Origin of the sequence: Streptomyces sp. NPDC060000 (genome assembly GCF_042737375.1) — a bacterium.
GTDB lineage: Bacteria > Actinomycetota > Actinomycetes > Streptomycetales > Streptomycetaceae > Streptomyces.
In genome coordinates this window covers 1-56209 of the sequence record NZ_JBHWUU010000030.1, presented here as the reverse complement: position 1 = coordinate 56209, position 56209 = coordinate 1, and the positions used below count along the sequence as shown (strand labels likewise).

The window sequence follows — 56209 nt, the reverse complement described above, 5'->3', positions numbered from 1 at the left end:
CCGCGATCCTCTCCCTCTCCGAGGCCGTACGGGAGCTGCGCGCCGCCCGCGAGGAACTCGCCCGCCGGGCGGTGGAGGAGGAGCGGCTGCGCTTCTCCCGCGACCTGCACGATCTGCTCGGCCACACCCTGTCGGTGATCGTGGTGAAGTCGGAGGCGGCCCGGCGGCTGGCGCCGCGTGACATGGACGCGGCCCTCTCCCAGGTCACCGACATCGAGGCGGTGGGCCGCCAGGCACTGACCGAGATCCGCGAGGCGGTCACCGGCTACCGCGAGGGCAGCCTGGCCGGCGAGCTGGACCGGGCCCGCTCGGCCCTGACGGCGGCGGGCGTCGAAGCGTCGCTGAGCCGCTCCGGACCGCCACCGGACCCGAAGACCTCGGCCCTGCTGGGCTGGGTGGTCCGCGAGGCGGTGACCAACGTCGTCCGGCACAGCGGCGCGAGCCACTGCGGCATCACGGTGTCGGGCACGTCGGAACGGGTCCGTCTGACAGTGACGGACGACGGCGGCAGCGGTGGCGACAGCCGCGACAGGACTCGCGCCGACAGCAGCGACACGGGCGCCGGTGCCTGCTGGCCGCCGAGCGGCGGCACCGGGCTGACCGGCCTGCGCGAGCGCCTCGCGACGGCAGGCGGCACCCTGACGGCGGGCCCGGGGCCGCGCGGCGGCTTCACGGTCACGGCGGAACTGCCGGTCGAACTCCCGCTGTCGCCCTCTGACACGCAAACGGAGCCGGACACGGACCTGGCCCCGGACACAGACACGGGCACGGGGACGGAGACCGGCGCCCACGCCCACACCAGCACCAGCACCAGCACCAGCAGAGTCGCCACGGGCGCCGACGCCGAACCGGAAGCCATACGGTCCCCCGCGGTGACACCGCCCACGTCAGCCCAGCCCACGTCAGCACAGCCCACGTCGGCACAGCGAACGTCGGCACAGCGAACGTCAGCACAACCCACGGACACCGTGCCGTCGGGGACCGTGGGCCCTAACCTGGGGCCGTGACCGAGATGCCGGGCCGGCCCGTGAACGAGATGCCCCGTGACCACCGCCCCACCAAGTCCATCAGGGTGCTGCTCGCGGAGGACCAGGGCATGATGCGCGGGGCGCTGGCTCTGCTGCTCGGGCTGGAGGCCGACATCGAGGTCGTCGCGCAGGTGGGCACCGGGGACGCGATCGTCGACGCGGCCCTCCTGCACCGCCCGGACGTGGCGCTCCTCGACATCGAACTCCCCGGCATGAGCGGTCTGGACGCCGCCGCCGAACTGCGCGAGCAGGCGCCCGGCTGCCGGGTGCTGATCCTGACCACGTTCGGCCGGCCCGGCTATCTGCGCCGCGCCATGGAGGCCGGGGCCTCGGGGTTCCTGGTCAAGGACGGTCCGGTGGAGGAACTGGCGGCGGCGATCCGCCGGGTGCTGGCCTGCGAGACGGTCGTGGACCCGGCCCTGGCGGCGGCCGCGCTGAGCGCCGGCCCGAACCCGCTCACCGCCCGCGAGTGCGACGTCCTGAACGCCTCCGTCGACGGCGCGACGGTCTCCGACATCGCCGCCAGGCTGCACCTTTCGGAGTCCACGATCCGCAACTACCTGTCCTCCGCGATCGGCAAGACGGGCACCCGCAACCGGATGGAGGCGATGCGCGAGGCGCGGCAGCAGGGCTGGCTGTAGCGGTCCGGACCGCCGCTGGCATAGTGCCCGCATGTCCTTACCGATACCGATTCCCAGGCGTGCGGCCGTGCTGGCGGCGAGCCTCGCGGCGGGGTTCGCCACCTCGGTGGTGCCCGCCGCGGCCGAAGGCTCCGGTCAGGTCGTGATGCGGTTCGAGACCGCGAAGACCTACGTCATGTACAGCGCCGACGAGGGGGCCAAGGCCTCGAACAGCGGCTTCGTCGTCCCGGTCTTCGTCGAGCCCGGCAAGGGCGGCGAACCGGCACGCAATGTCAGGGTCGTCGTGGACGCGTCCGGGCTGGAGGGCGTCGCCCGGGTCGGTGACACGGACATGTGCGAAGCCGAGGGCTCGGTCTACACGTGCGAGTACGGCAACCTGCAGAACGGCGACGGCGAGAGCTACTCACCCCTCTCCATCCTCGGGGTGGACGGCGTCGAGCCCGGCGACAGCGGGACGGTGAGGTACACCGCGACCGCCGACAACGCGCCCACCATCACCGGCACCACCCGTATGACCGTAGGCGGTCCGAACCTTTCCGCGCCCGGGCAGGCGAAGGGCATGAGCGGGCTGGCGCCGGGGAAGTCCGCGAAGGTGACCGCGCGGCTGGCCAACAACACCCGCTTCCCCGCGAAGCGGGGCGTCGCCCTCCAGGTCAACGTGTCGGAGGGGCTGACGCTGACCGCGCTGCACAGCAACTGTTTCTACGCGGGGTCCGCGCCCACCTCCGCGTGGTGCACGTTCCCCACGAAGGCCGCGGCGGGCGCCGCCTACACCACCGACGCACCGCTGGTCTACACGGTCACCGCGCCCATGACACTGACCGGCGAGGTGACCTACACCTGGTCGTCGGCCCCGTCCCGCCCCGCCGGCCACACCGTGCGGGGCACCGGATCCCCGCTCACCCTGGTCCGCACCCCGGCCCAAGACTTCGGCGACAGCCACGGCAGGGTCGGTGTGACCACCACCGTGCAGCTCGACTACCGTCCGGTCACCGCGACCGTACGGGGCCGGGTCGGGGACACGGTGAACGTACGGCTCGGGCTGGAGGACCTCGGCCCGGGCCGGGTGCTCGGCGACGAGGAGACGGGCCGCTTCGAGGTGGTCCCGCCGGAGGGCACCACGGTCACCTCCGTCCCGTACCGCTTCGAGGAGGACGGCGGACAGTGGGCCTGCGACCGGCCGGAGAAGCCCGGCGGGGCGTTCGTCTGCGAGATCGGCTACGACCAGTTCCTCGAGGTGCGGCACGAGGGGGGCACTACAGCCATCGACTTCCACATCCGTATCGACCGGCAGGTGCCGGGCGCGAAGGGCACGATCCGCACGTACAACCCGTACGACCGCACCCCGGCCAACGATGTCGCCGTCATCCCGCTCGATGCCTCGCCCGCCCCGGCCCGCCGGCTCTACCAGCACCCCTGGGCATGGGCCGCGGGCGCCCTGCTCGTCGTACTCCTGGCAGCGGTGTACCTCCGCCGCCGCCGGCACGCGACACCGTCCTGAACACAACAGCATCCTGATCGGGACACAGTCCTGAACGCGACACCGGTCCTGAGGAAAGCGACACCGCGCCTCTTCCCGGATACCCGCGCCGCATCCCCGTACCCGCGCCGCGTCCCGGATACCCACGCCGCGTCCTGATGCCCGCGCCGGATTCCAGATCGGTTCCAGATCGGTCTAGATGCCCGCGTCCGTCCGCCGTAGTACCCGCAGGGAGCCGGTGGCCGAGACCTCTGCGAAGGCGCCGGAGGCCAGGGCGCGCAGGTAGACGCGGTAGGGGGCCTGGCCGGTGAACTCGTCGACCGGGTCGGGGAACACGTCGTGGATGACGAGGAGCCCGCCCTCGGCGACATGCGGCGCCCAGCCCTCGTAGTCGGAGGTGGCGTGCTCGTCGGTGTGGCCGCCGTCGACGAACACGAGGCCGAGGGGCGAGTTCCAGAACGCGGCGATCCGCGGTGAGCGCCCGACCAGCGCGACCACGTGCTCCTCCAGGCCGGCTCGGTGCAGGGTCCGGCGGAAGGTGGGCAGGGTGTCCATCAGGCCGACCTCGGGGTCGACGGTCTCCGGGTCGTGGTACTCCCAGCCCGGCTGCTGCTCCTCGCTGCCCCGGTGGTGGTCGAGGGTGAGGGCGCTGACCCCGGCCTGACGGGCCGCGTCGGCGAGCAGGATGGTGGAGCGCCCGCAGTAGGTGCCGACCTCCAGCAGCGGGAGCCCGAGCGCACCGGCCTCGACGGCGGCCGCGTACAGCGCGAGTCCCTCGTCGACCGGCATGAACCCCTTCGCCGCCTCGAACGCGGCCAGGATCTCGGGCTTGGGTGCCGCGGCCATGGGGGTCCTCCGGAGATACGTGCGGTTGAGCACGCGGTGCGGGAGAGCACTCGGTGCGTGTGGCCGCCCATGCTGCCGCACCCCCCGCCGCCGGAGCGACAGGGGGTGCGGAAAGGTGCGGACGGGAAGGAACGCGGGGGCGCGGGGCCCCGGGTGCGTGGCGGGCCCGGGCGCCGACGGTGTCAGGCGTTGACCGTCTCGCCCGGCAGCGACAGGTCCAGGTCCACCGGACGCTCGTCGCCCGTGTGGGTCGCGGAGCTGGCCAGCGGGCCGTGGCCGGTGGCCTTGGCCGCGACGACGTAGGCGCCACGGGCCGGGACGGCGAGGGCGTAGCTGCCGTCCTCCTCCGACAGGGTGGCGCCGGCCTGACGGCCGCGGCGGTCGATGAGAGTGACCTTGGCACGGGCGACCGGGCCGCCGTCGGCGTCCAGGACCCTGCCGCGGAAGCCGCGCAGGACGTCCTCGGCGCGCTTCAGGTTGGCGTCCTCCTCGCTGCTGGCGCGCAGCTGCGGCACGGCCGACGGGCGCTGCTGCCTGGGCAGGAAGAGGGCGAGGACCAGGCCGATCGCGACGGCGCCCGTGGCGATCAGGAAGGAGACGCGGAAGCCGTGCATGGTCGGTACGGCGACGCCGCCGACGTTGTTCGCGGTGTTGGCCAGCACCATGCCGATGACGGCGCTCGACACCGACGTACCGATGGACCGCATCAGGGTGTTGAGGCCGTTGGCCGCGCCGGTCTCCGAGGCAGGGACGGCGCCGACGATCAGCGCGGGCAGCGAGGAGTAGGCGAGGCCGATGCCGGCGCCCAGGACGACGGCGATGACCAGGCTCTGCCAGGCGGCGCTCATCAGGCCGAGGCCGGCGCCGTAGCCGATCGCGATGATTAGCATGCCCAGGATCAGGGTGAACTTGGGGCCGTACTTGGCGGACAGCTTGGCGTAGACGGGCGCGGTGAACATCATCGTCAGGCCGAGCGGCGCGACGAGCAGACCGGCGGTGACCATCGACTGGCCGAGGCCGTAGCCGGTGGCCTTGGGCAGCTGGAGCAGCTGCGGCAGGACCAGGGAGACGACGTAGAACGAGACGCCGACCATGATCGAGGCGAGGTTGGTGAACAGGACCGCGGGCCGGGCCGTGGTGCGCAGGTCGACGAGCGGGGCCTTGAGCCGCAGCTCCATGACGCCCCACAGGACGAGGACGACGGCCGCGGCGGCGAAGAGGCCGAGGGTGGTGCCGGAGGTCCAGCCCCAGTCGCTGCCCTTGGTGATCGGCAGGAGGAAGAGCACCAGCCCGGTGGAGAGGCCGATCGCGCCCAGGACGTCGAAGGTGCCCTCGGCGCGCGCCGGGGACTCGGGGACGACGAGGAGGGTGAGGACGATGGCGAGGGCGCCGAGGCCGGCGGCTCCGTAGAAGAGGGCGTGCCAGTCGGCGTGCTGGGCGATCAGGGCCGCGAGCGGCAGGGCGAGGCCGCCGCCGACGCCGATCGAGGAGCTCATCAGGGCCATCGCCGAGCCGAGCTTCTCGCGCGGCAGCATGTCCCGCATCAGGCCGATACCCAACGGGATCGCGCCCATCGCGAAGCCCTGGAGGGCGCGACCGGCGATCATCGTGATCAGGTCGCTGGTGAGCGCGCTGACCAGTGCGCCGACGACCATCACCGCGAGGCTGACTATCAGCATGCGCCGCTTGCCGTACAGGTCACCGAGGCGGCCCATGATCGGGGTGGCCACGGCGCCCGAAAGCAGCGTCGAGGTCAGGACCCAGGTGGCGTTGCTGGGCGCGGTGCCCAGCAGCTGGGGAAGGTCCTTGATGACCGGGACGAGCAGGGTCTGCATCACCGCGACCACGATGCCCGCGAAGGCGAGGACCGGGACGACGGCTCCGCTCGCTTCGCGGGTGGGCCGGTCGGTCGTCGTGTGCGTCATGAGGTGGGGCCTCCGGGGGCGGTGCGGCAGGGGTACATGGAGACCGAACCTGTATGCATGGGCAACTATTCCGATGCTTCGGCGTACTAACGATTTCTTTATCTTCTCTTGAAGGTTCCCTGGAGGACCCCGGCCCCCTCGAAGGCTCCCCCTCCCCCGGTTCGCCCGACGGCCCTCCCGAACCTTCTTTCGAACACCCTCCCGGGCCCTCCATGGAACCCTCCGGAGAGCCTCCCCAGAGCCCTCCCGGGAGTCCTCCGAGGCGGCGACGGCCGGGAGACGGCCGCGCCTCAGCCGGCAGGGGTCCGAAGGATGCCGCTGAGCAGCACATCGAGGCCCCAGGTGTCGCGGTCGCCGGGCGAGAACAGGGCCGGCCGCAGCGCGGTGATCATCGGATAGCGGTCGGCGGACAGAGCCGCGTAATGGCGGTCGGCGTCCGCCACGGCGCCGCTCTCGTCGCTGCCCCTGGTGATGCGAGCGCTCTGTTCGGCGGCGGCCGCGGCGATGTGGAGGTGGATCAGGTCGACGGCCCAGGCGGCGGTGACGTCGTCCAGGCCGCCCTCCTTGAGCAGCGCGAGCATGCGGTCGAGGACGAGCAGCGCGTTGGCGCCGGTCGGGATCGCGCCGAGGGCGACCGCGGCCAGACCCTCGTGTCGGCTCATGGCCTCGACGCTCGCCGCGACCAGGGCGTGCAGCCGCTCCCGCCAGGTGCCCTCGGTCACGAGCGGGACCCGGGCGAGCGCCTCGTCCAGCATCGCGGCCATCAGGTCGTCGCGGTTGGCGACGTAGACGTAGAGCGAGGCCGGGCCGGTGTCGAGTTCCTTGGCGACGCGGCGCATGGTCAGGGCGTCCAGACCGTCGCGGTCGAGGATGGCCAGCCCGGCGCGCACGATCGCCTCTCGGCTGAGGGGCGCCTTGGCGGGCCGCGCGCGGCGACTGATGGGCTCGGGGGTCACGGGGGTCACGGGGAGAGGGTAACTGGCACGAACACCGATCGTCACAAACATGTTTGACACGAACACCGTTCGTTCTCTAACGTCATGTCCGATACGATAACGAACGGCGTTCGCCACGAACATCGTTCGCGCACGGCTCGCTCACAAAGACGAAAAGCACGGAGACAGAAAGAAGGAACACGTCATGATCCTGATCACCGGAGGCCGCGGCGCCGTCGCCACCCAGCTGCTCGCCCTCCTGCATGCCGACGGCACGCCGGTGCGCGTGGGCTCCACCAGTCCCGACGGCCTCGCACCACCTCCCGGCGTGGAGACGGTCGCCCTCGACCTCACCGACCCGGCGACCTTCCCGGCCGCTCTGGCCGGCGTCACTTCCGTCTTCCTCTACGCGAGGCCCGACCACATCACCGAATTCGTCGACCAGGCCCATCGGGCAGGCGTCACCCATGTCGTGGTGCTGTCCAGCTCCGGCGTCCTGGGCCTGCTCGGCCCCGAGCCGAAGGACGACGTGCTGGCCGCCTCCCACCTGGCCGTGGAGCGGGCGCTGCTCGCCTCGCCGATCACCACCACCCTCCTGCGACCGGGCTCCTTCGCCTCCAACGCCGCGTCCTGGGCGTGGTCGGTCAAGGCCGGACGGCCCATCAGCCTGCCCTTCCCCGGCGCCCACACCGACCCCCTCCACGAAAGGGACCTGGCCGAGGCCGCCCACGCCGTCCTCACCGATCCCCGGCACCGCGGCGGCCGATTCACCCTCACCGGACCCGAGTCGCTGACGTTCGCCGAGCAGATCGACCGGCTCTCCGCCGTCACCGGCCGCGTCATCGAGTTCAAGCACGTCACCGCCGAGGGGTGGAAGGAGGAGATGGCCGAGTACGTCCCCCCTGTCTACGCCGACGCCCTCCTCGCCTGGTGGGAGTCCACGGACGGCAGGCCGGTCGCCCTCACCCGCACCGTCGAGGAACTCACCGGCCACCCCGCCCGCACCTTCACCACCTGGGCCACCGACCACACCGCCGACTTCACCGCCCCCTGAACCACCGGCGTCCCGGAACGACCCGCTCCCTCGCGCGGGCGGCGGCCCAGGCCCAAATCCCGATGCATGAGGCGCAACCCGGTTGAGAACATGACGCCCATGCTGGAAACCGCCGACACCGCCCCCGCCCGGACATCCCGCCGTACCGGCGCCCCCGCCTGGCTGCTCGTGGCACTCGCCTGCGCGGGACAGTTCCTCGTCGTGCTCGACGTGTCCGTGGTGAACGTGGCGCTGCCGTCTATGCGGGCCGACCTGGGCATGAGCGCCTCGGGTCTGCAGTGGGTGGTGAACGCTTACTCGATCGCCTTCGCCGGGTTCATGCTGCTCGGCGGCCGGGCGGGCGACCTCTACGGCCGCAAGCGGATGTTCCTCACCGGCCTCGCCCTGTTCACGCTGGCCTCGCTGGCAGGCGGCCTGGCTCAGGACGGCTGGCAACTGCTGCTCGCGCGGGCCGTACAGGGTCTGGGCGCGGCGGTCCTCGCGCCCTCGACGCTGACGATCGTCACGTCCGCCGTGCCGGAGGGCGCCGCGCGGGCGCGTGCCATCGCCACGTGGACGGCGGTCGGTGCGGGTGGCGGGGCCGCGGGCGGGCTCGTCGGCGGGGCGCTGGTGGACCTCATGACCTGGCGCTGGGTCCTGCTGATCAACGTCCCGGTCGGCGTGGTGGTGCTGACCTGCTCGCTGCGGTGGCCGGCCGAGAGCCGGGCCGGGGACGGCCGTCGGCTGGACCTCCCGGGCGCGCTGCTGGTCACGTCCGGCCTCGCCACGCTGGCGTACGGCATCTCGCAGACGGAGGCCGAGGGCTGGACGGCGTCGGCCACCCTCGTACCGCTGGCCGCCGGGCTCGCTTTGATCGGCCTCTTCCTCGGCGTCGAGGCCCGGACGGCGGCCCCGCTGATGCCGCTCGGACTGTTCCGGCTGCGGGCGGTGTCGTCGGCGAACGCGGCGATGTTCATCAACGGCTCGGCCTTGTTCTCCATGTGGTTCTTCATGACGCTGTACGCGCAGAACGCTCTCGGCTACACCCCGCTGGAGGCGGGTCTTGCGCTGATGCCGAGTTCGCTGGCCATCGTGGTCGCGTCGAAGCTCGCACCCCGTTTCATGCACACGGCCGGCGCACGCACCGTGGCCACGCTGGGCACGCTGACCGCCGCGGCCGGGTTCGCCTGGCAGTCGACGATGACGGCGGACGGCGACTACGTCACCGGGATCATGCTGCCGGGGATCCTGATGATGCTGGGCGCGGGCCTGGCCTCGACCCCGCTGGCCTCGCTGGCCACCTCGGGCGCGGCGCCGGGCGAGGCCGGTCTGGTGTCCGGGTTGGTCAACACCTCCCGCACGATGGGCGGTTCGCTGGGCCTGGCGGTGCTGTCGACGATCGCGGCCGCGCGCACGGCGGGGCGCGGATCGCCGGAGGCGCTGACGGAGGGGTACGCGCTGGCCTTCCGCACCGGCACGGGCGTGCTGCTGGCGGGAGTCGTGCTGATGCTGATGTGGCTGCCGCGAAAATCGTCCGCCCGCTGAGGCAACGATCCGGGCCGCTCATGGCCTCCTTTGAACATCTAGGAGGTGCCCATGGGGGATCGGAAGCAGGACAGGGACACGGAGTTCCAGGCTTTCGTCGTCGGCCGCTGGCCGCGGCTGATGCGCACGGCATTTCTCCTCACGGGGGAACAGCACGCCGCGGAGGACCTGGTCCAGACGACGCTGGAGCGGGTTTATGTGGCCTGGCGCAGAGTCGGCTCGGCCGACGAACCGGAGGCGTACGTGCGACGCGTGATGATCAACGCGCATGCTCGCAGGCACCGCAAGAAGCTCCGTGAGTTCCTCGCTCCGAGGGGCGACGACTCGGGCCTCGCGCACGAGGTCGCCGACACCGGCGATCAGATCGCCCGGGCCGACGACCGGCACACCCTGCTGAAGTCGCTGGCGGAGCTGCCGCCGCGGCAGCGTGAGGCGGTGGTGCTGCGGTACTGGGAGGACCTGACCGAGACACAGACGGCCGAGGCTATGGGCTGTTCGGTCGGCGCGGTGAAGAGCAACGCGGCCAAGGGGATCGCGAAACTCCGCGCCATACCGGGACTGGCGGACGCGGTGATGCACGGAGGGCGGAAGTGATGAGCGCGAACCGGGAGACGAATCACGACATGGCACAGCACGACATCGCCGTCCTGCTGGCAGACGCCGCGGACGAGGCCGAGATCGGTATAGCCCCCACTCAGGCACTCATCCGAGCCGGCCGCCGCCGCAGAACCCGACGCTGGGCGGTCACGGCGGCCGCGGCCCTGGTGGTCGCGGGCTCGACGGGGGCGCTGGCTGTGACGGGACTGCCGGGAGGCGACGGGGAGCGGGTGGCACCGCCGGCAGCGCAGCGGTCGGGGAGCGCGGACCCCGCAGGCGTGCTCGCGCCCCACCGGACCGTGCTCGGCTCCGGCACCGAGCAGGGGCAGAAGTGGGAGGTCTCCATCGACGTGTGGACGCCACCGGCCGACGAGACGGAGGCGGCGGCTCAGCTGCGGGCGATGCGCGAGTACGGGGACCCGTACTCGACGAGCGCGAAGCCCGCCGACATGGTCGGCAACATCACGTTCTTCTTCCACGAGACCTACGGGACCCATTCCGCGCCGCAGACGGGAAGCGGCCCCGAGGAGAAGGCGCTGCCGCCCGGCAAGAGTTTGGAGACCATGGTGAACTCGCTCCCCGGCACCGACGGCAACCGCGACCTGGTGATCGGCCGAGTCGTCAAGACGGCCAAACAGGTGACCTGCTTCTGGACGGACGGCACGAAGACCGAGTTGGTCAGGGAACCGGCGAACGGGACGACGAACACCGACAAGCCCGCCCTCCGCTCGACCGAGGGCGCCTCCTACGACTGGTTCGCGTGCCTGGCACCACAGGGGACGAAGTCCGACAGCGTGACCGTGGACGGAGAAGGGAACGGATAGCCGCGAACGGTGAGACGACAACCCACAGGGGACGGACGAACGGCGAGTGACGAGCGCGGGTGAACGAGCGGGGACGCCCGCCCGCCCTCATCCCGGATACCGCCGGGTTACCGCCCCGGCCGTGCGTGGCCTCGTCGGCGCTCGGCACCTTCGGCCGGGGGCGGTGGGCCGCGGAGTCCCGCACCTCCACCCGCAGGCCGCCCCCGCGTCAGCCCGTCATCCGTCCGGACGCTGTCCCGCTGAGGCCTCGCCGGGGTGCCGGTTAGGGTGGCAGGCGTGTCGTACGCAGGCTCGAACCCCGGTCCCTTCGATCCCTCCGACCCCTTCGGCCCCCCGCCGCCGCGCCGCTCCCCGCTGCGCCGCCCGCTGGCCGTGGCGCTCGCCGCGCTCGTGCCCGGGGCGCTGCTGGGCTGGCTGGCGTACGAGGCGCTGGGCGGGACCGGCGGGGCGGAGGGGCCCGGGTCGGGAGCGGGCGCGGCGCCGAGCGTCCTGAGCTCCCCCGCGGGCGGCGCGGGCGGCGCGAGTGGTGACGACAAGACGGGCGTCGGCACGAGCCGCTCATCCGCCCCGGCCGGTTCCGGCGCCGCCTCCCTCAAGGGCAAGGTCGTCGTCATCGACCCCGGCCACAACGACACCAACGTCGAGCACACCGCAGAGATCAACCGCAAGGTGGACATCGGCACCAACTGGAAGGAGTGCGACACGACGGGTACGTCCACGAACTCCGGTTACAGCGAGGCGAAGTTCACGCTGGACGTGGCTCACCGGCTGCGCGCGCTGCTGGAGCGGCAGGGCGCCACGGTGAAGCTGACGCAGGACGGGGACCGGCCGTTCGGCCCGTGTATCGACGAGCGCGCCCGGATCGGGAACGCGGCGCACGCCGACGCGGTCGTCTCGATCCACGCGGACGGTGCCGGGGCCGGGCAGCGCGGCTTCCATGTGATCCTGCCGGCCTCGGTGCACGCCGGCGCCGCCGACACCCGTGCCGTCGTCGGCCCGTCCAAGAACCTCGGGAAGCTGATCGCGGGCGACTTCGCCCGCGCGACGGGCACTTCGGCCTCCAACTACGTCGGCGACGGCACCGGTCTCGTCACGCGTCAGGACCTGGGCGGTCTCAATCTGTCAACGGTTCCCAAGGTGTTCATCGAGTGCGGCAACATGCGCGATACCAAGGACGCGGCGCTGCTGACCAGTGGCGCCTGGCGGCAGGACGCGGCAGAGGGGATCTCTGAGGGAATCGTGAGTTTCCTGCGGGGGTAGTGATCAGGGCGCAGATCCGGGCGGACAGCGCAATTGTGGTGACGATAGTGTCGTCCATACGATGAGGGGCCACCCCCGCGCTTCACACCCGGGCCTGACGGCGACATGGTGACGGCGACGCCTCTACCGATACGTGCATGCGTGTACCGATGACGAGACGACTGACGAAGGACCTGAAGTGAATATCCGCTCCCTCACTCGAGGCGACGGCGTGGTGATCGGAGCAGCGGTGTTGCTGTTCATCGCGTCGTTCCTGGACACGTTCGACGGCTCCGGCAGTGACGTCCCGAACGCCTGGGACAACCTCGGCCTCGTAATGAGCATGTACCTCGGCGGAATCATCGGTGCCGCCCTGATCATCGTCACCCGCGCGCTTCCGCAGCCGCGCAAGGTGGCCGGTATCGAACTGGGCCAGTTCGGTGTCGCGCTGACGGTCTTCGCCGCGTGGACGGCGTTCTGGACGATCGTCGACCCTCTCGGCGCGTTCAGCGACACCTTCGGCAGCACGGAGATCGACACCGGCTCCGGTCTCATCCTGGGCCTGATCGCCGCGCTGCTGCTGGCCGCCGCCGCCATCGCCACCCCGCTGGTCCCCGCCCTCCAGGCCGCCCTCATCCCGGCGCCCAAGCCGGCGGCCCCGCAGCCGTACGGCGCGCAGCCGCCCGCCGGTTACGGCTACCCGGGCGCCCCGCAGCCGTCGGCGTTCGGCGGCCAGCCGCAGGGCCAGCCCGGTCAGCCGGGCCAGCCGGGCCAGCCGGGCCAGCCGGGCCAGCAGCCCTTCGGTGGTCAGCCGGGTCCGGCGCAGCCGGCGGCCGCGGACTTCTCCCCGTTCTGGTTCGCCGTTCCGGTGCCGCGTCCGCTGTACGCGGAGGACGGCGCGCCGATGCCGATCGCCGAACTGGCGCCGGGCACCTGGTACCTCGCGGTGGAGCAGGGCGCCCAGGGTCTGGTCGCCCAGACCCAGGACGGCCGGCGCGGCGTCCTGCGGGACGCCTCCGGCATCCAGCGCGGCTGAGTCCCCGCCCGCACAGCGTCACGCACGGCCCCTCGCCCTTCCGGGCGGGGGGCCGTTGTCGTACAGTCGCAGCCTTCCGTTGTCTGACATACCGTCAGGAGGCAGGCGTGCGGCTAGGTCTGGCGCTGGGCTACTGGGGCCGCGGCCCCTCCCCCGACCACGTGGAGCTGGCCCGCGAGGCGGAACGGCTCGGCTACGACTCCGTGTGGACGGCGGAGTCCTGGGGCTCGGACGCCTTCACCCCCCTCACCTGGATCGCCGCCAGGACCTCGACGATCAAGCTGGGCACGGCGGTCGCGCAGATGGCGGCCCGCTCCCCCACCACCACCGCCATGCACGCCCTGACCCTGGACCATCTCTCGGGCGGCCGGATGATGCTCGGGCTCGGTCTGTCCGGCCCGCAGGTGGTGGAGGGCTGGTACGGCCGGCCGTTCCCGAAGTCACCCCTGACCGCGACCCGGGAGTACGTGGACGTCGTACGGCAGGTGCTGCGGCGGGAGGCGCCGGTCGAGGTGGACGGGCGGTTCCACGCCCTCCCCTACCGGGGACCCGACGGGACCGGTCTGGGCAGGGCGTTGAAGTCCGTCACCCATCCCCTGCGGCCGGATCTGCCGGTGCTGCTCGGAGCCGAGGGTCCCAGGAACGTGGCGCAGACCGTGCGGATCGCCGACGGATGGCTGCCGCTGTACTGGTCGCCGAGTCGGCCCGACGCGTACGGGCCGGGGGTCGAGGAACTACCGGAGGGCTTCCGGGTGGCCCCGTTGGCGAGGGTCAAGGTGTGCGACGACATCGCCGAAGGGCTGCTGGCCGTCAAGACCATGCTCGGTTTCTACATCGGCGGCATGGGCCACGCCACCCGCAACTTCCACGCCGACCTGATGGCACGCATGGGCTACGAGGAGGAGGCCCGGCACATCCAGCGGCTGTTCCTGGCCGGGCGGCGCGAGGAGGCCGTGCTCGCCGTGCCGGACGCGTTCGCCGACGAGATCTCCCTCGTCGGCCCCCGCGAACGCATCGCCGAGCGGCTGGAGTCCTGGCGCAAGGGCCCGGTGACGGACCTGCTGGCGCTGGCCCCGGACCGCACGACCCTGCGGGTACTGGCGGAACTCAACTCCTGACGGTCTTCTGCCACCGAACCCACCGGACCGACCAAACCTGCTGGCCCCACCGAACCCACCGAACCCGCTGAACCCGCTGAACCCGCTGAACCGGCTGAACCCGCTGGACCCGCCGACCTGCGCACGACTTCTGACGAACCCTCTGCCGAGGAGAGCCCGAGGTTTCATTCGGGATCGAACGGCAATCCGGATGTCATGTCTCGATATCGCAGTGGTTCCAACTCGGCCGGAACAGTCATAGCGGTCGTCGCGGACGTCATGGCCGTCATCCTCGGGCTGTGGATCCTCATGTACCTACTGGACGCCAACCCGGGCAACGACCTCGTCCAGTTCGTGCATGACGCGGCCAACTGGCTGGCGGGCTGGTCCCGTGACCTCTTCACGTTCGACGAGGCGTGGGCGAGGGTGGTCGCCGGATACGGCCTGGCAGCGGTCGTCTACCTCTTCGTCGGTCACGCGATCGCCAACAGGGTCCATCGTCACTGACCCGTATCGCGGGACGGGTCCGCGGGCAGACCCTGGAACCCGTACCGCGAAACGGGTCAGGCGCAGCAGTCCACTTCCAGTCCGGAGGGCAGCCGCTCCCCGCCGAACACGACGCAGGTGGCCTCGTGACCACCGAGGGCCGCGACGGCGAGCAGCAGTGATCCCGCGGTCCAGGTGGTCAGCTCGCGAGGCCAGATCGCCTCGTCCTCGAACACGAACCCGGTCCAGTACAGGCCCGACTCCGCGTCGCGCAGGTGCTGGATCGACTGAAGGATCTCCACCGCCCGGTCGGACTCGCCCATCGCCCAAAGCGCGAGGGCGAGTTCGGCCGACTCGCCCCCGGTCACCCACGGATTGGGGTCGACGCACCGCACTCCGAGCCCCGGGACCACGAACCGCTCCCAGTCGCCCTCGATACGGGACTTGGCCTCCGCGCCGGTCAACGCGCCACCCAGCACCGGGTAGTACCAGTCCATCGAGTAACGGTCCTTGTCGAGGAACCGCTCGGGATGGCGTCGTATCGCGTGCCGCAGCGCTCCCGCCGCCAACTCCCAGTCGGGCTGGGCCTCTTCGCGCTGGTCGGCGATGGCCAGCGCGCAGCGCAGCGCCTGGTGGACGGAGGAGGAACCGGTGAGCAGCGCGTCGGCGGTGGGGGTGCCGTCGTCGTCGCGCCGCCAGCCGATCTGGCCACCGGGCTGCTGGAGCCGCAGCACGTACTCGACCGCCGCGTAGACGGTCGGCCACATGCCGTCCAGGAAGGTGTCGTCACCGGTGGACAGGTAGTGGTGCCAGACGCCCACGGCTATGTAGGCGACGAAGTTGGTCTCGCGCCCGCGGTCGGTGACGTCGTCGAAGGCACCGTCCGCGTAGGCCGCGAACCAGGAGCCGTCGTCGTTCTGGTGCCGGGCCAGCCAGGTGTACGCCCGCGCGGCGGCCTCGTGTTCGCCCGCCGCGTCCAGCGCCATCGCGGCCTCGGTGTGGTCCCACGGGTCGAGGTGGTGGCCCCGGAACCAGGGGATCGCGCCGTCCTCCCGCTGCACCGCGAGGATACCGGCGACGGTCTCGGCGGCCTGCTCGGCGGTGAGGACCCCGGGCAGGACGAGGTGTTCTGTCCGAGGGGTGGTCACTCGGCGCCCGCCCCGGTCTTCTCGGCCTGCTCGGCCTTGTCGGTCTGCTCGGTCTTGTTGTCGGTCTGCTCGGTCTGCTCGGTCTGCTCGGAGAGTCGCGGCAGGTGCGGCTTGGTCGCGTACGCCACGAAGCTCTTGCCGACGAGCGGGTTCAGTGTCTGCTCGGCGACCCGGGTGATCAGCGGCTTCTTCATGATGTCCCAGACCAGCAGCTTGTGGTACGCCCGCACCGGCAGCGCCTTGTCGTTGTCGACGCCGAACGCGCACTTCAGCCACCAGTACGGCGAGTGCAGTGCGTGGGCGTGGTGGGTGCCGTACGGCTTCAGGCCCGCCTCGCGGATCTTCGCGAGCAGTTCGTCCGCCTTGTAGATGCGGATGTGGCCGCCCTCGACCTCGTGGTAGGCGTCGGAGAGGGTCCAGCAGACCTTCTCGGGGCCGTAGCGCGGGACGGTGATCGCGATGCGGCCGCCCGGCCTGAGTACGCGCACCATCTCCGCGAGGACGCCCTTGTCGTCCGGGATGTGCTCCATGACCTCGGAGATGATGACGACGTCGAAGGACTCGTCGGGGAAGGGCAGGGCGAGCGCGTCACCCTCCATGGCGGTCGCGGTGGCGCCCTCGGGGGCCTCACCGGCCTCCTTCATCGCCGCGAACCACTTGGCGACCTCGCGTATCTCCTCGGCGTTCTGGTCGAGGGCCACGACCTGCGCGCCTCGCCGGTAGCACTCGAAGGCGTGCCGGCCGGCCCCGCAGCCCAGGTCCAGGACCCGGTCGCCCGGCGCGAGCGGGAACCGGGAGAAGTCGACGGTCAGCACGTGGCCCTGCTTTCGCGATCGCGATCGGATGCTTCGGATACGGCGTCGATGCCGGCCCCGGCCCCGGCGGACTCGACAGCGGCCCCGGCCCTGGCGGACTCGATGGACTCGACGGGTTCGGGGGCGGCGGGGGCCGCGGAAGCCTCGGCGACGCGTGGGCGGCCGCCGTCGGCCATCGCCTCGCGGTACCGGGCCACGGTCCCCTCGGCGGCCCGCGCCCAGGTGAACCGCTGGAGCACCCGTTGCCGCCCGGCAGCGCCGAGCCGCGCCCGCAGTTCCGGGTCGCCGAGGAGCCGTCCGAGACCCGCGGCCAGCGCTCCGGAGTCGCCCGGGGGTACGGCCAGGCAGGTCTCCCCGTCGCGCCCGGCCACCTCGGGGATCGCCCCGCCGGTCGTGGCGAGCAGCGGGGTGCCCGTGGCCATGGCCTCGGCGGCCGGCAGGGAGAAGCCCTCGTAGAGCGACGGCACGCAGGCGACCTCCGCCGAGCGCACCAGGTCGACCAGTTCGGCGTCGGAGATGCCCTTGACGAACTCGACGGCGCCCTCGAGGCCGTACCGCTCGATCGCCTGGGCGACCGGCCCCTCCTGCGGGCGCTTGCCCACGACGACGAGGTGGGCGTGCGGGTGCTCGGTGCGCACCTTGGCCAGCGCCTCGACGAGGAAGACCAGGCCCTTGAGCGGGACGTCCGCGCTGGATGTCGTCACGATCCGGCCCGGCACGACGGCCACGGCCGGATCCGGCGAGAACAGGTCGGTGTCGGCGCCGATGTGTACGACGTGTATGCGGTCGTCGCGGACGCCGAGGTGGTCGGCTATCTCCTGGCGGGAGGTGCCGGAGACGGTGAGCACGGACGGCAGCCGGCGCGCGACCCGCTTCTGCATGCGGGTGAAGGCGTACCAGCGGCGCACGGAGTACCGGCGCCGGCGTCCCTCGGCGGCGTCCAGCTCCAACTGCCGGTCGACGGTGATGGGATGGTGAATGGTGGTGACGAGAGGCGCGCCGATGTCGCCCAACAACCCGTATCCGAGCGTCTGGTTGTCGTGCACGACGTCGAACTCACCGCTGCGCGCGCGCAGATGACGGCGGGCCCGCAGTGAGAACGTCAGCGGCTCGGGGAAGCCGCCGGTCCACATCGTGGCCACCTCGAGGGCGTCGATCCAGTCGCGGTACTCGCCGCGCCCGGGGGTGCGGAAAGGATCCGGCTGACGGTAGAGGTCGAGGCTGGGCAGCTCGGTGAGGGAGAGGCGGTCGTCGCCGTGGCCCGGGTCCAGCACCGGATAGGGCTGGGAGCCGATCACCTCGACGCGGTGGCCGAGGCGGACGAGCTCACGCGAGAGGTGCCGGACATAGACACCCTGCCCCCCGCAGAACGGGTTCCCCTTATAGGTGAGGAGCGCGATGTTGAGCGGTCGCCTGCCGTCGGCAGCGAGGTCGTGCCGGGACCCTGCCTGACTGGCCTCAGCGGTCACTCCGGGCCCCCTTCTGCCTGCATTGTCCCGCGAGACTACGACGGGACGCTAATCTAGAACAAGTTTCAGACTTGATCGTTCGGGAGGCTCTGAATCTACCGGCAGGTACGAGAGCTGTGAGCAGTGGATCAGGTGATTCACGCCACGGCCGACCACCCCGTCGAGCTGTGTGCCAACTGAGCCTCACCGACTGTCACGGAACGGGACCCATGTCTGCGGAAGCCAGCACCCAGCACCCATCCCCCCATCTCGGCTCCGCTCGCGCGGGGGGACCTCCGTCCTCCCCGCTCACCGAGCGGCAGGAGGCGCGCCGCCGCCGGATCCTGCACGCGAGCGCGCAGTTGGCCTGCCGGGGCGGTTTCGACGCGGTGCAGATGCGGGAGGTCGCGGAGGTCTCGCAGGTGGCCCTGGGCACGCTCTACCGCTACTTCCCCTCCAAGGTGCATCTCCTGGTCGCCACGATGCAGGACCAGTTGGAGCACATGCACGGCACGCTGCGGAAGAAGCCCCCGACGGGCGAGCGGGCGGCGGACCGTGTGGCGGAGACGCTGATGCGCGCCTTCCGTGCCCTCCAGCGCGAGCCGCATCTGGCGGACGCGATGGTCCGCGCCCTCACCTTCGCCGACCGCAGCGTCTCCCCGGAGGTCGACCAGGTCTCCCGTCAGACGACGGCGATCATCCTCGACTCGATGGGCCTGACCGATCCCACCCCCGAGCAGCTGTCCGCGGTCCGCGTCATCGAGCACACCTGGCACTCGGCACTCATCACCTGGCTGTCGGGCCGCGCGTCCATCGCCCAGGTGCGCATCGACATCGAGACGGTGTGCCGACTGATCGACGTGACGGATCCCCGGACACACGAATAGAACCCACGCGGCAGGACCCACGGGACAGGACCCGCGGGCGGCGAGGGCCACCCCTTCAGCCCCCGTCCCGCGCGCGACCTTCCTTCGCTCTTCCTTCGCTCCCCTCTCCGCCCCCTTCGCTCCCCTCTCCGCTCGCCGCTCCGCTCCCCTCGCTCATTCCTCCGGCGGGAACACCGCCTCCCCGCTGCCGGCCAGCGTGATCATGATCGCCTCCACCGGGCAGCTCTCCGCCGCCTCCAGCACCCGCTCGTTGGCGTCCGTGTCCGGGGCGACCGGATGGGACTGGCGCGCGGTGTCGAGCCGGAAGCCGTCGGGCGCATGGTGGATGCACTGGGCGGATCCGATGCACAGCGACCGGTCCACCTCGACGCGCCACCGGTCCCCCGCCCCCACGCCCGAACCCGAACCGGCCGGCGCGGGAGGTATCCCTACCCCCTTCACCCCTCCCATCCCGCCGGCAGGTGGATCATCTTGTGCTCGAGGTACTCGCCGAACCCCTCGGGCCCGAACTCCCGCCCCAGCCCGGAGTTCTTGTAGCCGCCGAACGGACCGAGCATGTCCAGGCTGAAGGTGTTCACCGAGTACGTCCCGGTACGGACCTGCCGCGCGACCTCGATGCCGTGCTCGACGTCGGCCGTCCACACGCTGCCGCTGAGCCCGTAGTCGGAGTCGTTCGCGATCTTCAGCGCCTCGGCCTCGTCGCCGTAGGGCAGGAGACAGATCACCGGGCCGAAGATCTCCTCGCGGGCGATCCGCATGGAGTTGTCGACGTCGCCGAACAGGGTCGGTTCCACGTACCAGCCACGCTCCAGACCCGCCGGACGCGCCCCGCCCGTGAGGATCTTGGCGCCCTCCTCCTGCCCGATCCGGATGTAGTCGAGGTTCCTGCGCTGCTGGCGCCGCGCGACCAGCGGACCGACCTGGGTCGCCGGGTCCAGCGGATCGCCCACGATCAGCGCGGCCGCCGCCGCCGCGAAGGCGTCCGCGAACTCGTCGTAACGCGAGCGGGGAAGGAGTATGCGGGTCTGGGCCACGCAGGCCTGCCCGTTGTTCATGAAGGCGGCCGAGACGATCCCGGGGACGGCCGTGGTGATGTCCGCGTCGGGCAGCACGACCGCCGCCGACTTGCCGCCGAGCTCCAGGGTCACGCGCGTCAGGTTCCGCGACGCAACCTCCATGACCCGCCTGCCGGCCGCGACGGAGCCCGTGAACGAGACCTTGTCGACTCCCGGATGCCCGACCATGTACTCGCTCACCTCCCGGTCCGCCGGCAGGATCGACAGCACGCCCTCCGGCAGCCCGGCCTCCCGCGCGATCTCGGCCAGCAGATACGCGTCCAGCGGCGACTCGGGCGACGGCTTCAGCACCACCGTGCAGCCGGTGAGCAGCGCGGGCGCGAGCTTGGCGGCGGCGACGAACTGCGGGACGTTCCAGGGGACGACGGCCGCGACCACCCCCACGGGCTCGCGCCGCACGAGGATCTTCCCGAGCACGCCGTCGCGCCGCTCCTCGTAGGTGAAGCCGCGCGCGACGGTGATCGCCGCGTCCCACACCATCATCGCGCCGAGGGCCTGCGCGAGGACGCTCCAGGAGTACGGGGAGCCGTTCTCCGAGGAGATCACCCGGGCGATCTCCTCGTGACGGAGCGCGATGCCGTCCTTGATGCGGGTCACGACGGCGATCCGCTCGTCGAGCGACAGCCGGGGCCAGGGCCCCTCGTCGAAGGCCCGCCGCGCCACGGCGACCGCCCGGTCCACGTCGGCCGTCGACGCGTGCGGCACCCGCCCGATGACCTCCTCGGTGTGCGGCGAGACCACCTCTATGACGTCCTTGCCCAGGGGGTCCATCAATTCCCCGCCGATGAACAGCTGTCCGTGTTCCACGAGCTCGGCCATGGCCACTGCCTGCCTTCGTCTACGTTTCTGACGGTGTTTCAGGAACTGATACCAGTTCTAGTTATAGTGGGCAATGGCCGTGTGACGGAGGGCAGATGAAGAGCAGTCCGAGCGAACCCACCACGTACGACCATGGCGGCGGCGTCCGCTCCCTGCGGGTGCCCATTCCGGACAACCCGTTGGGCCACACCCTGGTGTACGTCGTCGAGACCGAGCGCGGGCCGGTCCTGATCGACACGGGGTGGGACGACCCGGCGTCCTGGGACGCCCTGACCGCCGGACTGGGCGCGTGCGGCGTCTCCGTCGCGGAACTGCACGGCGTCGTGATCACCCACCACCATCCCGACCACCACGGACTGTCCGGCCAGGTGCGGGACGCCTCCGGGGCGTGGGTGGCGATGCACTCGGCGGACGCCTCGATCGTGCGGCGGACCCGGGAGACGCGCCCCGAGCGCTGGTACACGTACATGGCGGCCAAGCTCACGGCGGCCGGCGCGCCGGAGGAGCACATCGCCCCGCTCCGCAGGCCGCCCGCCCGCCGGCGCGCCTTCCCGGGCCTGGCGCCCGCCCTACCCGACCGTGAGATCGTCCCCGGCGAGTTCCTCGACCTCCCCGGCCGCCGCCTGCGCGCGATCTGGACCCCGGGCCACACCCCCGGCCATGTCTGCCTCCACCTGGAGGAGGACCACCCCTCACAACTCCCGGGACATGGACGCCTGTTCTCGGGCGACCATCTGCTGCCGGAGATCACCCCGCACATCGGTCTGTACGAGGATCCCGACGACGCCACCGTCACCGACCCCCTCGGCGACTACCTGGACTCCCTCGAACGGGTCGGCCGGCTCGCCCCCGCCGAGATCCTCCCGGCACACCAGCACACCTTCACCGACGCCCCATCCCGGGTACGGGAGTTGCTCACCCACCACGAGGACCGGCTCACCGGCCTCCTCACCCTGCTCGCCACTCCCCTCACCCCCTGGCAGCTCGCGGAACGCATGGAGTGGAACCGGCCGTGGGAGCGGATCGCCCACGGCTCACGGAACATCGCGGTCTCGGAGGCCGAGGCACATCTGCGGCACCTGGTGAAACAGGGGCGGGCGGAGGCGGTGACGGGCAGCGAGCCGGTGACGTACGTGACGGTGCAGCCCGCCGACGGGAGGGCTCCTAGCCCGTCAGTGATCTGATCAACTCGGCGGCCGGGCCGAGAAGTTCCGTCTCCTCCCGGCTCATCGTCGGGTTGGCCGCGCGCCGCCGCAGGGCCTCCGACAGACCCCCCTCGGTGAGGGCGGAGGGGTCGGCGAGCAGCGCGGTCAGCATCGCGCGGGCCGGGTCGGCGATCGGCTGGGCCGAGACGGCGACCTGGGCGAGGATCACCGCGGACATACCCCAGTCGAGCCCCGGTTCACCCTCCTCCGCGTTGCCCCAGTCGATGACCCGGGGGCCGTCGGGCGTGAGGATCACGTTGTCCGGGTGGAGGTCGAGGTGCAGGATGCGGGCGCCGGCCGACACCCGTCCCGGCAGGGCGTGCAGCTCGCGCAGCAGCCGGGCGAGGACGGCCCCCGCCTCCTCGGGGCCCAGCGTGCCCGCGGTGAACGCCTGGAGCATCGTCGGGCCGTCCAGCCGTTCCATGACCAGGTCGCCGCGCGAGCCCGTGGGCCGCACGGCGGGCGCGGGATAGCCGTGTGCGCGCACGTGGGCCATCACCGCCCCGAGGGCGGCCGAGTCCTCCCGGCCCTCCCGGTCGCGCCGCAGCACCCACGCCTCGTCGATCTCGTACACGTCCGCCGTGCGCCCCGAGCCGAGCAGTCGCCCCGTCACTGACATGAACATGAACCTACTCCGGCGCACAGCCACCCCTCAGGCGCTTCCTTACCTGCCGGTAGAGTGGCCGCGTCGTCATCACGCCCGTACGGGGGAAAGCCGGTGCAATTCCGGCGCTGACCCGCAACCGTGACAGCCGGATCGCCCGGTACGGGGCTGTGACCGGCTCACGTGCGTCAGCAAGCCCGCCGTCGCACGGCACCGTCGAGGTCACGGAGCCGAGCCGCCGGGATGTCCCGTGCTGCCCGGCTGCCCGACCTCCCCGACCGGGAGAGGCACCCGCCGATCATGAACATCCGCCGCAGCGCCGCGACCCTGGCCGCCGCCACCGTCGTGCTGGGTGCCGCCGTCCCCGCCGCCGCAGCCACCCCGTCCCCCGCCCCGTCGGTGGCGATACCCGACGGGCTGTACGGCACCGCCGATCCGACGTACGACGGCGTCTGGCGCCAGTCGCTGGCCCTGCTCGCGCAGCGGACCACGGGCGTCACCCCCGCCGACCGGGCCGTGGCCTGGCTGACCGGGCAGCAGTGCGCGAACGGCGCGTTCGCCGCCTTCCGCGCGGACACCGCCAAGCCGTGCGACGCCAAGCTGATGGTGGACACCAACAGCACGGCGTCGGCCGTCCAGGCACTGGCCGCGCTCGGCGGCCACGAGGCCGAGACGGAGAAGGCGGTCACCTGGCTGAAGTCCGTCCAGAACGCCGACGGCGGCTGGGGCTACACCGGCGGCGGGGCCAGCGACGCCAACTCGACCTCGGTGGTGGCGGGGGCGATGGCGGCGGCCGGACACCAGCCCGCGGCGGTGAAGAAGGCCGGGAAGTCGGCGTACGACGCCCTCGTGAAGCTTTCCCTTCCGTGCGACGAGACCGGCGGCGGCGCGTTCGCCTACCAGCCGGACAAGAAGGGTGCCCTGGCGGCAAACGCGGACGCGACGGCGGCTGGCGTGCTCGGCGTGCTCGGCAAGGGGTTCGTGACGACGGCCGGCAAGACGTCGGCGGACCACACGTGTGACCCCGCCGCCGCGCGCACCCCGGGCGGGCTCGCGCGCAACGGCGCGGGCTACCTCGCCGAGTCGGTCCGCGACACCGGCTACCTGAAGTCCGCCCTCCCCGGCGCCGAGGACCAGCCCGACTACGGCAACACCGCCGACGCCGTCGTCGCCCTCGCCGCGCAGGGGTGGACCGAGCAGGCGAAGAAGCCGCTCGCCTGGCTCGAGGAGAGCTCCGCGGCCTGGGCGAAGCAGAGCGGCCCCGCCGCCTATGCCCAACTCGTCTTCGCGGCCCACGCGATGGGTGCCGACCCCCGCCACTTCGGCGGCGCCGACCTGGTCGCCCAGCTCAACGCGACGGGGCCGGCCCCGCAGGCCACGACCAAGGCCACCGACCGGGCCGCCGAGTCCCAGGACAAGGACGACTCGGGTTCCGGTTACGGCGTCTGGTGGATCGTCGGCGTCTTCCTGGTCGCCGGTATCGGCATCGGGTTCCTGATCAGCGGCCGCGGCCGGAAGCAGCGGCAGCCGTGACGCGACGGTCCGCCGCCCTCGTCCTCGCAACGCTGCTGCTGACCCTGACCGGCACGGTTCAGTCGGCCGAGGCGGCCGGTTACCGCTACTGGTCCTTCTGGGACCGTGCCGGTGACCACTGGACGTACGCCACCCAGGGCCCCTCCACCGCCCGCCCCGCCGACGGCGACGTCCAGGGCTTCCGGTTCGCGGTGAGCGCGGACTCCCAGGACGCGTCGCGGCCGCGCGGCGCGGCCTCCTTCGCCGCGATCTGCGCGAAGACACCCGCGCGGGACGGCACGAAGCGGCTGGCCCTGGTCATCGACTTCGGCACGGCGGCGGACGCCCCGAGCGGCGAGGCCCCGCCGTCGCCCCGCACGGCCTGCGCCCGGGTCTCCCCCGACGCGACGACGGCCGAGGCCCTGGCCGCGGTCGCCAAACCCCTGCGCTACGACACGAACGCCCTGTTGTGCGCGATCGCGGGGTACCCGCGGACGGGCTGCGGCGAGCAGGTGTCCGGACCTGCGTCCGGGCAGGCGTCGGGGCAGGCGTCGGGGCAGGCGTCGGACAAGGACGAGCCGACGTCCGCCGCGAAGCCGGGACCGGAGACGGAAGCGGACGGCGGGCCGTCCGTGGGCCTGTACGCCGGCGCGGCGGCCGTGGCGGTACTGGGCGCGGCGGCGGTGTGGCAGGCCCGGCGGCGAGGACCGCGCGGGAATGGCTGACCGCCGCCCCCGCGCACGGCACTCCCCGCTGCACCCCGCCGCCTGGTGGTTCTGGGCCCTCGGCCTGGGCACCGCCGCCACCCGCACCACCAACCCGCTCCTCCTCGGTCTCCTGCTCACCGTGTCGGCGTACGTCGTCACCACCTGCCGCCCCGACACCCCCTGGTCCCGCTCCTACTCCGCGTTCCTCAAGCTCGCCCTCGCCGTCCTCGTCATCCGTCTTGTCTTCGTCGTGGCCCTGGGCTCCCCGATCCCGGGGACGCACGTGCTCGTCACGCTCCCCGAAGTCCCGCTCCCCCACTGGGCGCAGGGCATCCGGCTCGGTGGCGCGGTCACGGCCGAGGGCCTGCTCTTCGCGTTCTACGACGGCCTGAAACTGGCCACCCTGCTCGTCTGCGTGGGCGCCGCCAACGCCCTGGCCAGCCCCTCCCGCCTCCTCAAGACACTCCCGGGCGCCCTGTACGAGACCGGTGTGGCGGTGGTCGTGGCCCTCACCTTCGCCCCGAACCTGATCGCGGACGTCCACCGGCTGCGCGCCGCCCGCCGTCTGCGGGGCCGCCCCGACACGGGGTTGCGCGGCCTGCTCCAGGTGGGTCTGCCGGTCCTGGAAGGTGCTCTGGAACGCTCCGTGGCCCTGGCCGCGGCGATGGACGCCCGCGGCTACGGCCGTACCGCCGACGTCCCCGCCCCCGTCCGCCGGACGACCGCCGTCCTCACGCTCGGCGGTCTGCTCGGCGTCTGCGCGGGAACGTACGGCCTGCTCACCGCGGCGGGCGGCACGTACGGCCTGCCGGTGCTGCTCGCCGGAGTCGTCGGGGCCCTGGCCGGGCTGCGGCTGGGCGGCCGCCGTTCGCCGCGTACCCGTTACCGCCCGGACCGCTGGACCCCGCGGGCCTGTCTGGTCGCCGCCTCCGGCATCGCGGTCGCGGCCCTCCTCACGCTCGCCGCGTCCGCCGGCCCGGCGGCCCTGCACCCCGGAGTGGTCCCCCTCACCGCCCCCGCCCTCCCGCTCTGGCCCGCGGCGGCCGTACTCCTCGGTCTGCTGCCCGCGTTCCTCGCCCCCGAAAGCCCGTCGAGCCGGCCGAGCCCACTGAACCCACCGAGCCCACTGAACCCACCGATCCCGCTGAACCCACCGAGCCCGCCGGCCGATCCCAAGGAGCCGTCGTGATCCGCTTCGAGAACGTCTCCGTGACGTACGACGGCGCCGCCGAACCCGTCATCCAGGACGTCGACCTCACGGTCCCGGAGGGCGAACTCGTGCTCCTCGCGGGCCCGTCCGGCGTCGGCAAGTCGACGCTGCTCGGCACGGTGTCGGGTCTCGTCCCGCACTTCACCGGCGGCACCCTGCGCGGCCGCGTCACGGTCGACGGCCGCGACACCCGCACCCACAAGCCGCGTGAACTCGCCGACGTCGTGGGGACGGTGGGGCAGGATCCGCTCTCGCACTTCGTGACGGACACGGTCGAGGAAGAACTCGCCTACGGCATGGAGTCGTTGGGCCTGTCGCCGGAGGTGATGCGCCGCCGCGTCGAGGAGACCCTCGACCTGCTGGGCCTGGCCGCCCTGCGCGACCGCCCCATCGCCACCCTCTCCGGCGGCCAGCAGCAGCGGGTCGCGATCGGCTCGGTCCTCACCCCGCACCCGCGGGTCCTCGTCCTGGACGAGCCGACCTCCGCGCTCGACCCGGCGGCCGCCGAGGAGGTCCTCGCCGTGCTGCTCCGCCTCGTCCACGACCTCGGTACGACGGTGCTGCTGGCCGAACACCGCCTGGAACGCGTCCTGCAGTACGCCGACCAGGTCGCCCTGCTGCCCTCCCCCGGAGCGGCCCCGCTCCTCGGTACCCCGGCGGACGTCATGGCCGTGTCCCCGGTGTTCCCGCCGGTGGTGGACCTGGGCCGGCTGGCGGGCTGGTCCCCGCTGCCACTGACCGTGCGGGACGCCCGACGGCGCGCCGCCGACCTGCGGGAGCGGCTGGCGGGACGGGAAGCCACCCGAGAGGCGAGGGGCCTCGGGCTCCCGGTGACCGTCGCGTCCCTGCCCGGACAGGGGGCCCGGCCACAGGCCGCAGCGCCGCTCGAACCAGTGGCCACACAGGAGGCAGCCCCCCTGCCCCTCCCTGTCCCGGGCGCCCGGCACAACCCCTCCGCGCCGGAGCCGGATCACTCGGATCACTCGGATCATCCAAATCATCCAGATCACTCGGATCATCCGGACCGATCTCTTCCGTCAGCGCCCGAGCCGCCCCGATCGCGCTTCGCGGGCTTCCGCAGGAGCCGACCCACGTCCGCACCCGCGGCCCCGGCCTTCCCCGCCGAAGCCCGCTCCCTCTCCGTCCGCCGGTCCCGCGTCCAGGCACTGCGTGACGTGGACCTCGCTGTCGGGCCCGGCGAGACCGTCGCCCTCATGGGCCGCAACGGCGCCGGAAAGTCGACGCTGCTCAACACCTTCGTGGGCCTCGTCGAGCCGTCGGCGGGAACGGTCCACGTGGGCGGGCTCGTGCCGCACCGCACCCCGCCCCGGGACCTGGTCCGCCGCGTCGGGCTGGTCCCGCAGGAGCCGCGCGACCTGCTGTACGCCGACACGGTCGCCGCCGAGTGCGCGGCCGCCGACCGGGACGCGGGAGCCGCCCCCGGCAGCTGCCGCACCCTGGTCTCGGATCTCCTCCCCGGCATCACGGACGACACCCACCCCCGTGACCTCTCCGAAGGTCAGCGCCTGACCCTCGCGCTGGCCGTCGTCCTCACCGCCCGCCCGCCGCTCCTCCTCCTGGACGAGCCGACCCGGGGCCTGGACTACGCGGCGAAGGCGCGTCTGGTGGCCGTCCTGCGTGGTCTTGCCGCCGCCGGGCACGCGATCGTCCTGGCCACCCACGATGTGGAGCTGGCCGCGGAACTGGCCCACCGGGTGGTGCTGCTCGCGGAGGGCGAGGTGATCGCCGACGGCCCGACGGCGGAGGTGGTGGTCTCCTCCCCCTCCTTCGCCCCGCAGGTGACGAAGATCCTCGCCCCGCAGGAGTGGCTCACGGTCGCGCAGGTGCGTGAGGCGTTGCGGGAGGCGCTGCGATGACGATGCCCAGACGGCGTCCCGTACCTCTGGGTCCCCGTTCGCTCGCCGCGTTGGCGCTGGTCAGCACGGTCGGCGTGATCGCGTTCGGCTGGCCTTTCCTCGCCCCGCCCACCTCCGCGCTGAACGCGCACGCCCAGGACGCCCCCTGGCTGTTCGCGGGCCTGCTGGTGCTGCTGGTCGCGGTCGTGGCGGCGACGATCTCCGAGTCGGGTCTCGGCGCGAAGGCGGTGGCGATGCTGGGCGTGCTGGCGGCGACGGGCGCGGCCCTGCGTCCGATCGGCGCGGGGACTGCGGGCATCGAGCCGATGTTCTTCCTGATGGTGCTGAGCGGCCGGGTGCTCGGCCCGGGCTTCGGCTTCGTCCTCGGCTCGGTGACGATGTTCGCGTCCGCGCTGCTGACGGGCGGGGTGGGCCCGTGGATGCCGTTCCAGATGCTGGCGATGGGCTGGTTCACGATGGGCGCGGGGCTGCTGCCGGGCGCCGACCGGCTCCGTGGCCGTACGGAACTCGCGCTGCTCGCGGCCTACGGTTTCGTGGCCGCCTTCGCCTACGGCACGGCGATGAACATGGCCGGGTGGCCGTTCATGGGCGCGCTGGCCTCGGGTGTCGCCTTCGACCCGGACGGGACGGTCCCCGCGAACCTGGCCCGCTTCGCCGCGTACTGCGTGGCGACCTCGCTGGGCTGGGACCTGGGCAGGGCCGTGGTCACGGTCCTGCTGACCCTCACCCTCGGCCCGGCCGTGCTCAGGGCGCTACGCAGAGCCACCCGGCGCGCGGCCTTCGAGACCGCGGTCACATTCGAGGCCCCGGAGCAGGCTCCGAAGGGCCGTTGACCGGTGAACCACCCCACATGACTCACATCACCTACTACCTGACCTAGTCGGACAAATGGGACGCCATGCCCATGCCATAACGTGCCCTGACCTGGGCATTGAGAGCCAGCTCACATGAAGCGTCGACCCCCCGAGTACGACCACAACTAGCAAAAGGGGTCATTGCGGACGGGCCCCGATCCTGTTTCTCTGGATGACGTCGCACGGTGCCGACGAGCCCACGGGCCTCGGCGCCGCGGCATGCAGCCACCCACCGCAACCACACGGTGCGGCCCACGCACCGCGTGACTCCGGCATGCAAGCGACCGCAATCGTCCCCGAAGGAAAAGGTTCTCCGTGTCCGTCTCCGTCATCCGTCGCATCGCTTCCCCGAAGAAGGCCCTCACCGGCATCGCCGTGGCCGCCGCCACCGCGGGTATGGCGCTGTCCGCAGCCCCCGCCCACGCCGCGACGACCTCCTCCGCCTCCCAGGCCCAGGCGATCGCGCACAAGATGATCCCGAACGCGGCTCAGTACAAGGCCTTCTCCAACATCGTGAAGCACGAGAGCGGCTGGAACGTCAGCGCCACCAACGCCTCCTCCGGCGCCTACGGCCTCGTCCAGGCCCTGCCCGGCTCCAAGATGGCCTCGGCCGGTTCCGACTGGAAGAGCAACGCCAAGACCCAGATCAAGTGGGGTCTGGACTACATGAACTCCCGCTACGGCAGCCCGGTCGCCGCGTGGAACTTCTGGCAGGCCAACGGCTGGTACTGAGCCACCCCACCGCGCTGAACAAGCGCCCCCGTACCGTCGAAGGCGGCGGCCCCCGATCCCCGGGGCCGTCGCCTTCGGCGTTTCCTCACCTTCGGAAGTTCTCACCTTCGCGTGATCCACTGGCCCGATGACGACCGAGCCCACGCAGGCCGCCGAAACACGGGGCGCCCCCCTGGTCCCCGTCCTGCTCGCCCTGACAGTGGTCAGCGGCCTGATCGACGCGGTCAGCTACCTGGGCCTCGGCCACGTCTTCACCGCCAACATGACCGGCAACGTCGTCGTGCTGGGCTTCGCGGCGGCCGGCGCCCCGGGCTTCTCGGTCCCGCACACTGCGACCTCGCTGGGCTGCTTCCTGGTGGGCGCGGCGGTGGGCGGACGAGTCGCCCGTCGCCTTGGAACCGGCTCTCGCCGCAGATGGACGAGGGCGACCCTGGCGGCGGAGGCGGGACTGGTGGCCATCTCGGCCGCGGTGGCCTTCGCCGCGCCGGACCACGCCCCCGTCACCGTCTACTCGGTCATCGCCCTGACCGCCTTCGCGATGGGCCTGCGCAACGCGACCGTACGCAAACTCGGCGTGGCCGACCTCACGACCACCGTCCTGACGATGACCCTCACCGGTCTTGCCTCGGACTCCCGAGCAGGCGGCGGCGCGGGCGCCCGATCCCCCCGGCGTACGGCGTCGGTGATCGCCATGGTCGTCGGCGCGACGCTCGGCGCATGGCTGGTACTCCGCCATGGCATCGCCGTCCCGCTGCTGGTCGGGGCGGTGGTCGTGGCAGTGCTGGCACTGACGGCGTCCGGCCGGGAGTGAGAAGACGCGCGAAGAAGGCGGCGGCCCACGTCCTCCGGGGCCGCCGCCCCTTTCGCACCGACCCGCTTCAGCGATTCAGGTCGAGCACGGGCACACCGCGCCCTTCGTACGCTTTCGGATGCACGGTGGCGACGAGCGCGTCCGCACCCCACTCGGGCAGATGACGGGCAGCGTGGATCGCCGCACCGATCCCCGGCGACACGCCGTCGCGATGCAGTTGGGCCACCGCGAGCGCCGCAGAGTAGTCCAGATCGACGGTGTGCAGCACCTCCAACTGCCCGACGTGTTCGGCGATCCCGAGATACTCGCGGTCTGCCTCCAGGACCGAGAGCGTCGGGACCCACAGACGGGTCTCCGTCTCGAAGTGGGCCCGATGGACGAGCGCCGACACCTGTCGGTTGCCCGACAACGCCACCAGAGTCGGTGTGTCCAGGATCAGGTGGTGCAGGATCACGCCGCCTCACCCTGCTGCCGGGCGAACGCCTCCCTGAGCCTGCGCCCCATCGCCGCGCTTTCCTCGTCCCCCACCTCGACTCCGAAGTGCTCCGCCAGATACGCACGGGTCCGATCCGCCCGTTCCCGGCGCTCTTCCTCCGTCAGCGTCGACTCCGCGAAATCCTGCACCAGGGTCCGAATAGATGTCCCCCGGGACTCCGCGATCACCGCCAAGCGGTCCCGCACCTCGGCGGGCACCCGAATCATTGCGTCAGCCATGCCCGGAGTATACGTCGACGTATACTCATTCCGCGCTGACTCTCAGCTCCTTCACCCCGTTGATCCAGGCGGACCGCAGCCGACGCGGGTCCCCCACGAGCCTCAGGTCGGGCAGGGCATCGGCGATGGCGTTGAAGATGAGGTTGATCTCGAGCACGGCGAGCGACTTGCCGAGGCAGAAGTGAGGTCCGCCGCCGCCGAAGCCGAGGTGCGGATTCGGATCCCGGGTGACGTCGAACTCGTCGGGCCGCTCGAACACCTCGGGGTCGCGGTTGGCGGAGGAGTAGAAGAGCCCGACCCGGTCGCCCTTCCTGATCAGCTTCCCGCCGAGTTCGGTGTCCTGGGTGGCGGTCCGCTGGAAGGCGATGACGGGCGTGGCCCAGCGCACGATCTCCTCGGCGGCGGTGCCGGGCCGCTCGCGCTTGTACAACTCCCACTGCTCGGGATGGGTGAGGAAGGCGTGCATCCCGTGGGTCGTGGCGTTCCGGGTCGTCTCGTTCCCGGCCACGGCCAGCATCAGCACGAAGAACCCGAACTCGTCGGAGTTGAGGTTGCCCTCGTTCTCGGCGGCCACGAGCGTCGAGACGATGTCGTGAGCGGGGCACTGCTTCCGCTCGGCGGCCATGTTCATGGCGTACGCGAGAATCTCGGCGGCGGACTGATGCCCCACCTCCGCGGTGATGGCGAACTCGGGATCGTCATACCCGATCATCTTGTTGGACCAGTCGAAGATCTTGGAACGGTCCTCCTGGGGTACGCCGATCAGTTCGGCGATGGCCTGGAGGGGCAGCTCCGAGGCGACGGTCGTGACGAAGTCGAAGGAACCGTCCTGCGCACGGGCGCTCTCGACGATCGCCGTGGCCCGGTTGCGCAGCCGCTCCTCCAACGCCCGGATGGCCCGGGGCGTGAATCCGCGCTGCACGATCTGCCGCACCCGCGTGTGCTCCGGCGGATCCATGTTCAGCAGGATGAACCGCTGAGCGTCGATCGAATCCCGCTCGATGTGCTCGTTGAACCGGATGATCGCGGTGTTGAGGTAGGAGGAGAAGATCTCGGGGTGGGTCGAAACGTATTTCACGTCCGCGTGGCGGGTCACCGCCCAGTACCCCTCGTCCTGGAAGCCGGCGACATTGCCCGGCTGCGGGATCCAGCGGACCGGTTCGGCGACCCGCAGCTCGGCGAACTCCGGTAGGGGCACATGGTGTTGCAGCAGGTCGGGATCGGTGAAGTCGAACCCGTCGGGAAGCGCTGGACAGGGCATCGGCGGCTCCAGCCATCGGACGATGCCAGCTTCGTCGGCATCTGACGAGTCATCAGAAATAGACTGCCGTGAAGGTAGTTCAGGACCCTCGAGGCTGCAAGACCCTTGCGGTGACGCACATCACGTAAGCAGACTGCACACAGCGAAGAACTAGAACACGTACTAGTTCCGAAGGGATCCGCACCCATGGCCGCCGAACCCGTGATCGTGGAAGCAGTCCGCACCCCTATCGGCAAGCGCGGCGGCGCGCTCGCCAACCTGCACCCCGCCTACCTCCTGGGCGAGACCTACCGCGAACTACTCGGCCGCACCGGCATCCCCGCCGACGCCGTGGAACAGATAGTCGGCGGCACGGTGACCCACGCCGGCGAACAGTCCATGAACCCGGCCAGGACAGCATGGCTGACGATGGGCCTCCCTTACGAGACCGCGGCGACCACGGTCGACTGCCAGTGCGGCTCCTCGCAACAGGCCTCGCACATGGCGGCGAACATGATCGCGGCGGGCGTGATCGACGTGGGCATCAGCTGCGGAGTGGAAGCGATGTCCCGCGTCCCCCTCGGCTCGGGTTCGAAGCACGGCCCCGGGAAACCGTTCCCGGACGAGTGGAACGTGGACCTCCCGAACCAGTTCGAGGCGGCGGAACGCATCGCGCGCCACCGGGGGTTGAGCCGGGCGGACGTCGACGGCCTGGGCCTCCTCTCCCAGGAACGAGCGGCGGCGGCCTGGTCGGAGGAACGCTTCAAACGCGAGACCTTCGCCGTCCAGGTCCCGACCACGGAGGAGGAACAGGCGGCGGGCCAAGGCATGTGGCGTCTGGTGGACCGTGACGAGGGCCTGCGCGACACCTCCCTCGACGCCCTGTCCCGCCTGAAGCCGGTCATGCCGACGGCGATCCACACGGCCGGCAACTCGTCCCAGATCAGCGACGGCGCGGCGGCGATCATGTGGGCGTCTAAACGGATGGCTCGCGCCCTGAAGTTGAAGCCGAGGGCGAGGATCGTCGCCCAGGCGTTGGTGGGCGCGAACCCGCACTTCCACCTCGACGGCCCGATCGACGCGACCCGAGCCGTCCTCGGCAAGGCGGGCATGTCCCTGAAGGACATCGACCTCGTCGAGATCAACGAGGCCTTCGCGTCGGTGGTGTTGAGCTGGACGAAGGTCTTCGACCAGGACCTGTCGAAAGTCAACGTCAACGGCGGAGCGATAGCCCTCGGCCACCCCGTCGGCGCGACGGGCGCCCGCCTCATCACGACGGCCCTGCACGAACTGGAGCGCACGGACAAGGAGTTCGCCCTGATCACCATGTGCGCGGGCGGCGCACTGGCAACGGGGACGATCATTCAGCGCCTGTAGCGCCACCACCGGTCCAGGCAAGGAACGTCGAGAACGCGGCGGGCTCGATCGTGAGGATCGGGCAAAGTTCGTGACCGGCGACTTCAACGGCGACGGACGCGGCGACATCGCGGCCCTGCACCCGAAGCCGGACACCAGCCTGGAGATGCTGACCTTCCTTGGGCAGGCCAGTGGCGGCTTCGCCGCGCCGCTCCCCTCCTGGAATGTCGGAAAGAACGTCATGCACGGCACTTACATGACCCCGGAGGCGGGGGACTTCAACGGTGACGGCCGCGACGACGTCGCCATCTGGTACGCCTACCCCGACGGCACCACCAAGCTGTTCACCCTCACCGCCAACGTCCGTGGCGGCTTCAACAACCCCTTCGAGTCCTGGTCGGCGCCTTCTGGCACCTGGCTGCGCAGTCGCTGCAAGTTCACCACTGGTGACTTCAACGGCGACGGACGCGACGACATCGCCGTCTTCTACGGTCAGGGCGACGACACCATCCGCACCCACACGTTCCTCGCCGCCGTCACCGGAGGCTTCGGGAACCCGACGTCCTGGTGGTACACCGGCTCGCTCGACTGGGACAAGGCCACCCCGCACGCCGGTGGCTTCAGCGGCGACGGGCGCGACGACATCATGATCTGGTACGACTACGACGACGGTAGCGACAGGGTCTCCACCATGACCGCCGTATCCGACAAGGACCAGTTCGGCTCCGCCAAAGTCACCCTCGACGGCAAGAAGAGCTGGGACATCAAAGCGACCCAGCTGGCCACCGGCGACTTCAATGGTGATGGCTACGATGATCTAGCCGCCCTGCGCAAGCAGGACACCGCTGTCCAGACCTGGACCTGGAACTGGTCCGCCGTCGACGGGGCCTTCACGGGTGGCCTCGCAGGCTGGACCGCTCCCACCAGCAGCTACCCCTATGAACCGATGAAGCTGGTCACCCCCTACAACTGATCACACAGCCACCCGCGGGTCCGGGGCGCACGGTGCATCCGTTCGCCCCGTACTCTTTCCATCTTTGGTTCACGCCCCGGCCGAACGACAAAGGACCCCCTTGACCCCCACCCCGGCCCCCAACCGCGACCGGTTGCCCTCGCTCACCGGGTTGCGGTTCTGGGCGGCGCTGCTTGTTGTGCTGTATCACCTGTCTCGGCAGGTGGGGGCCGTGCCGGGGGTCAGTGAGGCGGTCTGGTACGGGCGTAGTGGCGTCACGTTCTTCTTCGTGCTGTCAGGGGTCGTGCTCGCCTGGACCTACGACGGCGCCGGGGTGTCCGCGCGGGTGTTTATGTGGCGGCGGTTCGCGCGGGTCTGGCCGATGCTCGCCGTCAGTGTCGGGGCGTCCGTCGGGGTCTGGTGGGCGCTCATGGGCCGGGCTGTCTCCCTCAAGGCGATCGCCGCGACCCTGCTGCTCGTGCACGCGTGGTTCCCGCAGCCTGTCATCTTCACCGGGGGCAACCCGGCCGCCTGGTCGCTCAGTGACGAGGCCTGGTTCTATCTGACCTTCCCTGTACTGCTGGCCGTGTTCGCGGGGCGGCGGGGCAGGGTGTGGGGCTGGACGGCGGTCGGCGTCAGCTGCGCGGCGCTGCTGCTGTGGCCCGCCCTCTCCGGGGCCTCGCCCACCACCCGCACCTGGGCGCTCGACTATCTGCCGCTGACCCGGTCTCTCCAGTTCGTGCTGGGTGTGGTGGCCGGGCTGGCTCTCAAGCGTGGGTGGCGGCCTCCCGTGTCGCTGCCGGTGGCCGTCGGGCTCGTCGTCGCCTGGCATCTCGTGCTGATTCCCTGGTCGAACGCCGTCCCGGACGCGGTCTGGTACAGCCCCTACTCCGCCTCGCAGCTGGTCTCCGCGCCCCTCTTCGCGGCCCTGATCTGCGCCGCCGCCCGCGCCGACCTCGACGGCAGGCGGACCGGGCTGGGCGGGGCCTGGATGATCAGGCTGGGGCACTGGTCGTTCGCCTGGTACCTCATCCACGAGATCGTGATCCGGGTGGCGGTGTTCGAGTGGGGCAAGCCCGCGCCCGGGAGCGAGACGTTCGTGTTCTGGGCGGGGGTACTGGTCGTCAGTCAGGCCTTCGCCGCCATCGCCTATCACTGCGTCGAGCATCCGGCCGAACGTCGGCTGCGGGGCCTGGTGGTCGCGCCCTCCGTGGACGCCTCAGCGCAGCGGAGTCGGAGTCGGACGGCCGCCTGAGCGGGCGCGGTAACGGGCGACCGTCCTCGAGAGAGCGACGATCAGCAGGCCCACGCCGATGATCAGGGAACCCACGGCGAGGAGCGCCAGGAGCACAAGTGTCGGGTTGACCCAGGCCGGAACGAGGTCGTACGAAGCGTTGCACTTGTTGTGCAGCGGGAAGACCTGCGACGGCTCGCGCCAGTGCTCCGCGCGGTAGTCGTCGTCGAACTTCTGGCCCTCCAGGAGCGTGCAGGTCTCCGCCACGTCCAGGCCGCCGGACCACGCTCCCCAGAACCACGTGAGGAACAGTCCCACGCACGACAGCGCCGAGAGCGTCAGCCAGTGGACCGGCGTCCGCCGCATGAACCTCGCACCCGCGTTCCCGCCCATCCCGCGTTCCCGCCCATCCCGTGGTTCACCATCCCGTGGTTCCCCCCGGTCCCGTGGTTCCCCCCCCGGTTCCGGGATTCCGCCTTCCCGTCGCTCCCCCTTCCCGTCGCTCCCCCTTCCCGTCATTCTCTCTTCCCGTCATTCTCTCTTCCCGTCATTCTCTCTTCCCGGCGATCAGAAGGGTCCCTTACTCCCAACTGCCGTCTGTACCATGCGCTTTGTCCTGTGTCCGCACCCGTGGGCCGGGGCGGCCTCGGGGAGGGGACCGGACATGCTGAGCGAAGCGTTGACCGTGGCTGCGGCCAGCGGGGGGATGGCCGTCGTGCAGGCGGCCGGGGCGGACGGTTGGGCCTGGTTCCGGGTGCGGTGCGCCCGGCTCGTCGGGCTGGGGGACGCCGACGCCGAGCGTGAGGCGCTGGACCGGCTCGATCGGACCGCGGCCGTGCTGGACGCCGTCGACGAGGGTGAGCGGGAACGGGTGCGGGCCGTGCACGCGGTGTTGTGGCAGGGGGAGTTCGCGTCGTTGATCGAGTCCCTCGGCGGGCCGGAGCGGGAGCGGCTCGTCGAGCAACTGGTGAGGCTGACCAGGGAGTTCGGCAGCAGCGACGGGCAGTCGCTCGGTGGCGCCGTCAGCGGCAACACCTTCCACGGGCCTACCGCCGTCCAGACCGGCGATCACAACCGGCAGGAGAACCACTTCGGGTCCGGGTCCGGGTCCAATTCCGGTTCCGGGTCCAATTCCGGTTCCGGGTCCAATTCCGGTTCCGGGTCCGGGTCCGGTAGATGACCGAACCCGGCGGCAGCGACTCCGTCTCCGGGAACTCCTTCCACGGCCCCACCGCCTTTCAGGCCGGGGATCACAACACCCAGAGCATCCATCACCACACAACCCACATCACCCCCGCGGCCACCGGCGCCGCGGACCCCCTCGACGCCGTCGCCGACGAACTCGCCCGGGTCGTAGGGGCGCAGTGGCAGGAGGAGGCCGGGCTGCGGCGGCTGCTGGAGCCGACGCCGCTGCCCGTGCGGTGGCGGGTGAGTGAGCGGAAGGTGGCGGGGCGGGTCGGCGGGGCCACTGCCGAGGGGGCGGCCCGGGCGCGGTTCGTTCCGTTGCCGGGACTCGGCCCGACCACCCGCGGTCAGCTCCGCGACGGCGGCGGGCTGCCCGAACTGCACGCCGTCTACGGCGGGTTGGCCTCCGGACGGCTGCTGGTCGTCGGGCCGCCGGCCGCCGGGAAGACCGCCGCCGTCGTGCTGCTGCTCCTCGACGCGCTCGCCCATCGGGCCGCGCGGATCGCGCCCGCCGACCGGTCCCGCGTGCCGGTGCCCGTACTGCTCTCCCTCGACGGGTGGAATCCGGGCGAGGACACCGCCACCGACTGGGCCGCCGACCGGCTCACCCGCGCGTACACCCTCTTCCATGGAAGGGGCGGACGCGCCCGCGCCCGGCAACTGCTCGAGCAGGGCCGTATCTCCCTCTTCCTCGACGGGCTCGACGAGGTCACCGGCAGACTGCGCGGGGCCATGGTCAGCGCACTGGAAACGGCGCCCTTCCGGCTGGTGCTGGTGTCACGGGCCAGGGAAGCCGTGCTCACCGCCAAGAAGGCCCGGCTGGGCGGTGCGCTCGCGGTGGAGATCCAGCCGGTCGGCGCCGCCGACGCCGCCGGGTATCTGCTGAACCGGCTGCCCTCCACACCGTCCCCCGCCTGGCGGGAACTCGCCGGGCGGCTCGTCGCCGAGACCGGCCCGCTCGCCGCCGCCCTCGCCGGCCCGCTCGCCATCGCCCTGCTGCGCGACGTCTACGGCGATGACGACCCCGTCGACGAGCTCCTCGACACCGCCCGCTTCCCCACCCCCTCCGCCGTCGAGAACCATCTCCTCGATCACGCGGTCGCAGCCGCCTACACCCGGCGCCCCGGACACCCCCGCCCCCGCTACTCCGCCCGGACGGCCGAGCGCACGCTCCGGTATGTGGCCGCCCGGCTCACCCGGGAGGGCACGCGCGATCTGCGCTGGTGGCACATACCCGGCTGGACGGGCCACCGGCCCCGGTTGATAGCCGTGTGGACGGTCTGCACGGTGGTGTGCGGGACACCCGGGGTGCTCATGGCCCGGAGCCTCGACCCGAGCCTTCTCGTGGTCGTGCTCGGGGCGCTCGCGGCGATCGGCGGCGGCTACGAGATCTCCCGCCGGGTCGCGGAACTCAACGTTGCGCAGCCCCTGTCGAGCGCGGGCCGGCGTGACATCTTCACGAGGCGGACGATCCTGTCCGGCGTCGGGCAGTGGCTGCTCGTGGGCACCATGCTCGACCTCCTGGTACCGCTGCTGAGCGACCCCGCTCCGCCATGGTGGCTCTGGTACCTGGTCACACTGCCGCTCGGTTTCAGCGAGGTGCTGGTCACGGGCCGGGGGTACGAGATCGTCTCCGGTGCTCCCGTCCTCTCGCTGGGCTCGGGGCGCCGCTACGACAAGGTGCGCGAGAGCTACGTCCGGCCCTCAGTGGTGGACACGCGGTCGGTGGGCCCGCTCGAGGTGTGGCGGCACCACATAGGGCTGCGCCTCTTCCTGGGGCTGCTCACCGGGTTCGCCCTCGCGCTGTACATCGGCCCGATCCTGGCGTGGACACGATCCCCGCTGCTGGGAGCGATGTTCGGGCTGACGGCCTTCGTGTGGACCGGCGCCACCTCGTGCCTGGCCGGAAACCTCGCCGTCGCCACCTCCCTCACCGCCGTACAGCTCCACCACGAGGAGGGCACCCCCGTACGGCTGGTGCACTTCCTGGAGGACGCCCGCCGCCGCAATCTGCTGCGGGCGACGGGCCCCGTCTACCAGTTCCGGCACGCACGGCTTCAGGAGCGGCTCGCCAGAGACAGATGACGCTGATCAACCGCTCGGCAACGGCTCCTTCTCGGCCCGCGTCGACTCGGCCGCCGTCACCGCCTTCGCCGTGGCGAACCTCGCCCGCGGTCCCATGAAGAGGTACGACAGGCCGAAGCCGCCGCAGACCACGGCCGCGCCGCCGGCCGCGTCCAGCAGCCAGTGGTTGCCGGTCGCCACGATCGCCGACACCGTGAAGAGCGGGTGCAGCAGGCCCAGCGCCTTCATCCACCACTTCGGGGCGACGATCGCGATGACCAGCCCGCACCACAGGGACCAGCCGAAGTGCAGGGACGGCATCGCCGCGTACTGGTTGGTCAGCGCCGTCAGCGTGCCGTAGTCCGGCTTGGAGAAGTCCTGGACGCCGTGGACCGTGTCGATGACTCCCAGGTTCGGCATCAGGCGGGGCGGGGCCAGCGGGTAGAGCCAGAAGCCGACCAGGGCCAGCAGGGTCGCGAAACCGAGGGAGGAGCGGGCCCAGCGGTAGTCGACCGGGCGGCGCCAGTAGAGGACGGCCAGCACCGACAGCGGGACCACGAAGTGGAAGGACTCGTAATAGAAGTCGAAGAAGTTCCGCAGCCACGCGACGTTGACGACCCCTTGGTTGGCCCAGTGCTCGATGTCCATGTGCAGGAATTGCTCGATGTCGAGGATCTGCCGGCCGTGCTCCTCCGCGCGCGACCGTCCGCCGGAGTTCGTACCGCCGGTCGCCGCCAGCCTGACCTGCTGGTACGCCGCGTATGTCACGCGCATCAGCAGGAGTTCGAGGAGGAGGTTCGGGCGGGTCGGCACCCGCTTCAGGAACGGAAGCAGTGGTACGTGCTTCCAGCGCGTCGGGACCGGCTCCGCGTGCTCCGCCGGAACGGGCGTGCGGTAGTACGGCGACGTGCGCGGCAGGAAGGGGAGGACCGTGGCCGCCGCGACGGCCGCGAGCAGTATCGCGTTGTCGCGCAGGGGGTACAGGGACGCCATGTGCGGCAGCAGCATCTTCGCCGGGAGGGTCGTCACCAGGACGACCGCCACCGGCCACACATAGCGGTCGGACGCGCGCTTGCCGACCCGCCCCACCACCGCCGGCAGCACCCAGAGCAGTTGGTGCTGCCAGGTCGTGGGCGAGACGACGATCGCCGCGCAGCCCGTGACGGCCACGGCCAGCAGCAGCTGGCCGTCGCGCGCGTAGCGGACCGCCCGGCGGACGCCGAGGACGGCCACGGCCGCGCCCAGCGAAAGGAACAGGCCGATCTCCAGCGGTCCGGAGAGGCCGAGGCGGAGCAGGGCGCCGTGCAGGGACTGGTTGGCGAGCGCGTCGGCCTCGCCGCCGAGACCGACGCCGGCCATGTGGTGCACCCAGTAGGTGTACGAGTCGTGCGGCATCGCCGCCCAGGCGAGCGCGGTCCCCACGGCGAACGAGGCGCCCGCGGCGGCCGCGGCGCGGCGGCGGCCGGTGAACCACAGCAGCGCGGCGAAGAGCAGGACGGTGGGCTGGAGGGCGGCCGCCAGGCCGATCAGCACGCCGGCGGGCCGCCAGTCCCGTACGACGAAACAGCCGAGCAGGACCAGCAGCACCGGGATGATGCTGGTCTGGCCGAGCCAGAGGGTGTTGCGCACGGGCAGCGACAGCATCAGCAGGCTGCTCGCGACCGGCGCGGCCAGCAGGGCCGTCCGTCTGTTGACCGGCTGGGGCAGGGCCCGGGCCATGACCAGGGCGAGGGCGGCGACCAGCACCAGGGTGCCGAAGGTCCAGCCCCAGCCCAGGGCCTGTTCGGCCGCTCTGGTGAGGGGCTTGAGGACGAGCCCGGTGAAGGGCGTGCCCGTGAAGCGCGTCGAGTCGTAGAGCGAACCGTTGACGTGCAGCACGCCGTCCGGTCCGACCCAGGTCTCCAGGTCCGTGAGGCGTTCTCCGCGTGGGGTGCCGAGGACGACGGCCACCTGGCGTACCGCGAGGACCGCCGCGACCAGCCAGAGGCCGAGGCGGGCCGCGCGCAGACGCACTCTCGCCGTGTCGCCCGCCGTCGCTCCGAATGCCTCCGCCGGTCGCCCGCTCTGCTCCGCATTCGCCACGCCTCGTCGGCCTCCAACCCCGTTGGTCCCACGCGTGCGGCGCGAGAGGTCTCCCACCGCACCCTATGAGGCTCGCACCGCCCCAGGACACAGACGCAGGCCACCCCCGCTTCACCTGATGTCCGCTGTCCTTTTGTCCGAAAGACGATAGTGGTCCCGCGGCCGTGCCGCTTCCACGGAGCGGTCTACAGGGTGGTTTACGGGGCGGTCTACGGGCGGGCCGGGGGCGGGAGTCGGGCCGGCCCCGGACCAGGCTCGGATCAGGTTCGGACCGCACTCGGATCAGGTTCGGATCAGGTTCCGACCGGACTTGGATCAGGTTCGGATCAATTTCCGACCGGACTCGGATCAGGTTCGGGCCGTACTCGGATCAGGTTCGGATCAGGTCTCGAACGGAACAGGGGCTGCAGCCGTACCGTCGTTGCCACCACAATGCGCGCTGGCGGGTACGGAGAGTGCTGGAGGGGATACGAGGCATGGTCGGTTTCCTGCGGGGACTGCGGGCGCGTCGGAAGCGGATACGCGGGCGGATCACAGCCGTGCTGCTGGCTCTGCTGGCGATTCAGCTCGGTTCGCTCTTCGCGCCTGCCTACGCCTGCGGCTGCGGTGCGCTGCTTCCGGGTGACCAGCGGCAGGTCGTGGTCGGCCGTGAGGTCTCCGTCGTGCGCTGGGACGGCGCGCAGGAACAGATCGTGATGCGTCTGACGGTCGACGGGGACGCCGAGCGGGCCGCCTGGATCATGCCCGTGCCGCACCGGGCGACGGTGGGGCTCGGCGACCCGGAGCTCTTCGACCAGCTGGCCAGGGCCACGGCCCCCGTGCACCGCACCCGGCACCACTTCTGGCCGCAGGACGGGGACTGGCCGCTGACCACGGGCGGTGACATGGCGGGGCCGCCGCCGCCCCGGGCCGTGCAGGGCGTCGGCGTGATCGGACGTGAGCGGCTCGGGCCGTTCGAGGTGGCCCGGCTCACCGCCACCGACCCCGGCGACCTGGACGACTGGCTGCGCAGCAACGACTTCACCCTCCCCGCCCGCCTCGAAACCGCGCTCCAGCCGTATGTCGCAATGCACTGGGAGTACGTGGCGGTCCGGCTGACCCCCGAGAGCGCCGGCACGGCGCTGCGCGGAGAGCTCGAGCCGCTGCACCTCACGTTCACCGCCGACTCCCTCGTCTACCCGATGCGGCTGTCCCGGCTGGCGGCCACACCGCAGTCGCTCGGCCTGTACGTCCTCGCCGCGCACCGCATGGAACCGGCCTCGCGGATCGGCGGCGAGCGGCCCCGGGTGACGTTCGCGGGGCCGGTGGGCAAGGTGACGGGGCCGCTGGCCGCGCTGGCGAAGGGCACGCCGTTCCTTACGGCCGTCGCCCAGGAGTTCCCGCGCCCCTCGGAGATCTCCGGGGACCACGAACTGCGCCGGGCGGCGACGGACACCGCGTTCCGGCAGGTGATCTACGAGGACCGGCTGCTCGCGCTGGCCGGGATCCCGGTGTGGCTGTTGACGGTCGTCGGCGGACTGGCCGTCCTGAACACGGCCGCGCTCGTCCTGGGAGTCCGCTGGGGCCGAGCCCGCCGAGCGACCCTGCCCCGCCCTCGCCACGCGTCGGGCCCCCACCCGCCGACCCCGACAGCCCCTACGGCCCCGACAGCCCCACCGCTTGCGACGGCAACCGTGCCGGGGACGACAGCAACCGTGCGGGGGTCTGCGGCAACCGCGCCGGGGACGACAGCAACCGTGCCGGGGCCGGCCGCGGGCGCCGGAATCTCGGCTTCGTCTGCGCCCACTCCGCCTCCCATGCCGATACGGCCGCCGTTCGTGGGGCGTACTCCTCCTGCTCCCGGTACTCCCCCTGAACCCGCACGGCCGCCCGTCCTTCCCGCCTCTTCCGTTCCTCCCGCCTCTTCCGTTCCTCCCGCCGATTCCGTACCTCCCGCCGATTCCGTCCTTCCCGTCTCCCCCCTCCCACCCAGGCCGGCCCTCCCGCCGAGGCCGCCCCTACCGCCCCGGACGCCGCAGATGCCTTCCGCGCGGCCCACTCCCCCCGCGCCACGGACGGCGCCTTCCGCGTCCTTCGCGCCTTCCGCCGCGCCCCCTGCGCCGAACGGCTGAAAGCCCCGGCGGGGGACCCGCGCGTCTCGACTTAGCATTCCTGACTAGACAAGCCGCCGGATATGTCAGGTACACGAGAGGCAGAGCGCATGAGCGAGTCGCAGGCCTGGGACGCCGTCGACGCCTACTTCACCGACCATCTCGCCCCGGACGACGAGGTGACGGCGGCCGCGCTGCGTGACAGCGAGGCCGCCGAACTGCCACACATCAACGTCACACCGAACCAGGGCAAACTGCTCCAGCTGTTCGCCGAGATCCAGGGGGCCCGGACAATCCTGGAGATCGGCACGCTCGGCGGATACAGCACGATCTGGCTGGCCCGCGCGCTACCGGCGGACGGCAGGCTGATCTCGCTGGAGTACGACCCCCTGCACGCGGAGGTCGCGACCCGCAACATCGCCCGCGCGGGCCTCGACAAGGTGGTCGAGGTGCGGGTCGGGCCGGCCCTGGAGTCGCTGCCCCTGCTGGCCGACGAGAACCCGCCCCCGTTCGACCTCGTCTTCATCGACGCCGACAAGGTCAACAACGCCCACTACCTGGAGTGGGCGCTGAAGCTCACGAGCGTGGGCAGTCTGATCGTCGTCGACAACGTCGTACGGGGCGGCCGGGTCGTGGACGCGGACAGCGACGCGGGGGACGTGCTCGGCACCCGCGCCGCGATCGAACTGATCGGCTCGCACCCGAGGCTCAGCGGCACGGCGATCCAGACCGTGGGGGCGAAGGGCTACGACGGCTTCGCGCTGGCGCGCGTGCTGGCCTAGCCGCGGAGCCTTCCCCGTCACACCTCGTGGTAGAAGCCCACGTTGACGCTGCGCGGCCCGGTGCGGTCGAGGACGATGATCTCGCCGGAGCCGCCGCGCGCCAGCGGCAGGGTCCCGCCGTAGACGAGCGGCTGCGCGTACGCGCCGGAGACCAGCCGCACCTCGGAGGACGGCTCGTCCTGCGAGCCGCGCAGCCAGGAGACCTGCCAGACGCCCTCGGGGCCGCACAGGAACTCCAGATGCACCCGGGAGACGAACAGCCAGTCCTCGGGGGTCGCGAGGCGACACACGGACTTGTCACGGCCCACCCGAAGCACGGCACCCGGGTCGCTGGGCGAGTCGGCCATCAGCATGCCGGCCGTGGCGCCCTCTTCCGTCCCCGAGACGGTGGCCATGGTGAGTTCGAGCACGTGCGCTCCCCTTGAGGTGTCTTTGACATGCCTGTCGGCGTCCTGGGTCCTAAGTGTGCTTGTACAGCGGGCGCATGATAAATCGCCCGGCCCCGCCGCGTCCGGCACAATGGACGCATGACCGAGCGAAAGCCACCTGGTGTCCCTTTCGAGTCCTGGGTCGACAAGCAGATCCGAGATGCGGAGCAGCGCGGCGAGTTCGCGCAACTCCCGGGCACGGGAAAGCCGTTGCCGGAGATCACGGACACCGCGTACGACGAACTCTGGTGGATCAAGCGGAAGATGGCCCGTGAGGGTCTCTCCGTCCTGCCACCGGCGCTCGCCCTGCGCAAGGAGGCGGAGGACGCGCTCGCGGCGGCTCACGCGGCGCCTTCGGAACGCCTCGTCCGGAAGATCGTCACGGACGTCAACGTGAAACTGCGCGACATGATGTTCAAGCCGCCGCCCGGCCCCCCGCTGGGGATGCAGCCGTACGACGTCGAAGCGGTCGTACGGGAGTGGCGGGAGCGCCGGGCGGCGGCTGGAGAAACTGCTGGGGCGGATGGGGCGGACAGGGCCGCTGGGGCCGGAGGAGCCGGGGCGTCAGAGGTGTAGCAGCCGCTCCGTCAGTTCGCGGTAGTCCCGCAGGGCCAGGCGGAGCTGCTCGGTGTCGATGTCCCTCATGGCCGTCGCCGCGTGGTCCTTGCCGTCCTTGCCGTCCTTGGCGCCCTCCGCCGACTGCCAGGAACCGCGCAGGGTACGGCGTCGCCGGTCGACGGCGTCGGTGAAGCGTGCGGCGAGTTCCTCCAGGACCTGGTCGGCCTCCGAGACGGCGTCCCGCGGAGCGTCGACGAACCCGACGACCGCGTGTCGCATGCGTGAGGCGATGCGGTCGCACTCGTCGACCGGCAGGAGCGACGCGCCGTGGCCGCCGGGCTCGGCGGCCGCTGTCGTCGGTACCCGGCCGGCGACGGTGTCGACCGCGCCCGGCTCCCGGTGCCGGGGCGATGCCCCGTCCTGGTCGGAGTCGCGGAGTGCGTCGGTGTCCCGTTCGGCGCCGGCCGCCCGGCCGCGTGCCGCTCCGGCGCCGGCCGTGTCGGCGTCCGCTGCGAGCGGCGTCGGCTCCCCCACGGCTGTCGTGGCGCGGGACTCGGCCGACGTCGGGCCCTTCTCGCCCGGCAGGAGACGCCCGCCGGAGGAGCCGCCCCGGCCGGCCGACACGGCGTCGCCGGACCGTACGGCCTCACCGGCTGAACCGGTCGTATTGGTGGCACCGGTCGCGGTGGCACCGGTGGCACCGGTGGCGCCGGTCGAGGCGCCGGTGCCACGAAGCCCGGCAGCGCTGGACCGCCTCGCCTCGGCGGACCGTGCGGCCTCGTCGGCGGGTACGGCCTCGCCGCGCTTCACGGCGCCGGTGCGGTCGTCCGCCGGTCGGCGGCTCTCCGGGTCGGCGGCCGTGCCCGGTGTCACGTCCGGTGACGCGTTCGGAGTGATGTTCGGTGTGTTGTTCGGGGTCAGGTCAGACATGGGGGTCAGCCCTCCTTCGCCTGGTGGCGGTGGAAACCGCGCGGCAGGCGGTGGCCGGAGCCGGAGCCGTCCTGGCTCACGCTCTCCCGGCGCTCCTGCGCGCGCGCCCGGCCGGACTCGTGGTGGGCCGAGCCGAGCAGGTCGTCGAAGAGGGCGCGGGCCTCGACCATGGCGGCCCGCATGTCCTCGGTGTTGGGTGCGCGGCCGTCACCCGGGCCGGGCGTGCCCGGCGTTCCGGAGAGGCCTGCCGTGCTCGTGTCGTGCGTACCGTCGCCGTTGACGCGGACCCGTGCGACGCGGTGGACGCGTCGGTAGCCGTGGACATGGTGCGGGTGGTGGACGGAGAGTGCGCCGAGCTGCTCCTCGTACTGGCCGCCGTCCGGGAAGCCCCGGGCGCCCGCGACCTCGGCGAGCAGCTGGTCGGCCTCGGTGACCGCCTCCCGGGGCGAGTCGACGAACCGCTCCTGAGCGGCCGTCCAACGGGCCTCGAACCGCTCGCGCTCGGCGGGCTCCAGCGGGCGCTCGCGCAGCCCGCCGTGCCGCTCCACGAGGGTGTCGAGCTCCCGCTCGGCAGCCTTGACGTCTCCGTCGTGGCGGGCCACGGCCCGGTCGTACTCGGGCCCGAAGCGGCGCTTCAGACCGTGTCCGCCGTGCGAGCCGCGGGCCCGCACGGCCAGGACGGCCGCGACGGCGACGATGGCCGCCACGACCACGATCAGAGCGATGATCACTCCTGTGGACATGCCTTGCCTTCCGGTGTGTCGGCCCCACGGGCCGGGTTACGTTCCGTGTTGCCCGGACGGCCCCGCCCAAACGGACCGCGCATTGTCCACCCATATTCGGTTGCGCGCCCGCCGGGCCGGCTTCGGACAATGGCCCGCATGACGACGTCGCCGGCTTGGACCATCACCGCCGAACCCTTCGACGCCCCGGACTCCCTCGCGCTCTGGCGGGCCTACTACACCGAGGTCAGCGACCGCTACTACCTGCTGCACGAGGGACGCCGGACCGGCCCGGTCGAGCTGGAGCGGGAGATCGCCGCCCAGACCGGCGCCGAACTCGCGCCGCCCGGCGGCCGGTTGCTCGTCGGGCGGTACGGCGGTGAGCCGGCCGGCAGCGCGGGCGTACGGCTGCTGGACGCGGCCACGGCGGAACTCACCCGGGTGTTCGTCCTGAAGGGGCTGCGCGGCAAGGGAGGCGCGGCGCTCCTTGTCCGCACGGCCGAGGACGCCGCCCGAGCGCTCGGCGCCACCCGGATGATCCTCGACACCCGCGGTGACCTGGTCGAGGCCCGTGCCCTGTACGCCCGGCTGGGCTACGCGGAGACCGAGCCGCACAACGCGGACCCGTACGCCGACCACTGGTTCGGCAAGTCGCTTCAGCCGGTGGTCAGTTGAGCCGGTGGTCGGGCATCACCCGTCCGCCGTAGGGCTGTTCCCGGTCCGAGCCGCACAACTCGCTGTTCAGCTCCTTGACCAGCTGAACCAGGTCGGTGGGCCGGTTGGGCCCCCACCAGTCGCCGAGCAGCTCGGCCAGGGACTCCTCACGGGCGTCGGCGAGCCGTTCGGCGACCTCGCGGCCCTCGTCGGTCAGGGCCATGGCGAGGCCTTCGCGCATGGCGAGTCCGCGCCCCTCGACCTGCCGGGCGGCCTCGACGATCATCGGCAGCGGGACGGTCGTACGGTCGGCCAGCATCGCCGGCTCGACACTGCCGCAGCGTCTGATCCGCAGCAGCAGCCAGCTCGACGCCGGAAGGAGGTCCTGGCCGGCCCGGTCACTGATCTTCCGGTAGATCTCGCGGCGGCCCTGGCGGGTGCCGAGGACGGACAGCGCCCGGCACACCTCGTCGTACGAGGACCGTTCCACCGGGTTGCTGGCGAGGGTCTCCGTCACGTCGGGCGCGGTGACCGAGCCGCGCAGCGGGTCCTCCTTGAGGAACCACGCCAGGACGAAGCCGAGAAGGGCGACGGGTGCGGCGTACAGGAAGACGTCGGTGATGGCCGAGGCGTACGCGTGCAGGGCCTGCGGTCGCAGGGCGGACGGCAGCTCGGGGATACCGCGCGGGTCGGACTCCAGTCCGCCGACCGAGACCCCGGACGGGAGTCGCACGCCCCGGAATGCCTCCGTGAGCTTGTCAGCGAGGCGGCCCGCGAAGACCGTCCCGAAGATCGCGACGCCGAAGGAGGCTCCGATCGAGCGGAAGAAGGTGGCGCCGGAGGTGGCGACGCCGAGATCCTCGTACGCGACGGCGTTCTGCACGATCAGCACCAGCACCTGCATGACCAGGCCGAGGCCGAGGCCGAAGACGAAGAAGCAGGCACTCATCCCGGCCGTGGAACTGTGCTCGTCGAGCCGGTGCAGGAGGAGCAGGCCCAGGGTGGTGACGCCGGTGCCGGCGATCGGGAACACCTTCCAGCGGCCGGTGCGGCTGACGATCTGCCCGGAGACGGTGGACGACAGCAGCAGGCCCGCCACCATCGGCAGCATGTGCACACCGGACAGGGTCGGCGAGACGCCCCGCACCACCTGGAGGAAGGTCGGCAGGTACGTCATCGCGCCGAACATCGCGAAGCCGACGATGAAGCTGATCACGGCGGAGAGGGTGAAGGTGCGGATGCGGAACAGCTTGAGCGGGAGCACCGGTTCGGCCGCCCGCCGCTCCACCGACACGAACGCCACGGCCAGCAGCACGCCCAGCACCGCCAGGCCGATGATCTGCGGCGAGCCCCAGTCCCAGGTGGTGCCGCCGAGGGAGGCCACGAGGACCAGGCAGGTGGCGACCGCCGCGATGAGGAAGGTGCCGAGGTAGTCGATGATGACGTGCTTCGTGGCCCTGCGCGGGATGTGCAGGACCGTCGCGATGACGGCGAGGGCCACGACGCCGACGGGCAGGTTGACGTAGAAGACCCAGCGCCAGCTCAGGTGCTCCGTGAACAGACCGCCGAGCAGTGGGCCGAGGACGCTCGTGGCGCCGAACACCGCCCCGAACAGGCCCTGGTAGCGGCCACGTTCACGTGGCGGGACGATGTCGCCGACGATCGCCATCGACAGCACCATCAGACCACCGCCGCCCAGTCCCTGGAGCGCCCGGAAGCCGATCAGCTGCGGCATGTTTTGCGCCATTCCGCACAGCGCCGAACCGATCAGGAAGATGACGATCGCGGTCTGGAACAGTCTTTTGCGTCCGTACTGGTCACCGAGTTTGCCCCAGAGCGGGGTCGCGGCCGTCGAGGCCAGCAGGTAGGCGGTGACCACCCATGACAGGTGCTCCATACCACCGAGCTCGCTGACGATCGTGGGCAGGGCGGTCGACACGATCGTCTGGTCCAGGGCGGCGAGGAGCATGCCGAGCAGGAGGGCGCCGATCGAGACGAGAACGTTTCCGGACACGTGTTCCTCACGTGGATCCGCCGCCCTGCTGCGCGCGTCCAAGACCATGGATGCCTCCTGAGCCTCCGGTGACCCTTTCCATCGTGATCGGTGTGACCCGTTATGGCCTCTCGAGTCCTCTTGCGCCCTGACGGAATCCGACATTCCGGGGGCCGCTAGCAGCGAGGTGTGTGGAGGATCTGCATAATCTCTGGAGTTTGAACGGGGAGGGACGAACACGTGATCGATCCGACGGGGCATGAGGGGCGCCAGGGGCAGCAGGGACTGCCGTGCCCGGAGTGCGGAGCGCTGCGCGCGCTCGACAACACCCCGTCATGCTCCTGCGCCCGGCGCGCCTCCGAGAACCTGCGCGAGACGCGCACTACGGAGGCGGCCGCCGCGGAGGACTTCGATCCGTTGCGGATACGCCCCTACGTCGAGTTCGGCGCCGAGGCCGGAACAGAGCCCGGGAGCGAGTTCGGAAGCGAGTTCGGAAGCGCACCCGCGGGCGACTTCCGGGGTGCGACCCCGCCGGGCGAGTACGGGAACTCGACCCCGAGCGAGTACGGAAGCTCGACCGCGGGCGGCTTCGGCAGGGCGACCGTGGGCGAGCCCGGTGGCGGCTACCCGGGCGGCGCGACGGGTTCGGCGTGGCGGGCAACCCCCTCCGCCGGTGCGGCCGACGTGACCACACCCCTGCCGACCGACGTGACCATGCCGCTGCCGGCTGTTCCGACCGCCCCGGCCGATCCGGACATGCCGGGCAGTCCGAACGTACCGACCGTGCCGGTGGACGCGACGATGCCGCTGCGCGCCGTGGACGCCGCCCCCGCCGGTCCGGCGCCGGACATGACGGCCGCACTGTCCACTCCCCTGGCGCCGTCCGCCTCCGAACCCAGCACCACCGACCTGAGCCTGTTCGAGGCGGCGGACGTGGGCGCCGTCGGCCCCGGCGACGAGGAACCGCACCGCCCGCGCCGACGCCGCACGCTGCTGGTCGCGACGACCGCCGCCGTCGTGGCCGTGGTGACGGCCGCCGGGTTCGCCTCCGGGCTGTTCTCGTACGAGAAGCCGACGCGCGACGGGGCCGCTCCCGAGGACGTGCGGGCGGCCGTGCCCGACGCCTCGACCAGCGCGCCCTCGGCATCGGTCTCGGCGAGCCGCTCCGCGTCCCCGTCGGCCTCCGAGGCTCCGCCGTCACCCTCCGAGAGCGAGAGCCCTTCGCCCTCCGCCTCGGAGTCGAGCGCCTCGCCGTCGGCGTCCCCGTCGGCCGAGGCCGGGCAGACGGCCACGCCGACCGCCCGGGTGACCGGCTCCCTGGCACCCGGCAAGGGGGCCGACAACCAGGACGACCCCACCGAGGCGGTCGTCCTGCGGCGCGGCGACAAGGGTGCCGAGGTGACCGAACTCCAACTGCGCCTGCACCAGTTGTTCCTCTACAGCGGCGAGGCAGACGGCACGTTCACCGGCGAGGTCGAGGACGCGCTGCGCAACTACCAGTGGTCCCGGGGTACGACGGACGACGGCCTGGGCGTGTACGGGCAGCTGACCCGAACCCGCCTGGAATCGGAGACGACGGAACCGTAGGAAGGGCCCCGCCTCACTCCACGTGGATCCGGACCCCGGACTCCGTCGTCTCCACACGGATCTGCCGCAGGTCCTGGACCACCGCGTCGGGGTCGTGCGCGGTCGCCCGCGGGCCGACGCCCACGACCCGCATTCCGGCGGCGCGGCCGGCCGTTATGCCCGCCCCCGAGTCCTCGAACACCACGCACTCGGCCGGGGCGATCCCCAGCTCGGCCGCGCCCTTCAGGAAGCCCTCGGGGTCCGGCTTGCTCGCGCCCACCGACTCGGCGGTGACGCGCACGTCCGGGAGCGCAAGTCCCGCCGCGGCCATTCGGGCCGTCGACAGCGGGACGTCCGCCGAGGTGACCAGCGCGTGCGGGACGCCCCGCAGGGAGGCGAGGAACTCCGGCGCGCCGGGCACCGGCACGACGCCGTCCATGTCGGCGGTCTCCTCCGCCAGCAGCCGCGCGTTGTCCTCGAAGTTCAGGTGGCTGGGCCGACTGGGCAGCAGCACGGCCATGGAGGCGTGCCCCTGGCGGCCGTGGACGACCTTCATCACCTCGTCGCCGTCGAGCCCGTGCGCGTCGGCCCAGCGCCGCCAGACCCGCTCGACGACGGCGTCGGAATTCACGAGGGTGCCGTCCATGTCGAGCAGCAGGGCGCGGGCGGTCAGGACGGGCATGAGCGACTCCAGGTAGGAAGAGACAAGGCGGCCCCGCCCGCCGGTCAGGGAAAACGAGCGGGAGCCACTTTGTTTCTCCACGGTACAAAACAACCCCGGTCCACCGCCACCCGGGACGGAGCGCTCCGAAGAGCATTCACCCGCCGTTCACCGCCCGGTCGGGCGCGGGGGCGGGCGCAGGGGCGGACTCGACGTCGGCCTCGGCGTCGAGCTCAGCCGGCGATCGCCTCCCACAGGCTCCACACCCCGAGCGCCAGCATCAGCAGCGCCGCGATCCGCGTGATCAGCTTCAGCGGCACCCGCTTCATCAGCGCCTTTCCGCCGACGATGCCGAGTCCGGCCACCGCCCACAGGGCCAGCACCGCACCCAGCCCGACGGACAGCGGATCGTCGTAGCGGGCGGCGAGGTTCGCCGTCATGATCTGGGTGAGATCGCCGAACTCGGCGACGAGGATCAGCATGAAGCCCGCGCCCGCGACCTTCCAGAAGGACTGGTCCTCAGGCCGCCGGATCTCCTCCTCGCCCTCGTCCTTCTTCAGCAGCAGCACCGCCGCGCCACCGAGGAACAGGACACCGGTCAGCGCGTGCACGAGCTGCTGCGGGAGCAGGGTCAGCACACTGCCCGCCGCGACGGCCAGCACGACATGCAGCGTGAAGGCGGCGGCGACCCCGGCGAAGACGTACGAGGCGCGGTAGCGGGTGCCGAGGACGAGGCCGGCGAGCGCGGTCTTGTCCGGCAGCTCGGCCAGGAAGACGACGCCGAAGACGAGCGCCGTCACGGTGATGCTGATCAAGGTTCCTCAATCGGTCGGGGCCGCCCCACCGAGAGTCCTGAAGGTCAGGAAGACGCTTCGGGAAAGAAGACACCTCGGCACGGCAGCACACATGTCATCCGTGCCGAGGGGCACGGATGTGCACTGCTTGCCGAAGGTCTCGCTGGCCGACCCCTGACGGGCCTGCCTCCGGGCGCCGGCTCAGACGAGCTGAGCAGTATGTCGACGGTCCGGCGAAGAGCTACTCCCCTTCTGCGTCTCCCATTGTACGAGATCGTTCTGCCATAAACCTTGTCGTGTCATGTACGCGTCACTAACTTCTAACCGGACGCACACCTCCCCGCAATGTGCGGCCGCGAGCATTCCCTCGCTCGCGCTCCAACACCCCGCCTCCCCCATGGAGTTCGCATGTCGAAGTTCTACGCGCGTGGACGGCTGAGCATACTCGCCGCCCTCACCGGCCTCATAGCCTCGGTCGGGCTTCTCAACGGCCCGACCGCCTCCGCCGCGCTCCCCACCCCGGTCAGCGCCGCCACCGCCCGCACCTACCTCGCCTCCCTCACCGTGAAGACCGAGAACCGCACGGGCTACGACCGCGACCTCTTTCCCACCTGGATCACCATCAGCGGCACGTGCAACACGCGTGAGTACATCCTCAAGCGGGACGGTTCGAACGTCGTCACCAACTCCGCCTGCACCGCCACCAGCGGCAGCTGGTACTCCCCGTACGACGGCGCCACCTGGACCGCCGCATCCGACCTCGACATCGACCACCTGGTCCCGCTCGCCGAGGCCTGGGACTCCGGGGCCAGCGCCTGGACCACCGCCCAGCGCCAGGGCTTCGCCAACGACGTCACCCGCCCGCAGCTGATCGCCGTCACGGACAACGTGAACCAGTCCAAGAGCGACCAGGACCCGGCCGAGTGGATGCCGTCGGTCACCTCGTACCGCTGCACCTACGTCCGCGCCTGGGTGCAGGTGAAGTACTACTACAACCTCTCGGTGGACTCCGCCGAGAAGAGCGCGCTCACCAGCTACCTCGCGAGCTGCTGATCGACTCGTGACCGCAGGATCTCGCCACTCCCCTCCGTCGTTCCGTACCGTACGGGGCGACGGAGGAGAGTGATCGTGTGACCGGACTGCGGCTGGGACCGCTGCTGAGATACGCCGACGGCTCGACGGCGACCGTCTGGGTCGAGGCGAGCCGCCCGTGCACCGCGGAGGTGCGCTGCGCGGACGGCGCCCGCGGCACCGCCGGCACCTTCCAGGTGGCGGGCCACCACTACGCCCTGGTCCCGGTGACGGGCCTGACGGCGGGCACGGCCACGGCGTACGAGGTGTTCCTCGACGGCACCCGGGTGTGGCCACTGCCCGACTCCCGCTTCCCGCCCTCCGAGATCCGCACCCCCGCCGCGGTCGACGCAGACCGCGACACCGGGGACGGGGACGGCGCCGGGGACGGGGACGGGATCCGGGTGGCGTTCGGGTCCTGCCGCTGGGCGGCGCCCCCGGCCGGCGGACACGACCCCGTGGGCCCCGACGCCCTGGACAGCCTGGCCTCCCGCCTCGCCGCGGATCCGGCGGCCGAACGGCCCGACGTACTGCTGCTGCTGGGCGACCAGGTGTACGCCGACGAGGTCTCCGACGCGACCCGGGAGCGGATCGCCACCCGCCGCGGCCTCGCCGATCCACCGGGCGCCGAGATCGCGGACTTCGAGGAGTACACCTGGCTCTACTACGAGTCCTGGCTCGACCCCGAGGTGCGCTGGCTGCTGTCCACCGTGCCCAGCTGCATGGTCTTCGACGACCATGACGTGATCGACGACTGGAACACCTCCGCCTCCTGGCTGGCCGACATGCGGGCCACCGCCTGGTGGCGCGAGCGGCTGCTGAGCGGCCTGATGTCGTACTGGGTGTACCAGCACCTCGGAAACCTGGCCCCCGCCGAGCTGGCCGCCGACCCGCTCTACGCCGCCGTACGCGAGGCCCCCGACGCCACCGACGAACTGCGCGCCTTCGCCTCCCGCGCCGACACCGACCCGGCGTCCGTGCGGTGGAGCTACCGGCGCGACTTCGGGCGGGTACGGCTGCTGATGGTCGACAGCAGGGCGGCGCGGGTCCTCGACGAGGACGGGCGCTCGATGCTCCACCCGGGCGAACAGGCCTGGCTGCGCGAACAGACCCTCGACGGGCCCGGCTCCTACGACCACCTCCTGATCGGCACCTCGCTGCCCTGGCTGCTGCCGCACCTGGTGCACGACGCCGAGGCGTGGGACGCGGCCCTGTGCCGGGGCGAGCGCGGGGCGCGCTGGGCCCGCATGGGGGAGAAGATACGGCGCGGGGCGGATCTGGAGCACTGGGCGGCCTTTCCGGAGTCCTTCGCCGCGCTGGCGGAGCTGATCGCGGAGGCGGGGTCAGGGGCGGGGGCACCGGCGAGCGTGCTCGTGCTCTCCGGGGACGTGCACCACGCGTACCTGGCCGAGCCGCGCTGGCACGAGGGGCCCGGCCCCGACGCGCGGGTGCTCCAGCTCACCTGCTCCCCCGTCCACAACTCCGTTCCCGCGTCGATCCGGGTGGGCTTCCGCTTCGGCTGGAGCGCCGTGGCCCGGGCGCTCGGCCGCCGTCTGCGCCGGCACGGCCGCTGCCCCAGGCCGCCGGTCGACTGGCGGAAGAGGGGCGGGCCGTGGTTCGGCAACCAGCTCATGTTCCTGACCCTGCGCGGGCGTTCGGCCCGGCTGCGGCTGGAGCAGGCGCGGGGGGACGGGGCGCTGACGACGGTCGAGGAGTCCGACCTGACTCCCTGAGGCGGGCCCCGGTGCCCCGGGGCCCGGCGCCCGCGTTGACGTCCTCGCCGACGGCCGTCCCCACGCGGTGGACGGCCATGTGACCGGCGGACCGGACGTGCGCACGCAGCCGCACATCACCTGATGGGCCATCAAGCCCGCCTGCGCACATGGCAGTTCGCTTCCGGCATGCCCCCAGGGGCATGCACCGGCTCACCGCGCGGCGGGCCGTCGCCCAGGGTGGATTCGGTCACGTTCTCGGATGCGGACCCGGTGGCGAGAACAGCTCTCCGTGCGCCGATCAGCGAGGTCGAACCCGTACGGCGCCCCGAACGGAATCCCGGTCGGCACCCCGGAGGGGACCTGAGCCATGGCTAAAAGTTGAACTTGCAAGCATCGATCAGGTCCGCCTAACGTGTGTCGCTCATTCGGTACCGCCGCCCCCACCGGCCGGTCCTTCCCCCATCCGGGACCGGCCAGACCGACACCGAAGGAGCACCCCCCACCATGTCCGCTCGCCTCAACACCGCACAGCCGTACGCGGTCGGCCTCTTCCGCATCGTCGTAGGCCTGCTCTTCGCCTGCCACGGCGCGGCCTCGCTCTTCGGCGTCCTCGGCGGCGCCTCGGGCACCGACGGCGGCACGCTCGACGCCGGCACCTGGCCCGGCTGGTACGCGGCCGTGATCCAGCTGGTCTGCGGCACCCTGGTGCTGCTCGGCCTCGGTACCCGGGCCGCCGCGCTCCTGGCCTCGGGTTCCATGGCGTACGCCTACTTCGACGTGCACCAGCCGAACGCCCTGTGGCCGATGCAGAACGGCGGCGAGGCCTCCGCGATGTTCTGCTGGGCCTTCCTGCTGCTGGTGTTCACCGGTTCCGGCGCTCTCGGCCTGGACCGTCTGTTCGCCGGCCGCGCGGCCGGCGAGCGGGAGCCCGCGGCGCGCAAGACCACGGTTTCCGCCTGACCCGGTTCGAACGGCACCGCGATCCGCGGTCACCCGGGCCC

General features: G+C 71.8%; 53 protein-coding genes and 1 riboswitch (1 of these 54 cut by a window edge). Of the genes, 33 read left to right on the top strand and 20 right to left on the bottom strand.

What is annotated here, in order from left to right; genetic code table 11:
• The 3 genes in view from ACFWBB_RS17945 to ACFWBB_RS17935 are tightly spaced (at most 31 nt apart) and all read left to right on the top strand, a layout consistent with a single transcriptional unit that may run on beyond the window.
• Positions 1-1007: the 3' portion of a histidine kinase gene (locus ACFWBB_RS17945; protein WP_385272687.1), read on the top strand. It extends 631 nt beyond the left edge of the window; only the last 1007 of its 1638 coding nucleotides appear in the window; the start codon falls outside the window, past its left edge; its stop codon occupies positions 1005-1007.
• 29 nt (positions 1008-1036) lie between these two features.
• Positions 1037-1669, top strand: coding sequence for a response regulator (locus ACFWBB_RS17940; RefSeq protein ID WP_385272759.1), 633 nt, complete (start codon positions 1037-1039; stop codon positions 1667-1669).
• Positions 1670-1700: 31 nt separating this feature from the next.
• Positions 1701-3170, top strand: coding sequence for a hypothetical protein (locus ACFWBB_RS17935; protein ID WP_385272684.1), 1470 nt, complete (start codon positions 1701-1703; stop codon positions 3168-3170).
• Positions 3171-3344: 174 nt separating this feature from the next.
• Here the strand turns inward: ACFWBB_RS17935 and ACFWBB_RS17930 are convergent, their stop codons facing one another.
• From ACFWBB_RS17930 to ACFWBB_RS17920, 3 genes are all read right to left on the bottom strand, one after another.
• Positions 3345-3995, bottom strand: a complete 651-nt coding sequence (locus tag ACFWBB_RS17930; RefSeq protein ID WP_385272681.1) for a class I SAM-dependent methyltransferase — start codon at positions 3993-3995, stop codon at positions 3345-3347.
• 182 nt (positions 3996-4177) lie between these two features.
• Complete coding sequence (locus tag ACFWBB_RS17925) at positions 4178-5920, bottom strand: MFS transporter (RefSeq protein ID WP_385272678.1); 1743 nt, start codon at positions 5918-5920, stop codon at positions 4178-4180.
• 290 nt (positions 5921-6210) lie between these two features.
• On the bottom strand, positions 6211-6885 hold the full coding sequence (locus ACFWBB_RS17920) for a TetR/AcrR family transcriptional regulator (RefSeq protein WP_385272675.1): 675 nt from the start codon (positions 6883-6885) through the stop codon (positions 6211-6213).
• 175 nt (positions 6886-7060) lie between these two features.
• Here ACFWBB_RS17920 and ACFWBB_RS17915 point away from each other — a divergent pair, with 175 nt between their 5' ends.
• The 8 genes from ACFWBB_RS17915 to ACFWBB_RS17880 all read left to right on the top strand — a co-directional run bounded on the left by ACFWBB_RS17915 (position 7061) and on the right by ACFWBB_RS17880 (position 14733).
• Positions 7061-7909 (top strand): NAD(P)H-binding protein, encoded by an 849-nt coding sequence (locus tag ACFWBB_RS17915; RefSeq protein ID WP_385272672.1) that lies wholly within the window; start codon positions 7061-7063, stop codon positions 7907-7909.
• A gap of 90 nt (positions 7910-7999) precedes the next feature.
• Positions 8000-9433: an MFS transporter gene (locus ACFWBB_RS17910; protein ID WP_385272756.1), complete on the top strand. Its 1434-nt coding sequence runs from the start codon at positions 8000-8002 to the stop codon at positions 9431-9433.
• A gap of 51 nt (positions 9434-9484) precedes the next feature.
• Positions 9485-10027 (top strand): SigE family RNA polymerase sigma factor, encoded by a 543-nt coding sequence (locus tag ACFWBB_RS17905; RefSeq protein WP_385272669.1) that lies wholly within the window; start codon positions 9485-9487, stop codon positions 10025-10027.
• Positions 10027-10854, top strand: coding sequence for a hypothetical protein (locus tag ACFWBB_RS17900; protein ID WP_385272666.1), 828 nt, complete (start codon positions 10027-10029; stop codon positions 10852-10854). The genes ACFWBB_RS17905 and ACFWBB_RS17900 overlap by 1 nt, the downstream gene beginning before the upstream one ends.
• 276 nt (positions 10855-11130) lie before the next feature.
• The gene (locus ACFWBB_RS17895; RefSeq protein ID WP_385272663.1) at positions 11131-12114 is read left to right on the top strand and encodes an N-acetylmuramoyl-L-alanine amidase; all 984 of its coding nucleotides are present in this window, start codon (positions 11131-11133) and stop codon (positions 12112-12114) included.
• A 178-nt stretch (positions 12115-12292) separates the two neighbouring features.
• Positions 12293-13129: a hypothetical protein gene (locus tag ACFWBB_RS17890; protein ID WP_385272660.1), complete on the top strand. Its 837-nt coding sequence runs from the start codon at positions 12293-12295 to the stop codon at positions 13127-13129.
• A 107-nt stretch (positions 13130-13236) separates the two neighbouring features.
• Positions 13237-14247: an LLM class F420-dependent oxidoreductase gene (locus ACFWBB_RS17885; RefSeq protein WP_385272657.1), complete on the top strand. Its 1011-nt coding sequence runs from the start codon at positions 13237-13239 to the stop codon at positions 14245-14247.
• A gap of 195 nt (positions 14248-14442) precedes the next feature.
• Entirely contained in the window at positions 14443-14733 is a 291-nt protein-coding gene (locus ACFWBB_RS17880; RefSeq protein WP_385272654.1) for a hypothetical protein, read from the top strand.
• Positions 14734-14789: 56 nt separating this feature from the next.
• Here ACFWBB_RS17880 and ACFWBB_RS17875 read toward each other — a convergent pair whose 3' ends face one another.
• From ACFWBB_RS17875 to ACFWBB_RS17865, 3 genes are read right to left on the bottom strand one after another with little or no spacing between them, the layout of a single operon-like run.
• Positions 14790-15860: a prenyltransferase gene (locus ACFWBB_RS17875; RefSeq protein WP_385272651.1), complete on the bottom strand. Its 1071-nt coding sequence runs from the start codon at positions 15858-15860 to the stop codon at positions 14790-14792.
• Entirely contained in the window at positions 15857-16675 is an 819-nt protein-coding gene (locus tag ACFWBB_RS17870; protein WP_385272648.1) for a class I SAM-dependent methyltransferase, read from the bottom strand. Before ACFWBB_RS17870 ends, ACFWBB_RS17875 begins: the two co-directional genes overlap by 4 nt.
• Positions 16669-18144, bottom strand: a complete 1476-nt coding sequence (locus ACFWBB_RS17865) for a glycosyltransferase family 4 protein (protein WP_385272645.1) — start codon at positions 18142-18144, stop codon at positions 16669-16671. Before ACFWBB_RS17865 ends, ACFWBB_RS17870 begins: the two co-directional genes overlap by 7 nt.
• 209 nt (positions 18145-18353) lie before the next feature.
• On the opposite strand from ACFWBB_RS17865, the gene ACFWBB_RS17860 reads away from it, so the two are divergent.
• Positions 18354-19010 carry a TetR family transcriptional regulator gene (locus ACFWBB_RS17860; protein WP_385272642.1) on the top strand — a complete coding sequence of 219 codons (657 nt, stop codon included), beginning with the start codon at positions 18354-18356 and terminating at the stop codon, positions 19008-19010.
• A gap of 153 nt (positions 19011-19163) precedes the next feature.
• On the opposite strand, the gene ACFWBB_RS17855 is transcribed toward ACFWBB_RS17860, so the two are convergent.
• Both ACFWBB_RS17855 and ACFWBB_RS17850 read right to left on the bottom strand, forming a co-directional pair.
• Entirely contained in the window at positions 19164-19403 is a 240-nt protein-coding gene (locus ACFWBB_RS17855) for a ferredoxin (RefSeq protein WP_385272639.1), read from the bottom strand.
• Positions 19404-19447: 44 nt separating this feature from the next.
• Positions 19448-20905 carry an aldehyde dehydrogenase gene (locus tag ACFWBB_RS17850; RefSeq protein ID WP_385272636.1) on the bottom strand — a complete coding sequence of 486 codons (1458 nt, stop codon included), beginning with the start codon at positions 20903-20905 and terminating at the stop codon, positions 19448-19450.
• Positions 20906-21000: 95 nt separating this feature from the next.
• On the opposite strand from ACFWBB_RS17850, the gene ACFWBB_RS17845 reads away from it, so the two are divergent.
• Positions 21001-22089: an MBL fold metallo-hydrolase gene (locus tag ACFWBB_RS17845; RefSeq protein WP_385272633.1), complete on the top strand. Its 1089-nt coding sequence runs from the start codon at positions 21001-21003 to the stop codon at positions 22087-22089.
• Here the strand turns inward: ACFWBB_RS17845 and ACFWBB_RS17840 are convergent.
• Positions 22070-22729 (bottom strand): phosphotransferase, encoded by a 660-nt coding sequence (locus ACFWBB_RS17840; protein ID WP_385272630.1) that lies wholly within the window; start codon positions 22727-22729, stop codon positions 22070-22072. The genes ACFWBB_RS17845 and ACFWBB_RS17840 overlap by 20 nt on opposite strands.
• Positions 22730-22784: 55 nt before the next feature.
• Positions 22785-22894: riboswitch (cobalamin riboswitch) on the top strand.
• 120 nt (positions 22895-23014) lie between these two features.
• Between ACFWBB_RS17840 and ACFWBB_RS17835 the strand changes: the two genes are divergently transcribed.
• The 7 genes from ACFWBB_RS17835 to ACFWBB_RS17805 all read left to right on the top strand — a co-directional run bounded on the left by ACFWBB_RS17835 (position 23015) and on the right by ACFWBB_RS17805 (position 30417).
• Positions 23015-24247 (top strand): prenyltransferase/squalene oxidase repeat-containing protein, encoded by a 1233-nt coding sequence (locus tag ACFWBB_RS17835; RefSeq protein WP_385272753.1) that lies wholly within the window; start codon positions 23015-23017, stop codon positions 24245-24247.
• Positions 24244-24951, top strand: a complete 708-nt coding sequence (locus ACFWBB_RS17830) for an SCO2322 family protein (protein ID WP_385272627.1) — start codon at positions 24244-24246, stop codon at positions 24949-24951. The genes ACFWBB_RS17835 and ACFWBB_RS17830 overlap by 4 nt, the downstream gene beginning before the upstream one ends.
• Positions 24944-26122 (top strand): energy-coupling factor transporter transmembrane component T, encoded by a 1179-nt coding sequence (locus ACFWBB_RS17825; protein WP_385272624.1) that lies wholly within the window; start codon positions 24944-24946, stop codon positions 26120-26122. The genes ACFWBB_RS17830 and ACFWBB_RS17825 overlap by 8 nt, the downstream gene beginning before the upstream one ends.
• Positions 26119-28020 carry an ABC transporter ATP-binding protein gene (locus tag ACFWBB_RS17820; protein ID WP_385272621.1) on the top strand — a complete coding sequence of 634 codons (1902 nt, stop codon included), beginning with the start codon at positions 26119-26121 and terminating at the stop codon, positions 28018-28020. Before ACFWBB_RS17825 ends, ACFWBB_RS17820 begins: the two co-directional genes overlap by 4 nt.
• A complete protein-coding gene (locus tag ACFWBB_RS17815; RefSeq protein WP_385272618.1) occupies positions 28017-28853 on the top strand; it encodes an ECF transporter S component in 837 nt (278 codons plus the stop codon). Before ACFWBB_RS17820 ends, ACFWBB_RS17815 begins: the two co-directional genes overlap by 4 nt.
• Positions 28854-29189: 336 nt before the next feature.
• Complete coding sequence (locus tag ACFWBB_RS17810) at positions 29190-29606, top strand: transglycosylase SLT domain-containing protein (RefSeq protein ID WP_256908198.1); 417 nt, start codon at positions 29190-29192, stop codon at positions 29604-29606.
• Between the two features lie 127 nt (positions 29607-29733).
• A complete protein-coding gene (locus tag ACFWBB_RS17805; RefSeq protein WP_385272613.1) occupies positions 29734-30417 on the top strand; it encodes a YoaK family protein in 684 nt (227 codons plus the stop codon).
• Between the two features lie 67 nt (positions 30418-30484).
• Here ACFWBB_RS17805 and ACFWBB_RS17800 read toward each other — a convergent pair whose 3' ends face one another.
• The 3 genes from ACFWBB_RS17800 to ACFWBB_RS17790 are packed head-to-tail and all read right to left on the bottom strand — an operon-like array spanning position 30485 to position 32392.
• Positions 30485-30871, bottom strand: a complete 387-nt coding sequence (locus ACFWBB_RS17800; protein ID WP_385272610.1) for a hypothetical protein — start codon at positions 30869-30871, stop codon at positions 30485-30487.
• Complete coding sequence (locus ACFWBB_RS17795; protein WP_334580516.1) at positions 30868-31131, bottom strand: hypothetical protein; 264 nt, start codon at positions 31129-31131, stop codon at positions 30868-30870. Before ACFWBB_RS17795 ends, ACFWBB_RS17800 begins: the two co-directional genes overlap by 4 nt.
• Before the next feature lie 25 nt (positions 31132-31156).
• Positions 31157-32392, bottom strand: coding sequence for a cytochrome P450 (locus ACFWBB_RS17790; protein ID WP_385272606.1), 1236 nt, complete (start codon positions 32390-32392; stop codon positions 31157-31159).
• 186 nt (positions 32393-32578) lie between these two features.
• Between ACFWBB_RS17790 and ACFWBB_RS17785 the strand changes: the two genes are divergently transcribed.
• The 3 genes from ACFWBB_RS17785 to ACFWBB_RS17775 all read left to right on the top strand — a co-directional run bounded on the left by ACFWBB_RS17785 (position 32579) and on the right by ACFWBB_RS17775 (position 35934).
• Entirely contained in the window at positions 32579-33748 is a 1170-nt protein-coding gene (locus ACFWBB_RS17785; protein WP_385272603.1) for a steroid 3-ketoacyl-CoA thiolase, read from the top strand.
• A 70-nt stretch (positions 33749-33818) separates the two neighbouring features.
• Positions 33819-34700: an FG-GAP repeat domain-containing protein gene (locus tag ACFWBB_RS17780; protein WP_385272599.1), complete on the top strand. Its 882-nt coding sequence runs from the start codon at positions 33819-33821 to the stop codon at positions 34698-34700.
• A gap of 100 nt (positions 34701-34800) precedes the next feature.
• Complete coding sequence (locus ACFWBB_RS17775; RefSeq protein ID WP_385272596.1) at positions 34801-35934, top strand: acyltransferase family protein; 1134 nt, start codon at positions 34801-34803, stop codon at positions 35932-35934.
• On the opposite strand, the gene ACFWBB_RS17770 is transcribed toward ACFWBB_RS17775, so the two are convergent.
• Positions 35899-36279 carry a hypothetical protein gene (locus tag ACFWBB_RS17770; protein WP_385272593.1) on the bottom strand — a complete coding sequence of 127 codons (381 nt, stop codon included), beginning with the start codon at positions 36277-36279 and terminating at the stop codon, positions 35899-35901. The two genes, ACFWBB_RS17775 and ACFWBB_RS17770, sit on opposite strands and share 36 nt — an antisense overlap.
• Before the next feature lie 298 nt (positions 36280-36577).
• Between ACFWBB_RS17770 and ACFWBB_RS17765 the strand changes: the two genes are divergently transcribed.
• Positions 36578-37093, top strand: a complete 516-nt coding sequence (locus tag ACFWBB_RS17765; protein WP_385272590.1) for a hypothetical protein — start codon at positions 36578-36580, stop codon at positions 37091-37093.
• Positions 37090-39183, top strand: coding sequence for a hypothetical protein (locus tag ACFWBB_RS17760; RefSeq protein WP_385272587.1), 2094 nt, complete (start codon positions 37090-37092; stop codon positions 39181-39183). Before ACFWBB_RS17765 ends, ACFWBB_RS17760 begins: the two co-directional genes overlap by 4 nt.
• A gap of 6 nt (positions 39184-39189) precedes the next feature.
• On the opposite strand, the gene ACFWBB_RS17755 is transcribed toward ACFWBB_RS17760, so the two are convergent.
• Positions 39190-41244, bottom strand: coding sequence for a bifunctional glycosyltransferase 87/phosphatase PAP2 family protein (locus tag ACFWBB_RS17755; protein WP_385272584.1), 2055 nt, complete (start codon positions 41242-41244; stop codon positions 39190-39192).
• Between the two features lie 476 nt (positions 41245-41720).
• Here ACFWBB_RS17755 and ACFWBB_RS17750 point away from each other — a divergent pair, with 476 nt between their 5' ends.
• Together ACFWBB_RS17750 and ACFWBB_RS17745 are read left to right on the top strand one after the other, a co-directional pair.
• On the top strand, positions 41721-43355 hold the full coding sequence (locus ACFWBB_RS17750) for a DUF2330 domain-containing protein (RefSeq protein WP_385272581.1): 1635 nt from the start codon (positions 41721-41723) through the stop codon (positions 43353-43355).
• 89 nt (positions 43356-43444) lie between these two features.
• Positions 43445-44116: an O-methyltransferase gene (locus ACFWBB_RS17745; protein ID WP_385272578.1), complete on the top strand. Its 672-nt coding sequence runs from the start codon at positions 43445-43447 to the stop codon at positions 44114-44116.
• Positions 44117-44133: 17 nt separating this feature from the next.
• On the opposite strand, the gene ACFWBB_RS17740 is transcribed toward ACFWBB_RS17745, so the two are convergent.
• Entirely contained in the window at positions 44134-44526 is a 393-nt protein-coding gene (locus ACFWBB_RS17740; protein WP_385272575.1) for a hypothetical protein, read from the bottom strand.
• A gap of 117 nt (positions 44527-44643) precedes the next feature.
• Between ACFWBB_RS17740 and ACFWBB_RS17735 the strand changes: the two genes are divergently transcribed.
• On the top strand, positions 44644-45120 hold the full coding sequence (locus ACFWBB_RS17735; protein WP_385272572.1) for a DUF1992 domain-containing protein: 477 nt from the start codon (positions 44644-44646) through the stop codon (positions 45118-45120).
• Here ACFWBB_RS17735 and ACFWBB_RS17730 read toward each other — a convergent pair.
• Positions 45109-46032, bottom strand: coding sequence for a hypothetical protein (locus ACFWBB_RS17730; protein ID WP_385272569.1), 924 nt, complete (start codon positions 46030-46032; stop codon positions 45109-45111). The two genes, ACFWBB_RS17735 and ACFWBB_RS17730, sit on opposite strands and share 12 nt — an antisense overlap.
• Before the next feature lie 5 nt (positions 46033-46037).
• Complete coding sequence (locus tag ACFWBB_RS17725; protein WP_385272566.1) at positions 46038-46775, bottom strand: hypothetical protein; 738 nt, start codon at positions 46773-46775, stop codon at positions 46038-46040.
• 129 nt (positions 46776-46904) lie between these two features.
• Between ACFWBB_RS17725 and ACFWBB_RS17720 the strand changes: the two genes are divergently transcribed.
• Positions 46905-47429 carry a GNAT family N-acetyltransferase gene (locus tag ACFWBB_RS17720; protein WP_385272563.1) on the top strand — a complete coding sequence of 175 codons (525 nt, stop codon included), beginning with the start codon at positions 46905-46907 and terminating at the stop codon, positions 47427-47429.
• Here ACFWBB_RS17720 and ACFWBB_RS17715 read toward each other — a convergent pair.
• Entirely contained in the window at positions 47422-49470 is a 2049-nt protein-coding gene (locus ACFWBB_RS17715; RefSeq protein ID WP_385272561.1) for a DHA2 family efflux MFS transporter permease subunit, read from the bottom strand. The genes ACFWBB_RS17720 and ACFWBB_RS17715 overlap by 8 nt on opposite strands.
• A gap of 171 nt (positions 49471-49641) precedes the next feature.
• On the opposite strand from ACFWBB_RS17715, the gene ACFWBB_RS17710 reads away from it, so the two are divergent.
• A complete protein-coding gene (locus tag ACFWBB_RS17710) occupies positions 49642-50988 on the top strand; it encodes a peptidoglycan-binding protein (RefSeq protein WP_385272558.1) in 1347 nt (448 codons plus the stop codon).
• A 13-nt stretch (positions 50989-51001) separates the two neighbouring features.
• Here ACFWBB_RS17710 and ACFWBB_RS17705 read toward each other — a convergent pair whose 3' ends face one another.
• A complete protein-coding gene (locus ACFWBB_RS17705) occupies positions 51002-51649 on the bottom strand; it encodes an HAD family hydrolase (protein WP_385272555.1) in 648 nt (215 codons plus the stop codon).
• 212 nt (positions 51650-51861) lie between these two features.
• Positions 51862-52443: a TMEM165/GDT1 family protein gene (locus tag ACFWBB_RS17700; protein WP_385272552.1), complete on the bottom strand. Its 582-nt coding sequence runs from the start codon at positions 52441-52443 to the stop codon at positions 51862-51864.
• Positions 52444-52830: 387 nt separating this feature from the next.
• Here ACFWBB_RS17700 and ACFWBB_RS17695 point away from each other — a divergent pair, with 387 nt between their 5' ends.
• The 3 genes from ACFWBB_RS17695 (at position 52831) to ACFWBB_RS17685 (ending at position 56168) form a co-directional block, all read left to right on the top strand.
• Positions 52831-53475: an HNH endonuclease family protein gene (locus ACFWBB_RS17695; protein ID WP_385272549.1), complete on the top strand. Its 645-nt coding sequence runs from the start codon at positions 52831-52833 to the stop codon at positions 53473-53475.
• Between the two features lie 77 nt (positions 53476-53552).
• Complete coding sequence (locus ACFWBB_RS17690) at positions 53553-55226, top strand: alkaline phosphatase D family protein (protein WP_385272546.1); 1674 nt, start codon at positions 53553-53555, stop codon at positions 55224-55226.
• A gap of 486 nt (positions 55227-55712) precedes the next feature.
• Positions 55713-56168: a DoxX family protein gene (locus ACFWBB_RS17685; RefSeq protein WP_385272543.1), complete on the top strand. Its 456-nt coding sequence runs from the start codon at positions 55713-55715 to the stop codon at positions 56166-56168.
• Positions 56169-56209: the final 41 nt, after the last annotated feature.

Coding starts and splice junctions, on each gene's coding strand:
- ACFWBB_RS17930 (WP_385272681.1), bottom strand. CDS start 3,995: ATGGCCGCGGCACCCAAGCCCGAGATCCTGGCCGCGTTCGAGGCGGCG.
- ACFWBB_RS17745 (WP_385272578.1), top strand. CDS start 43,445: ATGAGCGAGTCGCAGGCCTGGGACGCCGTCGACGCCTACTTCACCGAC.
- ACFWBB_RS17815 (WP_385272618.1), top strand. CDS start 28,017: ATGACGATGCCCAGACGGCGTCCCGTACCTCTGGGTCCCCGTTCGCTC.
- ACFWBB_RS17845 (WP_385272633.1), top strand. CDS start 21,001: ATGAAGAGCAGTCCGAGCGAACCCACCACGTACGACCATGGCGGCGGC.
- ACFWBB_RS17765 (WP_385272590.1), top strand. CDS start 36,578: ATGCTGAGCGAAGCGTTGACCGTGGCTGCGGCCAGCGGGGGGATGGCC.
- ACFWBB_RS17785 (WP_385272603.1), top strand. CDS start 32,579: ATGGCCGCCGAACCCGTGATCGTGGAAGCAGTCCGCACCCCTATCGGC.
- ACFWBB_RS17850 (WP_385272636.1), bottom strand. CDS start 20,905: ATGGCCGAGCTCGTGGAACACGGACAGCTGTTCATCGGCGGGGAATTG.
- ACFWBB_RS17790 (WP_385272606.1), bottom strand. CDS start 32,392: ATGCCCTGTCCAGCGCTTCCCGACGGGTTCGACTTCACCGATCCCGAC.
- ACFWBB_RS17915 (WP_385272672.1), top strand. CDS start 7,061: ATGATCCTGATCACCGGAGGCCGCGGCGCCGTCGCCACCCAGCTGCTC.
- ACFWBB_RS17695 (WP_385272549.1), top strand. CDS start 52,831: ATGTCGAAGTTCTACGCGCGTGGACGGCTGAGCATACTCGCCGCCCTC.
- ACFWBB_RS17725 (WP_385272566.1), bottom strand. CDS start 46,775: ATGTCCACAGGAGTGATCATCGCTCTGATCGTGGTCGTGGCGGCCATC.
- ACFWBB_RS17735 (WP_385272572.1), top strand. CDS start 44,644: ATGACCGAGCGAAAGCCACCTGGTGTCCCTTTCGAGTCCTGGGTCGAC.
- ACFWBB_RS17705 (WP_385272555.1), bottom strand. CDS start 51,649: ATGCCCGTCCTGACCGCCCGCGCCCTGCTGCTCGACATGGACGGCACC.
- ACFWBB_RS17825 (WP_385272624.1), top strand. CDS start 24,944: ATGGCTGACCGCCGCCCCCGCGCACGGCACTCCCCGCTGCACCCCGCC.
- ACFWBB_RS17880 (WP_385272654.1), top strand. CDS start 14,443: ATGTCTCGATATCGCAGTGGTTCCAACTCGGCCGGAACAGTCATAGCG.
- ACFWBB_RS17835 (WP_385272753.1), top strand. CDS start 23,015: ATGAACATCCGCCGCAGCGCCGCGACCCTGGCCGCCGCCACCGTCGTG.
- ACFWBB_RS17715 (WP_385272561.1), bottom strand. CDS start 49,470: ATGGTCTTGGACGCGCGCAGCAGGGCGGCGGATCCACGTGAGGAACAC.
- ACFWBB_RS17795 (WP_334580516.1), bottom strand. CDS start 31,131: ATGGCTGACGCAATGATTCGGGTGCCCGCCGAGGTGCGGGACCGCTTG.
- ACFWBB_RS17900 (WP_385272666.1), top strand. CDS start 10,027: ATGAGCGCGAACCGGGAGACGAATCACGACATGGCACAGCACGACATC.
- ACFWBB_RS17805 (WP_385272613.1), top strand. CDS start 29,734: ATGACGACCGAGCCCACGCAGGCCGCCGAAACACGGGGCGCCCCCCTG.
- ACFWBB_RS17840 (WP_385272630.1), bottom strand. CDS start 22,729: ATGTCAGTGACGGGGCGACTGCTCGGCTCGGGGCGCACGGCGGACGTG.
- ACFWBB_RS17730 (WP_385272569.1), bottom strand. CDS start 46,032: ATGTCTGACCTGACCCCGAACAACACACCGAACATCACTCCGAACGCG.
- ACFWBB_RS17940 (WP_385272759.1), top strand. CDS start 1,037: ATGCCCCGTGACCACCGCCCCACCAAGTCCATCAGGGTGCTGCTCGCG.
- ACFWBB_RS17910 (WP_385272756.1), top strand. CDS start 8,000: ATGACGCCCATGCTGGAAACCGCCGACACCGCCCCCGCCCGGACATCC.
- ACFWBB_RS17760 (WP_385272587.1), top strand. CDS start 37,090: ATGACCGAACCCGGCGGCAGCGACTCCGTCTCCGGGAACTCCTTCCAC.
- ACFWBB_RS17770 (WP_385272593.1), bottom strand. CDS start 36,279: ATGCGGCGGACGCCGGTCCACTGGCTGACGCTCTCGGCGCTGTCGTGC.
- ACFWBB_RS17925 (WP_385272678.1), bottom strand. CDS start 5,920: ATGACGCACACGACGACCGACCGGCCCACCCGCGAAGCGAGCGGAGCC.
- ACFWBB_RS17750 (WP_385272581.1), top strand. CDS start 41,721: ATGGTCGGTTTCCTGCGGGGACTGCGGGCGCGTCGGAAGCGGATACGC.
- ACFWBB_RS17860 (WP_385272642.1), top strand. CDS start 18,354: ATGTCTGCGGAAGCCAGCACCCAGCACCCATCCCCCCATCTCGGCTCC.
- ACFWBB_RS17720 (WP_385272563.1), top strand. CDS start 46,905: ATGGCCCGCATGACGACGTCGCCGGCTTGGACCATCACCGCCGAACCC.
- ACFWBB_RS17935 (WP_385272684.1), top strand. CDS start 1,701: ATGTCCTTACCGATACCGATTCCCAGGCGTGCGGCCGTGCTGGCGGCG.
- ACFWBB_RS17905 (WP_385272669.1), top strand. CDS start 9,485: ATGGGGGATCGGAAGCAGGACAGGGACACGGAGTTCCAGGCTTTCGTC.
- ACFWBB_RS17685 (WP_385272543.1), top strand. CDS start 55,713: ATGTCCGCTCGCCTCAACACCGCACAGCCGTACGCGGTCGGCCTCTTC.